46 protein-coding genes and 2 pseudogenes (1 of these 48 running past the window's edge) are annotated in these 57,671 nt (G+C 59.5%); 19 read left to right on the plus strand and 29 right to left on the minus strand.

Annotated features, from left to right (window positions below):
• The 5 genes from ACIQUI_RS24545 to ACIQUI_RS24565 all read left to right on the plus strand — a co-directional run.
• Window positions 1-747: 2-hydroxy-3-oxopropionate reductase (locus ACIQUI_RS24545; RefSeq protein WP_403203250.1), on the plus strand; the 747-nt coding region annotated here is incomplete at its 5' end.
• 177 nt (window positions 748-924) lie between these two features.
• Window positions 925-1,593: a GntR family transcriptional regulator gene (locus tag ACIQUI_RS24550; protein WP_403203251.1), complete on the plus strand. Its 669-nt coding sequence runs from the start codon at window positions 925-927 to the stop codon at window positions 1,591-1,593.
• A gap of 258 nt (window positions 1,594-1,851) precedes the next feature.
• Window positions 1,852-2,598: a gluconate 2-dehydrogenase subunit 3 family protein gene (locus tag ACIQUI_RS24555; protein WP_403203252.1), complete on the plus strand. Its 747-nt coding sequence runs from the start codon at window positions 1,852-1,854 to the stop codon at window positions 2,596-2,598.
• Between the two features lies 1 nt (window position 2,599).
• Window positions 2,600-4,372: a GMC family oxidoreductase gene (locus ACIQUI_RS24560; RefSeq protein WP_403203253.1), complete on the plus strand. Its 1,773-nt coding sequence runs from the start codon at window positions 2,600-2,602 to the stop codon at window positions 4,370-4,372.
• A gap of 14 nt (window positions 4,373-4,386) precedes the next feature.
• Entirely contained in the window at window positions 4,387-5,712 is a 1,326-nt protein-coding gene (locus ACIQUI_RS24565) for a c-type cytochrome (protein ID WP_403203254.1), read from the plus strand.
• A 119-nt stretch (window positions 5,713-5,831) separates the two neighbouring features.
• Here the strand turns inward: ACIQUI_RS24565 and ACIQUI_RS24570 are convergent, their stop codons facing one another.
• The 16 genes from ACIQUI_RS24570 to ACIQUI_RS24645 form a co-directional block, all read right to left on the minus strand.
• Complete coding sequence (locus tag ACIQUI_RS24570; RefSeq protein WP_403203255.1) at window positions 5,832-7,259, minus strand: aldehyde dehydrogenase family protein; 1,428 nt, start codon at window positions 7,257-7,259, stop codon at window positions 5,832-5,834.
• Between the two features lie 77 nt (window positions 7,260-7,336).
• Window positions 7,337-8,833, minus strand: a complete 1,497-nt coding sequence (locus tag ACIQUI_RS24575; protein WP_403203256.1) for a CoA-acylating methylmalonate-semialdehyde dehydrogenase — start codon at window positions 8,831-8,833, stop codon at window positions 7,337-7,339.
• 3 nt (window positions 8,834-8,836) lie between these two features.
• Window positions 8,837-9,196, minus strand: a complete 360-nt coding sequence (locus tag ACIQUI_RS24580) for a RidA family protein (protein WP_403203257.1) — start codon at window positions 9,194-9,196, stop codon at window positions 8,837-8,839.
• Window positions 9,197-9,335: 139 nt separating this feature from the next.
• Window positions 9,336-10,217 (minus strand): IclR family transcriptional regulator, encoded by an 882-nt coding sequence (locus ACIQUI_RS24585; protein WP_403203258.1) that lies wholly within the window; start codon window positions 10,215-10,217, stop codon window positions 9,336-9,338.
• Window positions 10,214-11,383, minus strand: coding sequence for an NAD(P)/FAD-dependent oxidoreductase (locus ACIQUI_RS24590; RefSeq protein WP_403203259.1), 1,170 nt, complete (start codon window positions 11,381-11,383; stop codon window positions 10,214-10,216). The genes ACIQUI_RS24585 and ACIQUI_RS24590 overlap by 4 nt, the downstream gene beginning before the upstream one ends.
• On the minus strand, window positions 11,380-12,849 hold the full coding sequence (locus ACIQUI_RS24595; RefSeq protein WP_403203260.1) for a 2Fe-2S iron-sulfur cluster-binding protein: 1,470 nt from the start codon (window positions 12,847-12,849) through the stop codon (window positions 11,380-11,382). Before ACIQUI_RS24595 ends, ACIQUI_RS24590 begins: the two co-directional genes overlap by 4 nt.
• Window positions 12,846-13,592 (minus strand): ABC transporter permease, encoded by a 747-nt coding sequence (locus ACIQUI_RS24600; RefSeq protein ID WP_403203287.1) that lies wholly within the window; start codon window positions 13,590-13,592, stop codon window positions 12,846-12,848. The genes ACIQUI_RS24595 and ACIQUI_RS24600 overlap by 4 nt, the downstream gene beginning before the upstream one ends.
• A gap of 79 nt (window positions 13,593-13,671) precedes the next feature.
• Window positions 13,672-14,556 (minus strand): ABC transporter permease, encoded by an 885-nt coding sequence (locus ACIQUI_RS24605; RefSeq protein ID WP_403203261.1) that lies wholly within the window; start codon window positions 14,554-14,556, stop codon window positions 13,672-13,674.
• On the minus strand, window positions 14,553-15,629 hold the full coding sequence (locus ACIQUI_RS24610; protein WP_403203262.1) for an ABC transporter ATP-binding protein: 1,077 nt from the start codon (window positions 15,627-15,629) through the stop codon (window positions 14,553-14,555). The genes ACIQUI_RS24605 and ACIQUI_RS24610 overlap by 4 nt, the downstream gene beginning before the upstream one ends.
• A 68-nt stretch (window positions 15,630-15,697) precedes the next feature.
• Window positions 15,698-16,720 carry an ABC transporter substrate-binding protein gene (locus tag ACIQUI_RS24615; RefSeq protein WP_403203263.1) on the minus strand — a complete coding sequence of 341 codons (1,023 nt, stop codon included), beginning with the start codon at window positions 16,718-16,720 and terminating at the stop codon, window positions 15,698-15,700.
• A gap of 16 nt (window positions 16,721-16,736) precedes the next feature.
• On the minus strand, window positions 16,737-17,765 hold the full coding sequence (locus tag ACIQUI_RS24620) for an ABC transporter substrate-binding protein (protein ID WP_403203264.1): 1,029 nt from the start codon (window positions 17,763-17,765) through the stop codon (window positions 16,737-16,739).
• A gap of 138 nt (window positions 17,766-17,903) precedes the next feature.
• Entirely contained in the window at window positions 17,904-19,241 is a 1,338-nt protein-coding gene (locus tag ACIQUI_RS24625; RefSeq protein WP_403203265.1) for an NAD(P)/FAD-dependent oxidoreductase, read from the minus strand.
• Between the two features lie 240 nt (window positions 19,242-19,481).
• Complete coding sequence (locus ACIQUI_RS24630; protein ID WP_403203266.1) at window positions 19,482-20,210, minus strand: transporter substrate-binding domain-containing protein; 729 nt, start codon at window positions 20,208-20,210, stop codon at window positions 19,482-19,484.
• Window positions 20,211-20,375: 165 nt separating this feature from the next.
• Window positions 20,376-21,428: a lactonase family protein gene (locus ACIQUI_RS24635; RefSeq protein WP_403203267.1), complete on the minus strand. Its 1,053-nt coding sequence runs from the start codon at window positions 21,426-21,428 to the stop codon at window positions 20,376-20,378.
• A gap of 98 nt (window positions 21,429-21,526) precedes the next feature.
• Window positions 21,527-24,199, minus strand: coding sequence for an aconitate hydratase AcnA (acnA, locus tag ACIQUI_RS24640; RefSeq protein WP_403203268.1), 2,673 nt, complete (start codon window positions 24,197-24,199; stop codon window positions 21,527-21,529).
• Between the two features lie 669 nt (window positions 24,200-24,868).
• The gene (locus tag ACIQUI_RS24645) at window positions 24,869-25,774 is read right to left on the minus strand and encodes a LysR family transcriptional regulator (protein WP_403203288.1); all 906 of its coding nucleotides are present in this window, start codon (window positions 25,772-25,774) and stop codon (window positions 24,869-24,871) included.
• Between the two features lie 250 nt (window positions 25,775-26,024).
• On the opposite strand from ACIQUI_RS24645, the pseudogene ACIQUI_RS24650 reads away from it, so the two are divergent.
• The 3 genes and pseudogenes from ACIQUI_RS24650 to ACIQUI_RS24660 form a co-directional block, all read left to right on the plus strand.
• Window positions 26,025-26,795 (plus strand): annotated as a pseudogene (locus tag ACIQUI_RS24650) (MCP four helix bundle domain-containing protein); the annotation flags it as partial.
• Window positions 26,787-27,674 (plus strand): methyl-accepting chemotaxis protein, encoded by an 888-nt coding sequence (locus ACIQUI_RS24655; protein ID WP_403203289.1) that lies wholly within the window; start codon window positions 26,787-26,789, stop codon window positions 27,672-27,674. The pseudogene ACIQUI_RS24650 and the gene ACIQUI_RS24655, both read left to right, overlap by 9 nt.
• A gap of 92 nt (window positions 27,675-27,766) precedes the next feature.
• Window positions 27,767-29,002: a lactonase family protein gene (locus tag ACIQUI_RS24660; RefSeq protein ID WP_403203269.1), complete on the plus strand. Its 1,236-nt coding sequence runs from the start codon at window positions 27,767-27,769 to the stop codon at window positions 29,000-29,002.
• Between the two features lie 39 nt (window positions 29,003-29,041).
• Here ACIQUI_RS24660 and ACIQUI_RS24665 read toward each other — a convergent pair whose 3' ends face one another.
• From ACIQUI_RS24665 to ACIQUI_RS24680, 4 genes are all read right to left on the minus strand, one after another.
• Window positions 29,042-30,241, minus strand: a complete 1,200-nt coding sequence (locus ACIQUI_RS24665; protein ID WP_403203270.1) for a c-type cytochrome — start codon at window positions 30,239-30,241, stop codon at window positions 29,042-29,044.
• A 20-nt stretch (window positions 30,242-30,261) separates the two neighbouring features.
• Window positions 30,262-32,025: a GMC family oxidoreductase gene (locus ACIQUI_RS24670; protein WP_403203271.1), complete on the minus strand. Its 1,764-nt coding sequence runs from the start codon at window positions 32,023-32,025 to the stop codon at window positions 30,262-30,264.
• A 7-nt stretch (window positions 32,026-32,032) separates the two neighbouring features.
• The gene (locus tag ACIQUI_RS24675) at window positions 32,033-32,776 is read right to left on the minus strand and encodes a gluconate 2-dehydrogenase subunit 3 family protein (RefSeq protein WP_391131629.1); all 744 of its coding nucleotides are present in this window, start codon (window positions 32,774-32,776) and stop codon (window positions 32,033-32,035) included.
• A 142-nt stretch (window positions 32,777-32,918) separates the two neighbouring features.
• Window positions 32,919-34,301: an MFS transporter gene (locus tag ACIQUI_RS24680; RefSeq protein WP_403203272.1), complete on the minus strand. Its 1,383-nt coding sequence runs from the start codon at window positions 34,299-34,301 to the stop codon at window positions 32,919-32,921.
• Window positions 34,302-34,413: 112 nt separating this feature from the next.
• On the opposite strand from ACIQUI_RS24680, the gene ACIQUI_RS24685 reads away from it, so the two are divergent.
• Window positions 34,414-35,304 carry a LysR family transcriptional regulator gene (locus ACIQUI_RS24685; RefSeq protein WP_403203273.1) on the plus strand — a complete coding sequence of 297 codons (891 nt, stop codon included), beginning with the start codon at window positions 34,414-34,416 and terminating at the stop codon, window positions 35,302-35,304.
• A gap of 48 nt (window positions 35,305-35,352) precedes the next feature.
• Here the strand turns inward: ACIQUI_RS24685 and ACIQUI_RS24690 are convergent, their stop codons facing one another.
• From ACIQUI_RS24690 to rraA, 3 genes are all read right to left on the minus strand, one after another.
• Window positions 35,353-36,681: a CitMHS family transporter gene (locus ACIQUI_RS24690; RefSeq protein ID WP_403203274.1), complete on the minus strand. Its 1,329-nt coding sequence runs from the start codon at window positions 36,679-36,681 to the stop codon at window positions 35,353-35,355.
• 206 nt (window positions 36,682-36,887) lie between these two features.
• On the minus strand, window positions 36,888-37,550 hold the full coding sequence (locus tag ACIQUI_RS24695; RefSeq protein WP_403203275.1) for an aspartate/glutamate racemase family protein: 663 nt from the start codon (window positions 37,548-37,550) through the stop codon (window positions 36,888-36,890).
• Window positions 37,547-38,038: a ribonuclease E activity regulator RraA gene (gene rraA / locus ACIQUI_RS24700; RefSeq protein WP_391137857.1), complete on the minus strand. Its 492-nt coding sequence runs from the start codon at window positions 38,036-38,038 to the stop codon at window positions 37,547-37,549. Before rraA ends, ACIQUI_RS24695 begins: the two co-directional genes overlap by 4 nt.
• A gap of 226 nt (window positions 38,039-38,264) precedes the next feature.
• Between rraA and ACIQUI_RS24705 the strand changes: the two genes are divergently transcribed.
• The 4 genes from ACIQUI_RS24705 to ACIQUI_RS24720 all read left to right on the plus strand — a co-directional run bounded on the left by ACIQUI_RS24705 (window position 38,265) and on the right by ACIQUI_RS24720 (window position 42,450).
• The gene (locus ACIQUI_RS24705) at window positions 38,265-39,335 is read left to right on the plus strand and encodes an isocitrate/isopropylmalate family dehydrogenase (protein ID WP_391137861.1); all 1,071 of its coding nucleotides are present in this window, start codon (window positions 38,265-38,267) and stop codon (window positions 39,333-39,335) included.
• Between the two features lie 139 nt (window positions 39,336-39,474).
• Entirely contained in the window at window positions 39,475-40,746 is a 1,272-nt protein-coding gene (otnK, locus tag ACIQUI_RS24710) for a 3-oxo-tetronate kinase (RefSeq protein WP_403203276.1), read from the plus strand.
• Window positions 40,743-41,378, plus strand: coding sequence for a 3-oxo-tetronate 4-phosphate decarboxylase (otnC, locus tag ACIQUI_RS24715; RefSeq protein WP_110639287.1), 636 nt, complete (start codon window positions 40,743-40,745; stop codon window positions 41,376-41,378). The genes otnK and otnC overlap by 4 nt, the downstream gene beginning before the upstream one ends.
• Before the next feature lie 7 nt (window positions 41,379-41,385).
• A complete protein-coding gene (locus ACIQUI_RS24720; RefSeq protein ID WP_403203277.1) occupies window positions 41,386-42,450 on the plus strand; it encodes an AbrB family transcriptional regulator in 1,065 nt (354 codons plus the stop codon).
• A 6-nt stretch (window positions 42,451-42,456) separates the two neighbouring features.
• Here ACIQUI_RS24720 and ACIQUI_RS24725 read toward each other — a convergent pair whose 3' ends face one another.
• The 4 genes and pseudogenes from ACIQUI_RS24725 to ACIQUI_RS24740 form a co-directional block, all read right to left on the minus strand.
• Complete coding sequence (locus ACIQUI_RS24725; RefSeq protein ID WP_391137870.1) at window positions 42,457-43,395, minus strand: GntR family transcriptional regulator; 939 nt, start codon at window positions 43,393-43,395, stop codon at window positions 42,457-42,459.
• Between the two features lie 111 nt (window positions 43,396-43,506).
• Window positions 43,507-44,397: a methyl-accepting chemotaxis protein gene (locus tag ACIQUI_RS24730; RefSeq protein WP_391137895.1), complete on the minus strand. Its 891-nt coding sequence runs from the start codon at window positions 44,395-44,397 to the stop codon at window positions 43,507-43,509.
• Window positions 44,371-45,138: pseudogene (locus ACIQUI_RS24735) on the minus strand (MCP four helix bundle domain-containing protein); the annotation flags it as partial. The gene ACIQUI_RS24730 and the pseudogene ACIQUI_RS24735, both read right to left, overlap by 27 nt.
• Window positions 45,139-45,243: 105 nt before the next feature.
• Complete coding sequence (locus ACIQUI_RS24740; RefSeq protein WP_403203278.1) at window positions 45,244-46,542, minus strand: OprD family porin; 1,299 nt, start codon at window positions 46,540-46,542, stop codon at window positions 45,244-45,246.
• Between the two features lie 375 nt (window positions 46,543-46,917).
• Here ACIQUI_RS24740 and pyk point away from each other — a divergent pair, with 375 nt between their 5' ends.
• The 6 genes from pyk (at window position 46,918) to ACIQUI_RS24770 (ending at window position 54,749) form a co-directional block, all read left to right on the plus strand.
• Window positions 46,918-48,366, plus strand: coding sequence for a pyruvate kinase (gene pyk, locus ACIQUI_RS24745; protein ID WP_403203279.1), 1,449 nt, complete (start codon window positions 46,918-46,920; stop codon window positions 48,364-48,366).
• 19 nt (window positions 48,367-48,385) lie between these two features.
• On the plus strand, window positions 48,386-49,825 hold the full coding sequence (gene eno / locus ACIQUI_RS24750; protein WP_403203280.1) for a phosphopyruvate hydratase: 1,440 nt from the start codon (window positions 48,386-48,388) through the stop codon (window positions 49,823-49,825).
• 15 nt (window positions 49,826-49,840) lie between these two features.
• The gene (gene tpiA / locus ACIQUI_RS24755; RefSeq protein ID WP_403203281.1) at window positions 49,841-50,596 is read left to right on the plus strand and encodes a triose-phosphate isomerase; all 756 of its coding nucleotides are present in this window, start codon (window positions 49,841-49,843) and stop codon (window positions 50,594-50,596) included.
• A 50-nt stretch (window positions 50,597-50,646) separates the two neighbouring features.
• Window positions 50,647-52,272, plus strand: a complete 1,626-nt coding sequence (locus ACIQUI_RS24760) for an NADP-dependent glyceraldehyde-3-phosphate dehydrogenase (RefSeq protein ID WP_403203282.1) — start codon at window positions 50,647-50,649, stop codon at window positions 52,270-52,272.
• 10 nt (window positions 52,273-52,282) lie between these two features.
• A complete protein-coding gene (gpmI, locus tag ACIQUI_RS24765) occupies window positions 52,283-53,806 on the plus strand; it encodes a 2,3-bisphosphoglycerate-independent phosphoglycerate mutase (protein WP_403203283.1) in 1,524 nt (507 codons plus the stop codon).
• A gap of 184 nt (window positions 53,807-53,990) precedes the next feature.
• Window positions 53,991-54,749, plus strand: a complete 759-nt coding sequence (locus ACIQUI_RS24770) for a TerC family protein (protein ID WP_391137892.1) — start codon at window positions 53,991-53,993, stop codon at window positions 54,747-54,749.
• A gap of 961 nt (window positions 54,750-55,710) precedes the next feature.
• Here the strand turns inward: ACIQUI_RS24770 and ACIQUI_RS24775 are convergent.
• Together ACIQUI_RS24775 and phbB are read right to left on the minus strand one after the other, a co-directional pair.
• The gene (locus ACIQUI_RS24775; RefSeq protein ID WP_400724583.1) at window positions 55,711-57,042 is read right to left on the minus strand and encodes a CitMHS family transporter; all 1,332 of its coding nucleotides are present in this window, start codon (window positions 57,040-57,042) and stop codon (window positions 55,711-55,713) included.
• A gap of 82 nt (window positions 57,043-57,124) precedes the next feature.
• A protein-coding gene (gene phbB, locus ACIQUI_RS24780) for an acetoacetyl-CoA reductase (RefSeq protein WP_391137434.1) crosses the window boundary here: on the minus strand, window positions 57,125-57,671 show its 3' portion. 197 nt of this gene lie beyond the right edge of the window; 547 of the gene's 744 nt are visible here — the last part of the coding sequence; its start codon lies beyond the right edge, outside the window — the gene reads right to left on this strand; it ends in the stop codon at window positions 57,125-57,127.

Below are 57,671 nucleotides of genomic sequence, written 5' to 3' on the forward strand. Positions count from 1 at the left end.
AACCCGAAGGAAGTGGCCCAGGAAGCCGAGTTCATCATCGTCATGGTCCCCGATACCCCACAGGTCGAAGCCGTCCTGTTCGGTGAAAACGGCGTCGCCGAAGGTGTAGGCCCGAACAAGATCGTGATCGACATGAGCTCGATCTCCCCTACCGCCACCAAAGCCTTCGCCGAAAAAATCAAGGCAACCGGCGCCGCCTACCTGGACGCCCCGGTGTCCGGTGGTGAAGTCGGTGCCAAGGCCGCGACCCTGAGCATCATGGTCGGTGGCTGCCCGAAAGCCTTCGAGCGCACCCTGCCGCTGTTCGAAGCCATGGGCAAGAACATCACCCGCGTGGGTGGCAACGGTGACGGCCAGACTGCCAAGGTTGCCAACCAGATCATCGTCGCCCTGAACATCCAGGCTGTTGCCGAAGCCCTGCTGTTCGCTGCCAAGAACGGCGCGGATCCTGCCAAGGTGCGTGAAGCACTGATGGGCGGCTTTGCTTCGTCGAAAATCCTCGAAGTGCATGCCGAGCGCATGATCAAGGGTACCTTCGACCCAGGCTTCCGCATCAACCTGCACCAGAAAGACCTGAACCTGGCCCTGCAGGGCGCCAAGGAACTGGGCATCAACCTGCCCAACACCTCCAATGCCCAGCAAGTGTTCAACACCTGCCAGGCCCTGGGTGGCGGCAACTGGGACCACTCGGCGCTGATCAAAGGCCTGGAACACATGGCCAACTTCTCGATCCGCGGCGACGAATAAGCCAACGCCTGGCCCCGTGGGCCTGCCCGCACTGGCACGCGGACAGGCCCGTACCAGCGTTTTCAATGAAGGATATGTAACTTGCGGCCCACAGCCTGACTCCTGCTAAAATTACTGCCCGCCTGCCCAGACGTGCGATGGTGCGCTGGCATGCATTAATTTTGGCTGAGGTAGGTTATGTCTTCTGGTGCTTCACCCCTGGGTGAATTGGCAAAAATCGAGCGCATGCACCTGCATGACACTGTACTCGATCACTTGCGCCGGTTCGTCATCGAAGGGACTTTGAAACCAGGCATAAAAATCAATGAGCGCGAACTCTGCGAGGTGCTTGGTATTTCCCGTACGCCGCTGCGAGAGGCGCTCAAAGTACTCGCCATGGAAGGCCTCATTGAACTCAGGCCTAACCGCGGCGCCCGCGTCGCACAGATGAGCGATGTGGAAATACGCGAAACGTTCGAACTCATGAGTGGCATCGAGGCTTTCAACGGTCAGCTTGCCTGCGAGCGAATAACCGATAGCGAAGTTCAGACAATACGTTCCCTGCACTTCCAGATGCTTCAAGCCAAAGCCAGTGACGACCTGTCACTGTATTTTGAAAAGAACGCAGCCATTCATGATGCCATCAGCCTCGCCGCTCGCAATGAAACGTTGAGGAAGACTTACCTCACGCTCAATCGAAAAATCCAGGCCGTACGCTATTCCTCCAACCGCACAGAGCAGAAGTGGGAACGCGCCATTCACGATCATGAAGCAATGATCGAAGCACTCGAGAAGCGCGATGGCGAGCGCCTGAAGGCCATCCTGCGTAACCACATTCTTGACGCAGGCGGCCTGCCTCGCGTCTGACGCAACCCCTTACGGCAGCTACGGCTGCCCCTGTATCCCCCCTCCAGGCTGCATCCGCAGTCCCGCGCTTGATCCAGCTCAATTCTTCCCCATCCGCAGTCCCTGTCCGGGTGCGCGCCTGCGCCCGAAATAAGCTGGATCGAAGCGCCGCACCACTCCAGGCCTAGACGCATTTTATATTTTGAATGCAAAATACCAAAATGATGAGCCAAGCACTCGTCATTCGCACCACCCACTCATGCCTGAGAGGTCACCCTCGTGAGCCAACAAGACCAAGAAAAACCCTATGAATCGAGGCGAGCGTTCTTCAAGAAAACGTTGACGCTGATACCGCTGACAGTCATCGCCAGCCAAGTGCCTGGCCTGGCCACGGCCACGCCGGCTGCAGACAACCACGTGAAGGCAACTGACCGCGACCCGGCCAAAGCCTACTCACCGCTCTTTTTCAATGAGATCGAATGGGCATTCATCAATGCGGCGTGCGCCCGGCTGATCCCCCAGGATGAACTGGGGGCCGGCGCGATCGAAGCGGGGGTTCCCGAGTTCATTGATCGACATATGCAAAGCAGCTATGCGGCCGGTGATATCTGGTACCTGCAAGGCCCTTACTACGACGCGGGTCCGGAGTTTGGTTACCAGGGCAAGCTGCCGCCGCGCGACATACTGCGCGTGGGGATTTCTGCCCTGAACGCCTGGTGCCAGAAAGAACACGCGGGCAAGCGCTTCAGTGAACTGTCCGCCCCTGAACAAGACGGCATTCTCAAACGCGTCGAAGCCGGTGAGATCAAAACCGAGGGCGTGCCAGCCAAGGTGTTCTTCACACACCTGCTGAACGAAACCCTGTACGGCTTTTTCGCCGACCCGCAGTACGGCGGGAACAAAGACATGGTGGGTTGGAAGCTGGTGGGTTACCCAGGCGTACGCGCCGATTTCATGGACTGGGTCGACCAAACGTCGAAGCCCTACCCGTTACCGCCCGTAAGCATGTCTGGTCGTAGAGGTTGATATGGCAATACAAGAAAAAGTCGATGCCGTGATCGTTGGTATGGGTTGGACCGGTGCAATTCTCGCCAAGGAGCTGACCGATGCTGGCCTTAAAGTCGTCGCCCTTGAGCGGGGTGCCGACCGGGATACCTACCCTGATTTTGTCTACCCAAAAGTCAATGACGAGCTGGCCGGGTCAGTGCACCGCAAATACCTGCAAAGCCTGAGCAAGGAAAGCCTGACGATCCGCCACAACGTAGCCCAGCGCGCCGTCCCCTATCGCCAGATGGGCTCGTTCAAGCCCGGTGATGGTGTGGGAGGGGCCGGCACGCACTGGTCTGGCTGTCATTTCCGTGCGCTGCCCGAAGACTTCAACCTGCGCTCCAACTACGAAAGCCGCTATGGCAAAGCTTTCATCCCCAAAGAGATGACCATTCAGGACTTCCCCGTGAGCTACACGGAACTGGAGCCGCATTTCGATCATTTTGAACAGGTCTGCGGCACAGCCGGGCAAGCGGGCATCATCAACGGTCTACCCATCACCGGAGGCAACCCGTTCGAGGGCTCACGCAGCAGGCACTTCCCGTTAGCGGCCAACCCCGATTACCTGGGCGGAAAAGCCTTCGCTAAAGCTGCCTCGGAATTCGGCTACCACCCCTATCCCATTCCAGCGTCGAACGCATCTGGCCCCTATAAAAACCCTTACGGATGTCAACTCGGCCCGTGCAACTTCTGTGGTTTCTGCAGCGACTACGGGTGCTTGAACTACTCCAAAGCCAGCCCCAACGCATGCATCTTGCCGGTACTGCGCCAGCGCAAAAATTTCGAACTCAGGCCGAACTCGCAAGTACTCCAGGTCGAGCTGGATAGCGACAAGAAGAAAGCGACAGGGGTTACCTACCTGGACGCCTCGGGGCATGAGCAGACGCAGCGAGCGGACCTGGTGATCCTCGCAGCGTTCTCCTACCTCAACGTCCACCTCATGCTGCTTTCGGGTATTGGCAAACCTTACGATCCGAAGACTGGCGAAGGCGTGGTCGGGAAGAATTACACCTATCAGAACTTGACGCGCATGACGCTGTTCTTCGACAAAAGCGTGCAAGGTAACCCATTCATCGGCATCGGTGGCGCAGGGCAAGTCATCGACGACTTCAACGGCAACCAGATCGACAATGCCAAGCTGGGGTACCTGGGCGGCAGTGTGTTGTGGGCGCGCCAGCCAGGCGGCGGCCCGGTGCGCGGCATCAGCCTGCCACCCGGTAGCCCAAAATGGGGCAGCGGCTGGAAGAAAGCGGCACAGGACAATTTCCGTCACCAGTTCTACTGGGAAGTCCAAGGGGCCAACATGGCTTATGAGGACTGCTACCTCGACCTCGACCCTACCTACAAGGATGCCTTTGGCCGCCCAATGCTGAGGATGACATTCGACTGGAAGGAAAACGAAATCAGAGCCAACCAGTACATGGTCGGCAAGCTTGAGGAAATGGCCCGCAGTCTCAACCCATTGGCAATCTCGGCAGACGCAAAGAAACCAGGCGAACACTACAACACCACACGCTACCAGAGCACCCATACCTGCGGTGGCGCGATCATGGGCGACAACCCCAGGACCAGCGCAGTCAATCGTTACCTTCAGTCATGGGATGTGCCCAATGTATTTGTAATGGGGGCATGCGTCTTCCCGCAGAACAACGGCTACAACCCGACGGGTATGGTAGGCGCCCTGGCCTACTGGTCAGCGAAAGCCATCCGGGAACAGTACCTGAAAGCCCCAGGCCCTATGGTGCAAGCATGAGGAGCCTTGCCGGGATGAACATTCGAGTCTCATTGGCGACCGCTCTGCTTGCGGCAGCTCCGGCGCTCTGGGCAGAAGACTACAAGAGCCCGGAGCTGATCAAACAGGGGGAATACCTGGCACGGGCCGGGGACTGTGTGGCTTGTCATACTGCAAAAGGCGGTAAGCCATATGCCGGAGGCCTGTCAATGGCCACTCCGATCGGCACCATCTTCGCCACCAATATCACGCCCGACCCAGACACGGGCATCGGGCGATACTCACTCGAAGACTTCGACAAAGCGGTGCGTCATGGCATAGCCAAAGAGGGGTACACACTGTACCCGGCTATGCCCTATCCCTCGTACGCCAAGGTCACGGATGACGACCTGAAAGCGCTTTATGCATTCTTCATGAATGGCGTTGAGCCTGTCGCTCAAGCCAACCGGGAGAGCGAAATCCCCTGGCCGTTATCCATGCGATGGCCGCTGAGCATCTGGCGCAACCTGTTTGCGCCAGCGGTCGAGCCGATGGCTGCGACGGGGCCACTGAAGTACGAAAGTGCCCAGATTGCCCGGGGGGCTTATCTGGTTCAAGGGCTTGGGCATTGTGGGAGCTGCCACACACCACGGGCTGTGACACTCCAGGAGAAGTCGCTGGATGAGCGAGATCCAACCTATCTGGCAGGAGGCCAGGTCATCGATGGCTGGGTTGCCATCAGCTTGCGCGCAAATGCTCCGGACGGCCTGGGCGAGTGGAGTGAAGAAGACATCGTTCAAACGCTGCGAAATGGCCGAAATGCGCATTTCTCATCGATAGGCGCCATGAACGATGTGATCCAGCACAGTGGGCAGTTCTTGAGCGATCAAGATCTTTCAGCGATCGCCCAGTATCTGAAATCGCTTCCGGCCAGTGCAGGTTCTACAAAAGTGGCATTCAAGGCGGACGATGCAACTGCAAAGTCACTTTGGTCGGGTGAGTCTCCAAGCCGCGGAGCCGAGATCTACGTTGATAACTGCGCCGCGTGTCACCGGACTGACGGGCACGGCTACAGCGAGGTGTTCCCCCGACTGGCCGGCAACCCATCGGTACTCTCGGAAGATCCGAGCTCGATGATCCGTGTGATATTGAGCGGCAGCAGGCTGCCTTCCACTCAACAAGCGCCGTCTGACCTTGTCATGCCCGATTTCGGCTGGCGGTTGAATGATCAGGAAACGGCACAGCTCGTTTCGTTCATCCGCAACAGCTGGGGCAACAAAGCTCCAGAGGTTACAGCCACGCAGGTCAGTGAGGTAAGGAAAGCGATAGCACAGGAGCATCATCATCTGGCTAGCGACTCTCAAAAAAACATGAAGCACTGATCGGTAAGCCGGAGTCACTTTAATGGCTCACGGCATCCCTATTGGATACATCTGTAATTCCCGACCTGATCCATCAAGACTGGGGCAGACATCCATGTCTGCCCCCGCAGGAAAAGATCTCAGCTCCCCCAGCCCACTACGCCTTTGATTTCCAGGAAGTCGTGGATGCCCCACCCTGCATACTCTCGACCATTACCTGACTGTTTATAACCACCAAACGGCGCAAAGGTGTCCCAGTCGGGATAATTGAGGTAAACCGAGCCTGCCCGCATGCGACCTGCGACTGCCCTTGCTTTATCAATGTCCCGGGATTGCACATAGGCCGCGAGGCCGTAAACCGTATCGTTGGCGATCTCGATGGCCTGCTCCAGCGTGTCGTACGGAAGGATCGACAGAACCGGGCCAAAGATTTCTTCACGGGCGATGGTCATTTGTGGCGTCACGTTGCCAAATACGGTCGGACGCACGTAATAGCCTTTGTGCAGGCATTCGGGGCGCTCCAGACCACCGGCCACCAAAGTGGCACCCTCTTCAATACCGGTTGCGATCAGTCCCTGAATCTTGTTGAACTGTGCTTCGCTGATGACAGGGCCCAGGTTGGTTGCTTGCTCCAAGGGGCTGCCGGTGACCAGTTGCTCGGCCGTGTGCCTGGCAATTTCCAACGCCTGGGCATGCAGGGATGCCGGAACCAGCATACGCGTAGGCGCATCGCAGGACTGGCCAGAGTTGGAGAAGCACCCCTTCACCCCCTTGGCGACAGCGACCTCAAGATCTACATCATCAAGCAGGATATTGGCCGATTTGCCTCCCAGTTCCTGGGCAACCCGCTTCACCGTATCAGCCGCTGTCTTGGCAACTATAATACCTGCGCGAGTCGAGCCGGTGAACGACACCATGTCCACTTTAGGGTGGCTGGCCATATGTTGGCCAACATCCGGTCCGGTACCATTAATCAGGTTGAATACCCCTGCCGGCACACCTGCTTCATGGAGAATCTCGGCAAAGATGATACCGGTGAGCGGTGCAATTTCGCTCGGCTTCAACACAACGGTGCAACCGGCCGCAATCGCCGGCGCCACTTTGCAGACGATCTGATTCAGAGGCCAATTCCATGGCGTGATCAGGGCGCAGACGCCAATTGCCTCGCGAACCACATGGGTAGATCCGTGCTGCTCGCTGAACTGAAATGATTCCAGCGCTTTGATAGTTGACTCAAGGTGAGCACGGCCACTCCAGATCTGAGCGTCGCGAGCAAAATGCAACGGAGCCCCCATCTCCTGGCTGACGGCTTTGACCAAGTCTTCATAGCGCAGGTTGTAGACCCGCAAGATCTCCTTCAGCAAAGCCAGTCGCTCAGCAACCGGTTGTACCGAAAAAGCCGGAAATGCTTTAACTGCAGCAACTACTGCCTTGTCGACATCCTGGGCATCGCCCACAGCGATTTTGATGAATGGCTGCTCAGTGGAAGGATCGACCACGTCCAAAGTATTTCCGGACTCCGCGGCGACCCACTGGCCGTCAATGTAAAACTTCTGGGCGTTGTTCATGACTGTCTCCACGTTGGGTACATAGCCGCGTGGGCAGGATTACCACACGCGGGAAGTCGGATCTGACGAGTTGCAAATCAACTGTTGCTAGGGAACGCGAACTGCGCGGCCTCGTGAGAGGTGCGCTGTGGCCAGCGCTGAGTGATCGCTTTGCGCCTGGTGTAGAAGCGAACGCCGTCCGGACCGTATGCATGCAGGTCGCCAAACAACGAGCGCTTCCATCCGCCGAAGCTGTGATAGGCCACAGGCACTGGAAGAGGCACGTTGACGCCAACCATCCCCACTTCGATTTCGTCGCAGAACAGGCGTGCTGCCTCACCATCACGGGTGAAAATGCAGGTGCCGTTACCGTACTCATGATCGTTGATCAGTTGCATGGCTTCTTCCAGGCTCTGCACACGCACGATGCAAAGCACAGGGCCGAAAATCTCTTCCCGATAGATAGCCATGTCCGATGTCACCCGGTCGAACAAGGTACCGCCGATGAAGAAGCCGTTTTCGTGACCGGCGACCTGGAAATTGCGGCCATCGACCAAGAGTTGAGCACCCTCCTCTACGCCGCTATCGATATAACCAGTAACTTTGGTTTTGGCAGCACTGGTAACCAGCGGGCCCATATCCAGCCCGCAGGAGGTACCAGCGCCAATTTTCAGCGCTTTGACTTGTGGAACGATCTTCTCGACCAGTGCGTCAGCGATTTGATCGCCCACACAAACGGCCACGGAAATAGCCATGCAGCGCTCGCCGCACGAACCATAGGCCGCGCCCATCAATGCGTTGACCGCGTTGTTGAGGTCGCAGTCGGGCATCAACACAGCGTGATTCTTCGCCCCTCCCAGGGCTTGCACGCGCTTGCCACGCTTGGTTCCTTCGGTATAGATGTACTCCGCGATCGGAGTAGAGCCGACGAAGCTCAACGCCTTCACATCCGGAGCTTCAATGAGCGCATCTACAGCGACCTTGTCACCGTGTACTACGTTCAGCACCCCCTTGGGCAGGCCGGCTTCTTCAAAGAGTTCGGCGATCAACAAGGTAGAGCTGGGGTCACGCTCAGAGGGTTTCAGGATGAACGTATTACCGCAGGCAATTGCCAGCGGATACATCCACAGCGGCACCATGGCTGGGAAGTTGAACGGAGTAATACCTGCGACCACACCGATCGGCTGGAAGTCGCTCCATGCGTCAATGTTTGGGCCGACATTACGACTGTATTCGCCCTTGAGAATTTCGGGAGCTGCGCTTGCGTACTCGACGTTTTCAATGCCCCGCTTCAGTTCACCGGCAGCGTCTTCGATCGTTTTGCCATGCTCTTCGCTGATCAACTGGACAATGCGCTGCTCATTAGCCTCAAGCAATTGCTTGAAGCGGAACAGCACCTGAGCACGCTTGGCTGGCGGCGTGTTGCGCCAGGCCGGGAAAGCAGCTTTGGCAGCATCAATTGCCTGTTGAACAGTTGCCTTGCTAGCCAGTGGGAGCTTACGGATGGCTTGCCCGGTAGAGGGATTGAAAACGTCTACCGTGCGACCGGACTCCAACACCTTCTGACCACCAATGAGATGATGAACAGTATTCATTGCTCAGCTCCTGACAGCCGCTTGAACAGCGATTTCAACCAGAATGTTTTCGGCAGCCAGATTAGCTTCAACCGTTGCGCGGGCTGGCAGTGCGTCTTTTGGAACCCAGGCGTCCCACGCCGCATTCATGTCTGCGAAGTCCTTTACCGCGTGCTTGAGCCAAACTTGAGCGAAGAGGATATGGGATTTATCCGAACCCGCTTCGGCCAGCAGCTCATCAATACGAGCCAGCACTTGGGCAGTCTGCCCCTTTACATCCTGGGTGCGGTCAGCAGGTACTTGGCCGGTAATGTAGACGATGCCATTGTGTACCAGCGCGTGGCTGAGGCGGCCGTTATTCGGTTGAAAGCGAGAGATAGTCATGGGGCATTCCTTCAGTAGTGCGGTGATTAAATGATCGGAGCGCATATCGCTTCGCGTTTAGCTGAGCAAAAGTCCCCCGTTACGCGCCAAAGCGCGTAATTCGGGATACTCATGATGAGGGCGTTTAACCGCCCCGATATCAAGTCATGGGGCGCAAGCTTCGAGCGGCACTCGAAATGGAACGAGCGGCGTTAATTACCTTTGGGGCCAGATCACGTAACGCATCATCCAGAGACCAACGGCTAAAGGGTACGGCGACGTTCACAGCCCCTAACGGATAACCTTTAGCGTTGACCACTGCGCTCGCAACACTAATGTCACCGACATAGAATTCTTCATTGGCGAAGGCATAGCCTTCACGACGTGCCTGATCAATCACTTCATCCAGACGCTCACGTTCAGTGATCGTGTTGGAAGTATGTGCAATCAAATCCGAAGCATCGAGAATGGCTTTGCACTCAGCGGCTGGCAAGGCCGCAAGATAGGCGCGCCCCGCAGCAGTGCAATACATGGGTAAATGCCGCCCCAGTGGCACATGGATGGAAATCTGTCGGTGGCTAGGGAAGCGCGCCACGTAAAGCATGTCCGTGCCACAAGGTTCAAGCAAATTGCAACTTTCTTCAGTACCCCGATTCAATTCATGCAGGTAGGGATTGGAGCGCTCAACCAGATCACTGGTCTGCAGATAACCGGCTCCGAGATCCAGCGAGCGGGGCATAAGGCGGTAGCGCTTCGACTCCGGGTCTTTACCCACATACCCCAACGTCTCGAGCGTGAAAATCGACCGCTGGACAGTACTCTTGTTGAGCCCGGTTACCTGCGCAAGCTCCATCAGGTTCATACTTGGCCGACCGCTGTTGAACGCAGAAATTATCGACAGGCCCTTGGACAGCGCGGTGACAAACAGCGGCGAATCCTCAGCGGCATTCATGGCAGGCTTTCCTTCAGTGGCAACGGAAGTGACGCCCTCGATTGCACGAGGGGACTGGCCTATACGATGCTCTAATTCACGGTTATTCATTCGAAATGACTCAATACAATGCCTGGCTCGGTCACAGGACATCCGCGCTCGAAGCGATCAACGGCAAAGGGTTTCATCCGTTCGTCCACCACGCCATCGACAATTGCCTGAGCCAACATGTCTCCGGCGGCGGGCGCACCGGCGTGACCGTAGCACCAGCCGGCGCTAACGAACAATCCGGGTAAGCGAGGGTGGGCACCTAACATTGGCCCGAAATCCGGAGAGATATGCACCAACCCAGCCCATTGACGGAGAATGCGTGCCTGCCCCAACTGCGGAAACATCTCCAGATAGGCACGCGCCGTAGCCGCCATCACTGGAATATCCGCGTTAATGCTGTCCTGAGGACGCTCAGCCACCTCTGCGCCCCCCACTACTTCGCCCCGCGCGGTTTGATGCATGTAGCAGAGCCTGTCGAGTAACGCGACCGCAGGGCCGATCAAGGGCCTCGTCGGTTCCAATGCCATGGCTTCCAGCCTCATTGGATAACCCTCTAGCGGCACGCCAGCCATTTGCGCCAACGCATTACTGTCGGCCCCGCCAGCCAGCACAACAGTGTCGGCCTGGATACGCGTATCCTCTACCGTCACTCCGCTCACCCTGCCAGCACCGTGATCGATTGCATCCACACGCGTGCGGTAGCGAATCTCAACGCCTAGCCGCTCACAGGCTTGGCGGAACGCATACATTGCCGCGTGATGTGGCGCCACCCCGCTGTCTGGCAAATGCAATGCTGCGCTGACGCGCTCGTGGGCTAGAGCGGGTAGCACTTTCCTCAACTGCGCCTGGTCGAGCAAATGCGAGTTGATATCGCACTCACGATGGACTTCGCGTGTACGGTAAAGCAGCTCCGCCGTTGCTGCGCGTTCGCCGATCATGCTGTAACCCCGACGCGAGAACATCACGTTTTCGCCAAGACGCCGCGACAAGCCGAGCCACAGACGATTCGAATGGGCAAAGAAACGTGTCCATTCAGGTGAGCTGAAAGCGCCACGGATCAACGTACCGTTTCGCCCTGATGCGCCTCCCTGCCAATAGCCAGCATCGAGTACCAGAATATCCCGCACGCCACGTTCAGCAAGACTGAACGCAAGCGACAAGCCCTGGATGCCGCCACCGACGATCAGCACCGAACAACGTGTTGGAAGCGGTTGAAGATCATTCATTGCAACGGCTCCACCACAGACGCCAGCCCCGCGGCCTGCGCAACAGTCAAAGCCCGACGCGGAGGGCGCAGGGTGGGTTTCTGGATGCTTGCCGGAATGACTCCCAAGCGCGCACCTACGTAATCACGCAAAGCGTTCCAGCAAGGTTGCCCTTGGCAAGGCCCCATACCGCATGAGGTCAGGCGCTTGATTACTTCCAGATCGTGGATACCTTGGTCCAGCAGTTCATCCACTTCCGCGCCAGAAACGTCGAAGCAGGGACAAAGCAAGACCGCAGGATCATGCGCATTATGCGGTCTGTCAGGCTCCGCTGCGGCACCAACGCGTTGATAAACGCTTTCCCCACCGAACAACTGCAGACGGCCTTGCGCAGACTGCTGGAAGCTCAAACTGTCATCGAACGCGCCGTGGCCAGACAACACGACGGCATCGCAGGCATGGTAGGCATCCAGTTCGATGCCCCGCACACTGTTGAACCCACAGATTCGTCTCAACTTCTCCATCGGCGCTGCGGTCACCACATTTACACCCAAACCACGTAACTGATTGGCCAACGCGTCTTGCTGACCGACGCCCAGCACTACCACTGCGGCACCTGGCGCAATACGCCGACCGGCAACGAGCGACAGCGCTGTGCGTGCATCCATGACCCCCGGCAACCATGCACCCGCCACAAGCGGTGGAACAGAACGGCGTCCGGTTGCCAGGATCACTTCATCTGCTTCCAACACCAGGGCACCTTCGTTGCCATTCACTGGCGCACCAAGCAGTAACTCACCACCTCGATAGGCGCCAAATACGTCAACGCCAAACAGGCACTCCACGCCAGGATCGAGCGCAGGAGTGCTGGCACCGGCGAAGCGGGCTATGCCCCCTGCCGTCTGCCCACGGGAAACCAGCACCACTTTACGCCCACTCTGGGCAGCAGCATTGGCAGCAGCACAGCCGGCAGGTCCTGCACCAATTACCAGAACCTCGGCGTGTACACGACGGCCTTCCGGTACGACGACTTCTACTTTCGAAGAGGCGGGCTTGGCCACACCGGCGAGGAATGCCAACAACCCTTCCCACCTTTGAAAAAGCTGACCACCGCTCGGTACGATGTTGGTGTGCTCGAACCCACCCTGAATCCACTTGGCCGGCACCAGTCGTGCCAGACGCAACAGATCGATCGACGGCGCAGGCCAACAGTTCTGCATCTCGACCTGCAAGCCTTCTCGCAACAAGCACTGGTCAAGCCGTACGTTCGGCACACCGTCAACACGGGCAAGTACGCCAGTTGCGTAGAAACCCGAAAGCCCCATTGGCCGATGCGCCTTGCGCGTAAATGCCAAGCCACGGATACCATTGGCCAACAGCGCTTCGGCTACGCTGTCGCCTTCGAGCCCATCCAGTTTTCGACCGTTCCAGGTGAACGACAACGGCTGTCCGCTGGCCCCAGGTAGACGCATAGTCTTGCGACTCATGCCTGGCTCCTCTTCTGCGCACGACGCTGAGCAGTGAGGCTGATGGCAAGCATGACGATGGACAGCAGAGTCATCAGGGTCGCCACCACAGCGATAAGAGGATCGATTTCAGAACGCAGCGAGCTGAACATGCGCTTGGTCAAGGTTGCACTGTCCCCGCCGCTGATGAACAGCGAGATCACTGCCTCATCAAGGGACACGGCAAACGCGAACATTGCAGCGGCGATGACCGAAAAGCGGATCTGCGGCAAAGTGATGTCAATGAATGCGCGCAAGCGGCTGGCGCCAAGGATGCACGCGGCGTGCTCCTGCGTCATGTCATAGCTCTTCAAGCCAGCACCGACGTTGATGATCACATAAGGCAATGCAATCAAGGTATGCGCCAGAACGAGGCCTGGGATGCTGTTGTTCAGATCCAGCCGTGCGTAGATGAAGAACAGGCCGATGGCCGTGAAGATCGACGGCACAATCATCGGAGCCATCATCAGCCCACGCAGTACACCCAGGTAACGCTGCTGACTGTTGTGCAACGCATAGGCTGCGGCTGTGCCCAGTGTCGTAGCCACGATCATGGTGATCGTGGCGGTGATAAGCGACACCTGGGTAGCTGTACGCCATTCCACGGAAGCCAGGTAATTGAAGAACGGCTGCAGGCTCAGCGACTGGGGCGGGAAGCTCAGGTATCGAGCATCGGACAGCGACATCGGCAGCACAATCAGCGTTGGCGTGAGCAGGAACAACATGGTTGCTCCGACCAGGATGTATAGCCAAGCGCGTCGCGCTACCTGCCCACTCAGCTGTGAGAAAGATCGATTCATGGTTTCACTCGCTGCGCCGGCCCATGCCGGCAATCTTCTTGACCAGGAACAGGATCAACAGTGTTGCCACGAGCAACACCACACCTAGCGACGATGCTGCCCCCCAGTTCGCGTACATCGATACATCGCTTTCGATGCGCATGGACAGCATTTGCACCTTGCCACCGCCCAGCAGTGCCGGTGTGACGTAGAAGCCCAAGCTGAGGACGAACACCAGGGTCGCCCCCGCGGCCAGGCCCGGCAATGACAGTGGCAAGAACACATCACGAAACGCACGGCTTGGCGACGCGCCAAATGTCGACGCGGCCTGGATATAAATCGGATTGATGCTTTTCATTGCGGCGTAGAGAGGCAGAATCATGTAGGGCAACATGATGTGCGTCATGCCGATCACAGTACCGGTAAGGTTATGCACCAGCGGCAGTGGTGTATCAACAATGCCCAGGGACATCAGAATATCGTTGATCACTCCACGGCGCTGCAGAAGCACCAGCCAGGCATAGGTCCTGACAAGCAAGGACGTCCAAAGGGAAATCAAAAGCAGCGCCATGGCAAGACCTGCCAGACGACGCGGACCGTGCACCATAAAATAGGCGTATGGGTAACCAATCAATACGCAAGCAACTGTGACTATCAAACTGACTTTGAAGGTCTGCGTAAATGCCAACACGTAGATGGGTTGCAGCAAGCGTGTGTAGTTCTCAGCGGTCAGATGTCCGTCAGCATCGAATAAAGAAAGCCCGAACAGCCAACCAATCGGAATCACAAACGTCACCAGCACCAGGAGCAGCGCGGGGACCATGGGCGAGAGCAGCAGCCACGCATGCCGCTGCGTCGCTCTACGCAACGCGCTGACGTGCAGCGTTGAGTCGAGCTGTAGGGATGTCATACAGACTCCCCTACAATCAAGCTGTCCTGGGGATGGAGTCCCAGCACTACAGCATCGCCTCGCGAGGGGATACCATCAGAGGAACTGCGGCTAGGCCGGCGAATCGATACTTGTGCGCCCTCCCCCAAGTCAATTTGCAGCAGCTGACTTTCACCTTGATAAATGATTTCCTGAACCTTGCCGCGGAACAGGTTCAGCCCTTCGGCATCATCGCTAACAAACTGAAGCTTTTCGGGACGAAGCACCACATTTGGATTACCCAGCTTGCCCGCACTGAACACCGCGCTGAGCGGCTGGTCGCGGAACCAAGCTTTGCCATCACGCATCGACACAGGCAGGAATGAGGACTCACCGACGAATTCAGCAATAAACCGATTGGCTGGTCGCTCGTACAGATTTTCCGGGGTATCTACCTGCTGAATACGCCCTTGGCTCATTACCGCGATGCGGTCGGACATGGTCAACGCCTCACGCTGATCGTGAGTAACGTAAACCACAGTCATGCCTAACCGCGCATGCAGACGACGGATTTCAAGCTGCATGGTTTCACGCAGTCGCTTATCAAGGGCCGACAGCGGTTCATCCATCAGCAAAATCTTTGGCTCGAAAACGATCGCCCGGGCCAGCGCGATTCGCTGACGCTGCCCGCCGGACATCTCGTCAATGCGGCGGTCCACCAGTTTATCCAGCTCTACCATCGCCAGAGCATCACCCACTCGACGACGTATTTCCGCTCGGTCATAACCCCGCAACTTCAGCGGGTAGGCGACGTTCTGAAAAACGTTCATGTGGGGGAACAGTGCGTAGTTCTGGAACATCATGCCCAGATCACGCTTGTGTGGCGGTTCGAACACCATCTCGCGACCGCCAAAGCGCACGCTGCCCGCATTTGGACGGACGAAGCCGGCCAAGGCCATGAGTAACGTCGTTTTCCCGGATCCAGACGATCCCAGCAAGGAGAGAAACTCCCCGCTGCGGATGTTCAAGGACACGTTATCCAAAGCCGTGAAGCTGCCGTAGGTCTTGGTGACATTCTCGATATCGATGGAGGTCGAAAGCTTGGTATCTGACATGCTCGGACTCGATGCCGTAAGGCGCAAAACTTGTTTTTATGAAAGGGCGCCATTCGACGCCCATCACCCTACTGTGTGATAAACAGATCGAAACGTTGCTGCAAAGCGGTCTGATTTTTCAGCCACCATTGCGGATCGATCATGACCACTTTGTCGATATTCTCTGGAGAAGTCGGCAGCTGCCGAGCTTGCTCCGCGCTTATGATTCCGGTGGCATAAGCCTCACTGTTGACCGGGGCATAGGGGATTAGCGTAGCCAGGTGCGCCTGGTTTTCAGGCTTGAGTATCTGACCAATGACTTTCATCGCCAGCGCTTTATTCGCGGCCCCCTTGGGGACGATCAAACAGTCATGATTGAGGATGGCCCCGTCGAAGCTGTAGTCAACCTGGTTATCCTGACCTTTGACGTCAGCCACACGGCCGTTCCAGATGGCGAGGAAGTCGACTTCACGACTGCGCAGAAGCTGTGCGGAATCGGCGCCGGCGCTCCACCAGTTGGCCACCTGTGGCTTGATACGCTCCAAGACTTTGAAGGCACGGTCCACATCCAACGGATAAAGGTCTTTCGCTGGTACCCCATCCCCTAACAAGGCCGCTTCCATGGTCAGCCAGGGCTGACGATAGAGCGCACGTGCGCCTTTCACATTTGGGTCGAAGAACTGCTGCCAGTTATTTGCCACTGGATGCCCGGTATCCTTGGCCCAAGCTACGACCGTAGCGTAGGAGTGACTGGCGACCCAGTTTTTGCCTACAACTGCCGGATTGACGTGGGTCTTGTCGATAACCGCGTAATCCAGTGGCTCCGATAGCCCCTCCTGCTCCGCCTGGGCGCATTCGGTACTGCCCAGCTCGACGAGGTCCCACTTCGGCTTGCCAGACATGACCTGTGCACGGACAGCAGATAGCCCGGACATATTGTCCTCGCGAATGCTGATACCCAGATCGCGCGCTGCTGGCTCCAGGTAAGCTTTCCGCTCAACATCCTGTAGAGCCCCACCCCATCCGGCAAAAACGAGTGTCTCAGCCTGTACGGCAGGGATGATGCTCGCCAACACCGCACTGGAGAGGGTGCTACAAATCAACTTGCGCATGACTTCCTCCCGCCGATCAGTTCTGGATGAACAAATCGAAACGCTGCTGCAACTCTGCCTGGCGGCTCTGCCACCAGCGAGGATCGAAGAAAGCGACCTTGTCGATGTTGGCCGGAGAAGTAGGCAAGCGCGCAGCCAAGTCCGCAGGGATGATCCCGGTATCGTACGCCTTGGTATTGATTGGAGGATTCGGAATCAGGGTAACAAGGTGCGCCTGGCTTTCTGGCGACATGATCTGGGCGATCAGCTTCATCGCCTGGGCCTTGTTTGGTGCGCCCTTGGGCACCACGACACAGTCATAATCGAGGAGCGCTTTATCGTAGGTGTAATCGACCTTCGCACCGGAAGCCTTCAGCTCGTCGGCACGCGATGCCCAGATAGCCAGGAAATCCACTTCACGGCTACGCAGCAATTGGGCCGAATCACTGCCGCTGCTCCACCAGTTCGAGACCTGCGGCTTAATGCGCTGAAGCACTTTGAATGCCCGATCAACGTCCAGCGGATACAGATCCTTTGGCGCCACGCCATCGGCAATCAGGGCAATCTCCAGGGTGGTGTAAGGCTGACGATAGAGGGCGCGCGGGCCCTTCACCTCGGGGTTGAAGAAGTCAGTCCAATTACGGGGTTTTGCGGCGTCTGCTTCGGTGGTCCATGCCAGTACCGTGGAGTAAGCGTTACTGGCAATCCAGTTCTTACCGTATAGATTTTCGGCCACGCCATCTTTGTTGATGACCGAGTAATCCAGCGGCTCGGTCAAGCCTTGGGCCTCAGCCATCACACAGTCGTTGGAGGCCAACTCGACAACGTCCCACTTTGGCTTGCCAGACATCACCTGGGCCCGCACTGCAGCCAGGCCATCCATGGTGTCTTCTTTAACGGTCAGACCTTGATGCTTAGCTGCCAACTCAAAATAAGCTTTACGCTCAGCATCTTGTAAGGCGCCGCCCCAGCCAGCAAAAGTGACTGTTTCCGCTGCCTGGGCATGGACCCCGATAAGGCCCACTACCACTGTCAGCGCACGCACGCGCAATTGGATTCGCTTCATTTTCAACTCCTGCATTATTTTAGTTAGACAGTTGATGCGAAACGTAGAACTCCCTGTTCGTCCTGCCGTCCTTACACTCTTGTAGGTGTATCGAGGCTTGAAGCAAGCTATTCGATTTATCCAGCTTGCACGGACGCCCTATTCAGCGTCTTTGAAGCGATACCAGGCGTATGCCATTCGCTGCCCTACACGCAGGAACGATTGCAGCGGGAAAGGTTTCGGCGCTTCGTGCAGGAACGGCACTGGTGTGGGCCGTGCATCACCCGCGAGCATTTGAGCCAGTCGCTTTCCGGTCTGTATCGAGAAAGAAACTCCACTACCCGCGTACCCACCCCCGGTGTAAACGTTCTGCATACCGGAGACTTGGTAGCAATGCGGCAACGAATTGTTGGTTACCGCTACCCAGCCACCCCAGTTGTAATCAAGCTGAACGCCTTTCAGCACCGGGAACTTGCGGCACAAGGCATCCAGCAGTCGCTGACGATGGACAGGGTTCTCCGCGTCACGCCCGTTCACGGCGCTGCGTCCACCGAACAGGATTCGATCATCGGGAAGGCGACGGTAGTAGAAGAGCAGATTGCGGGTATCGAACATGCAGTCACCGCCCGGCAAGCTATTCACCTTTTCTTCCGCGGTGAGCGGACGGGTCACGATGATTTGCGAATGCACCGGCAGAATGCGGCCGGTGAGAACAGGGTTCAATTTGCGCGAGGTGTAGCCGTTAGTGGCGACAATTACTCTGCGTGCAGTAACTACCCCGCCGGGCGTTACCAAGCGATGACCGCCAGCGGCGCTGGTCCATTCGGTAACAGGGCTACCTGGGTGAACTTTCGCACCTGCTTCACGGGCTAAACGCTGGATGCCCCAGGCGAGCTTTAGCGGATGCATGCAAAAGCCGTCTGGCAGGTTCAGCGCCCCATAGGACTCTGCCCCAGCATGCACCTGCTGCACTCCTGCGGCATCGACAAATCGCGCCGGGTAATTGAGCAAGCCGTTGTACATCTCGACTTCACGCTTGAGACCGGCAACGTGCTCTGGCTTGATTGCCACCTTGAACACACCGTCGGGCTGCTTGTCGCAGTCGATTTCACCGATATCGATCAGGTCCCGCGTTGTCTGCAAGGCCTGCTGCATTTCAGCAAAAAAAGCCCTGGCAGTATCGCGCCCGTATTTCTCAACGAGCGTTGCCAGCGGAACTCGACCACCCGAGATTCGAGCAAAGCTGCCATTGCGGCCACTGCAACCCCACGCCGTCTGGTTTGCCTCCAGGACTACTGCCTTGATGCCGTGCTCACGAGCCAAGTGATAGGCGCTGCTAAGACCCGTGTATCCGCCACCGATGATCGCCACATCAACTTCGTGGTTGCCCTGAACAGGACCGTCATCCGGAGGTGCAGCACCGGCCGTATCTACCCAATAAGAAGGAGTATGCGGCTGGGAACGGCCAGGGGTGGAATCAACGAGCGGATCGTACAATTTACACCTCGTATCGCTGTGCGATATTTACTTATTGCTTTTTTAATAAGCTAATACCGTCCACACTCCTCGTCAATCGACATGAGATAAAATAAATCGTTTTTTACCCTATAAGTCTTGACAAACAAATATATTTAATCGACAAGCGATTTGTTGGAATCGCTTGTCGATTATTATGGTTATGAATAGCAGCATTGACCTTATACGGCCGTGTCGACTCAAACCGTAGTCAGGCAGCTGTCAGCGCGAGGCACTCACGTCGGTCTGGCCGGTAGCCAAAAGCGCGCCGCGAACGAACCCTGAGCGCAACTGTCGTTCGACAAAATCCCGAACATAGGCGGCGGCATGATGGTGTTTACGAGGCACAGCCATGGCCTGGCGGATCGAAGTAAAGGATCCGTCAAGCACGCGATAGCGCGCATCTGAGAGGGCTACTCTCTGCAAAGGCTGGCGAACCCCGGCCGCAGCGTCCAGGCCTTGCTCGAGGAACAGGTCGACGGCAGCTGCGGAAGTGTCCGCGCGCACAAGTTCTGCCTGCTGCAACGTGCGACTCAGGTAGAGGTCATAGGCGGCGCCCTGGCCGACGGCCACGCGCAGGCCGGCTTGATCCAGTTGGTCGACGTGCTGATAAGGCGCGTCGGACCTGACCAGGTAAGTACCTTCAATCAGCACGTAGGGATCGCTGAACGCGATCTGCGCCTCGCGCACGGGTTCTATGGCGAGGAAGGCAAGACTCCAGGCCCCCTGCTCCAGATCGGCAAACACCTTTCCAGCTGCGTCATAAGTACGCATGCGTGGAGTGATACCGAGCTCTTCTGCCAGGGCCTTGGCCAAGGCGACAGAGACGCCTTGGGGTTCACCATCGGGGCCGCTCTGGGCCAGTACCGGATTACCGAGATTGATGGCCACGTTGAGGATGCCGTCAGGAGCAAGTTCGGCTAGAACCTCTGAGGTTAGTGTACTGGACACAAGGATTCTCCATTTTCATTGGGGCTTGGTTGGACGCAAGCCTACACCGCACTGATTCAGTGCCAGCGCATTGCTTACGGGTGGAGGGAGAGAAAAGCTCAAGCGGCGCTGCTCGCTATCCCGCGCATCGAACGCCCTCGTTGCCATTGCGCTGAGCCGTGTGCCTTAACTGGAAAAAACCATACATACCGGGCTACCGGTCGAAACCGAAAAGCCAGTCTTGCTCAATCTTCCGTGCTGCGCGTCAACTGCCAATGCAACGATGCTGTCACTGTCTTCATTAAGGACGAAGACAAAGCGCTGGTCGGGCGTCAGGGCAAAGAAGCGAGGGGTCCGACCACCAGTCGCTGTAACATCCAGCAGTTCCAGCAGACCGCTGTGGGTATCGATGGCGAATACCGCGATACTGTCGTAGCCACGGTTGGATGCGTAGAGAAAACGACCAGTTCGGTCGACTTCGATCTCTGCCGCCCGACTATTGCCGGTGTACGTAGAGGGTAACGACGACAACACCTGCAGCGGTTGCAGCGCACCGCTTGCGGCATCGAAGCGATAACTGGTCACGGTCGAATCGAGCTCATTGACGGCGAAAGCCAATGGCGCACAAGGGTGCAGCGCGATGTGCCGGGGCCCTGCGCCCTCACGACAAGCTACGAATGGTTGCTCAGCGGGCCGCAACTTGCCGTCGGCAAAACGGAAGCTGAATATCCGGTCCAGGCCTTTGTCAGGTACCAGCACAAACTGGCCCGAGGCGTCGAACAGGTTGAAGTGGGGCTTGGCGAAGGGCTGCTCGACCCGGTGCGGTCCGACCGGCCCCTCCAGTTGTACCAACTGGCTGACCTCACCCAGGCTGCCGTCGGTGTGAACGTGGAGTACGGCCAGCGTGCCGGTGATGTGATTGGATACGACAAGGTGCCGTTCACTAGGGTCCAGCGCCAGATGCACCGGGTTGCGCCCTTCACAGTTCTGGGTATTCAGCCAGCTCAACGTGCCATCCTGGGCACTGACCTTGAAGGCGCTCACCTCACTGCGGTCACCATGCACGGCGTACAGCCGATCGCCGGCACGATTGAGCGCCAGGAATGACGGGTTGACCAGGTCGCCCAGTACCTGGATCAGGTCCAGGGTGCCCAACTGCTGGTCCACACGGTAGACCGAGATGCCATCGCCCCGCGCATTGCGCTCGCGAGTGGTACGTGAACCGACATAGGCATACATAGATTGTTCTCCGGTTTAGAGGTGCGTGACAGGCGCTCGGTGACCTTCGTCCACGCAAGCATAACGGCCACCGCCGATGATCTCTGGGTCTCTACGCCTTATTGGCGGGTACGCTTGACGACCTTGCGAATAACATAAGGCAGCACCCCCCCATTGCTCAGATAACGGATTTCCTGCAGCGAATCGATGCGGGCGATCAACTGGATTTCGTCGCGCTGGCCACTGGCACGGTGAACGACCATGCCGACACGGTTATCACCCACGCCCAGTTCGTCGAGCCCGATGAAGTCGAAGTGCTCACTGCCATCGAGGTGCAGGTCTTCCACGCCCTGCCCTGCTTCGAACAACAATGGCAATACCCCCATCCCGATCAGGTTGCTGCGGTGTATACGCTCGATACTGCGCGCTACTACCGCACGCACGCCAAGCAGTGCTTGCGCCTTGGCCGCCCAGTCGCGGCTGGAGCCTGCGCCGTAGTTGATGCCAGCGAAGATCACCATGGGCGTGTCGGCGAAGCTCTTGGCGGCGTCGTACAGCGGCTGGCGCTGACTGCGGTCGGCATTCCAGGCCCAGGCGCCAGGGCCAGGCTGCTCCTCACCGAGCAGGCGGTTCTTCACCGACTTGTTGGTGAAGGCACCGCGTAGCATGACCTCATGATTGCTGCGCCGGGTGGAGTACTGATTGAGGTCCTGCGGGTCTTCACCCCGCTCAAGCAGCCATTCGCCGGCCTGGCTGTTGGCCGGGATCGCGCCAGCGGGTGAGATGTGGTCGGTAGTGACGTTGTCGCCCAGCACCATCAACGGCCGCGCGCCCTGGATGGCCAGGCTGGCCTTGGGCTCGGCCTGGATGTCGGCCAGGTACTGCGGGCGGCGCAGGTAAGTCGAACGGGCGTCCCAAGGGAACTGCAGGCTGCCTTCGGCCGACAGCGTCTGCCAGTGATGGGTACCGTCCCACACTGTGGCCAGGCGCTGGCGGAAGAACTCTGGCTTGACTACACGGGCTACCAGCGCGGCTACTTCCTCATCGGAAGGCATCAAGTCGTGCAGGTATACCGGATTGCCCTGCGCGTCGTAGCCGAGCGCATCCTGAGTGAGGTCGGTGTCGATGTTGCCGGTGATGGCGAACGCCACGCACAGGGCCGGCGAAGCCAGGTAGCCGGCCGGCACCTTGGGGTTCACCCGACCTTCGAAGTTGCGGTTGCCAGACAACACCACGACGCCCTTCAGGCCCTGGTCGGCGAAGGTCTCGACATGTTCCTCGAGCTTGCCGGAGTTACCGATGCAAGTCATGCAGCCGAACCCTGCCAGCTCGAAGCCAAGCGCAGAAAAATCCTGTAGCAAGTCGGCTTCAGCGAGGTAATCGGCGACCACTTGCGAGCCTGGCGACAGCGAAGTCTTGACCCAGGGTTTGCGCTGCAGCCCAAGCCGGCGGGCATTGCGCGCCAGCAGGCCGGCCTGGATCATCTGCGCCGGGTTGGCGGTATTGGTGCAACTGGTGATCGCCGAGATCACCACCGCGCCGTGGCTGATTGGCTGGCCGAAGGAGGGTTCGAAGAATTGTTCTGCCTTCGGCCCCGCAATCAGGTTGCCGCCGCCAAGTACTTCGTCCTTGAACGAGGGGCCCGAACGCGACAACGGCTGGCGCTGGTGTGGTTGATACGGCCCGGCGACGCTCGGTTCGATGCTTGCCAGGTCGAGTTCGATGAGTTCGTCGAACTCGGGCTCAGGCAATTCGTCACGCCGATGCAGGTTTTGAACATGCATGTAGCTGGCGGCCTGCAGGCACAGCGCCTCCGAGCGACCCGTCAGCTTGAGGTAGTCCAACGTCTGGTCATCGAATGGGAAGAACACTACGGTGGCGCCATACTCCGGGGCCATGTTGGACACCGTGCCACGTGCTGCCCAACTCAGGGTAGTCAGCCCAGGGCCTGTGAATTCCACGAACTTGCCCACTACAGAGCGTTTACGCAGGATTTCGGCAACATGCAGCGACAGGTCGGTCGCCGTGACACCAGGGCGCAAGGCGTTGGTGACCCTGAAGCCAATGACCTGCGGGAAGTTGATCGGTACCGGCTCACCAACCATCGCAGCCTGCCCTTCCAGACCGCCTACGCCCCAGCCCAGGACACCAATGGCATTGATCATCGGCGTATGGCTGTCGGTGGCAACCATGTCATCCGGGTGCAGCAAGCGTTCGCCATCCTCAGTGCGGCTTTCCCACACCACTTTGGCCAAGGCTTCCATGTTCATCTGGTGAATGATGCCGGTACCCGGCGGGATCACGCCAAAGTTATCCAGGCTTTTTTGCGCCCATTTGATGAAGCGATAACGTTCACTGTTACGGCGAAAATCGATGTCGAGATTCTGCTCGACTGCCTCAGGCTCGGCGTAACGTTCAACGATTACCGAGTGGTCGATGGTCAGCACCGCCGGAATTTGTGGGTTCATCGCAGCCGGATCGCCACCCAGCTCGGCGACCACGTCACGCATCCCGGCAAAGTCGGCCAGCGCAGGCAGGCAGGTGGTGTCATGGAACATCAAACGGTTGGGCTGGAACGGCACTTCGCAATCCGGGCCCTGGCCGATGGCGCGCGCGAGCACGGGCTCGAGAGCCTCGGGCGTACACCGGGCGACGTTCTCCAGCAGGATGCGGATCGAATAAGGCAAGCGCTGCAATTGGCTTGGGGTCAGCAGCTTTTTCAGGTCAACGTAGGCAAATCGCACCTGGTCGATTTCCAGGTGACTCATCAGGTCGCGGGCAGTCTCGGTCATGCTCGGTTCGCTCGGCTTCTTATCGTTTTAACAGCACTGGCATTGCAATCAGTCCTGTCGATGAACCGATACTAAAAGCAGCCTGCCAGGTTGAAAATTGGTCATTCGCCACGACAGCGTTCGTCAATCGAGAACGCTCAAAAGCAGGCCTATGGTCATGCCAGTCAGTCAAGCAATTTGGGGCCACGTTGCGGCCCATCGCCGGCAAGCCAGCTCCCACAGGTACGGCGCATGGCTTGAGTTCAGTGCAATCGGTGTGGGAGATTCTATGGTTTCTTGCAATGGCATCAGGGTTGCCAGGTGCTCGCCACGGCATCTTCAGCGCCTGTGAGATCGAGCGCCGCCCGCGCGGCGCATCGCGAGCAAGCTCGCTCATTTGTTTCGGGCCAGTAACGCCTGTGCCATGCTCGCGCGACCGCCTTGTTCGTTCGACGCGATATCGAGCCATGCGCCAAAGCGTTCGCGCGCTAATCCCACAGGATTGATTGGCCCGAAACAGATGTAGGAGCGAGCTTGCTCGCGATGCGCCGCGCGGGCGGCGCTCGATCTCACAGGCGCTGCATACCTTGTGGCCAACACCTCTCAGCCCTGATGTGCTCTCTGTGGGGCTGGCTTGCCTGCGATGGGCTGCGCAGCAGCCCCGGCAGTCTGAACTGACTGGCATCAGGCCTATTGGGCCAGCCGCAAATGATCGATGAAGGTTTTCAGTGTGGCGGAGGCTGCGTCATATTTTTTCACCACCAGCAGCAGCGTTCGCTTGGCCCACGGCTCGTCGAGTGTTACCGCCTTGAGTTTGTGGCTGCGCAGGTACTGACTGATCACGCTGCGTGGAAGCACGGCTATGCCCAGCCCGTTCGACGCCATCCTGCACATGCAGTCGAAGCTGCTGACGCGGATACGCAGCTGCAGCGTCATATCGAGCTTGGCAGCCTCGGCGGTCAGCAAGGTATGCATTGAGCTGCCCAGGTGAGGCCCGATCAATTCATGAGCCAGTACCTCGTTGAAGGTCACCCGCTCGCGATCTGCCAACGCATGCCCAACGGGCACTGCCAACGTCAATTCGTCATGCCGGTACGGGTAGGTTTCCAAGCCTTGGGTCGGGGTTTGCTCGGCGATGATCCCGAGCTCGGCCCGCCCATCGGCGACTGCACGCACCACCGCTGAGCCGACGCGCTCCTCGATGTCGAATTTTATCGCGGGATAGACCCGGGAAAAGCTCGCCAGATCCTGCGGCAGGAACTGGGACAGGGCCGAAGTGATGGCATGCAAGTGGATGTGCCCTTTTACACCACTGGCGTACCCGCTCAGTTCGATGTCCAACTGAGCCATCGTTTGCTTGATCTGGCGGGCATGAAACAACAGCGACTGGCCTGCTGGCGTCAGCTCCACGCCCCTGGCGTTGCGCACCAGCAACGGCGAGCCGATCTGCGCCTCTAGCTCGGTGATGCGCTTGCTGATGGCTGAGACCGCCATGTGCTTGATGCGACTGGCGCGGGTGAGGTTACGCTCCTGCGCGACCGTGATGAAAAGATCAAGGCTGATAAGGTCATAGAGCACGGCTTGAGTCCTCGTCATAGCCCTCAAAAGTCCGGGCCGGCCATCCAAAACAAACTCATTATTGATCTTTAGATCACATAAATACAGTCCATTACACTTTCACAGCCCGTATCCCCAAGACTTGAGAGTGGCAATGTGACACATTACGTTGCACTTTTGAGCGCGAATAACCCAAAACCCCTTCACATCTGCGACAGAAGGAGCCCAGAAAAGCTCCATCACCTCGCATTCAGCTACCGCTCCCCCTATCACCAATAAGGCAGTAGAGATGTTTCTGCGTCGACTTAAAATCGCCCCCCGAGCAGGCTTCGGTTTCGCCTTGATCGCTGTACTCGTGGCCTTCGTCGGTCTGTTTTCTTTGTCCAAGATGGGCCAGATGCGTGATCGGCAGATCCAGACCGAACAGCGCTGGGTGCCCAATCTTCAGCTGGTCAGCAATCTGCGTGAGGACATGTTGCGTATCCGCACGGTTGGCCTGCGCCTGGCACTGGATGCATCACCTGAGCACGCCGAAGATTTCGTGACTCAGTATCGAGAGCGAGAGCGCCAACTCGATGCCGACTTGCATAAACTGCGCGACCAGCTCAACACGCCGATTGAACGTCAGCTATACGAGCAATTCGCCAAAGGTTTCGACACGTACCGCAACTTCATGACCCAGAGTTTTGCCTTTAGCCGAAACGGTGAGCAGGCGGCCCTCAAGGAGCTGACACTGACGGGCATGAAGGGCATTGTCGACCGAACCAGTGAGCAGCTTGATGCCTTGGGCAATGTGTACAGCCATGAAATCGAGCAGGCCGGCGCACGCTCTGCCGAAGGCTTCAGCAGTTCTCGCACCATCGTGCTGACGATGGTTGCAGTGGCGGCTGTGGCAACCATCGCCCTGGCGTGGCTGCTGACCCATAGCATCGTTGCCCCCCTTCGCAGCGCGATCCAGGCGGCCCAGCGCGTGGCAGCAGGTGACTTGCGCCATGCACAGCAGATCAGCGGCGCGGACGAAGTGACCGAACTCGAACTCGCCATCAGCCAGATGCAGGGGCAACTGCGAGAAACGGTAGCACGCATCGCCGATTCGAGCTCGCAGCTGGCCGCCGCCGCCGAAGAACTCAACGCCGTTACCGAAGCATCCAGCGAGGGCTTGCGTCGACAGAACGAGGAGGTCGAACAAGCAGCCACCGCAGTGAATGAAATGACCACTGCTGTCGAAGATGTAGCCCGTAATGCGGTATCCACTTCCGAAGCGTCGAGCCAGTCCAGCCGTTCTGCCGATCATGGCAGGGAACGTGTCGAGATGACCCTGACAGCCATTGCCGAGCTGAGCCAAGAGGCAGCAGAAACAGCAACGGCCGTGCAGGTACTGGAGACGCAATCCCAGGAAATAGGCAGTGTGCTGGATGTGATCCGCGCCATCGCCGACCAGACCAACCTGCTCGCGTTGAATGCAGCCATCGAAGCTGCCCGCGCCGGCGAAGCCGGCCGCGGCTTTGCGGTGGTTGCCGACGAGGTGCGGGCATTGGCAGCTCGAACTCAGCAATCCACCCTCGAAATCGAGCAGATGATTGCAGATATGCGCGAAGGCACCGGTCAGGTACTGGCTGGAATGGAGCGAAATACCGACAAGGTCAGGACCACCCGGGAACTGGCGCATAAGGCCGGCGCAGCACTGGATGAGATCACTCACTCGACCCATCAGATCCATGATCGCAACACGGTAATCGCCACTGCAGCGGAGCAACAGGCACAAGTCGCTCGCGAAATTGACCGAGCGTTGGTCAGCATCCGCGACCACTCGATCCAGAGCGCCACCGGTGCCCGGCAAACCAGCGCTGCGAGCAGCGAACTGAGTGCACTCGCAGCGCAGCTGATGCAATTGGTTGGCCGCTTCCAGATCGCCCGCGACCCGCTTGCAAGAAACTGAGACACCTTTCATTATTGCTTTTGTGCATACTCAAATACAATTACAGCAGCCATCCTCAGGCTGGCACTGCACAATCAGGAAAGCTGACGCCCATGAAAAAAAACATGATTTCCCTGCTGCTGGCAGCAGCCCTGCCAACCGCGACTCTGGCTGACTCCGCCCCCAAAGCACCAGAGTTGCTCTATGCGAGCCTTGGTGAGCGCATTCTCGCCTATCGAGTGGATCCCGACGCGGCAGAACTGCACCCGCTAGGCGAAACGCTTGCCCCGGCAAACTTGCAGTTCGCGGTGAAAAACTCGACAGGCAGCATGTTGTACGTAGTTTCCAGCAACGCTGGCAACGGCACCCTAGGCGCCAAGGGTGATACCCATGTGCTCCAGGCTTATCACATCGACACCGCCTCCGGCCGCCTGGTACAGGTCGGAGAGAATGTGAACCTTCCAGAACGCCCCATCAATCTGGGGCTTGATCGCGGCGATCGGTTTGCCATCGTGGCTTACAACCAGTCAGCGACCCTCAGCGTCCACCCGATCGGCGCCGATGGCGGCGTCGGGAACGCCGTGGCTCAGGGCCAGGTTCCTCAGGCAGGCATTTTCACCCACCAGGTGACCTTCACGCCCGACGATCAATACGTGATAGCACTCGCCCGCGGCAACGATGCTGTCAAGCAAGTGCCGGATCAGCCGGGCAGCATCAATACCTTCTCGCTAGACGCAGACGGCTTGCTGCACAAGGTCTCCAGCCAGGCGATCGACCCGGGCATCGGCCCTCGCCACCTCGCTTACCACCCCAGCCAGCCTTGGGTCTACATGGCGATGGAAAGGGGCAACAAGCTCTACATGTATTCACGCGACGCCGATGGCCGGCTGGCAGAACGCCCCAGTTATGTGAAGGACACACTGAAAAGTCTCGACAACATGGAATTTCCGCGTCAGCGCGGTGGCGTGATCCAGGTGTCGCCAGACGGGCGCTTCCTGTACGTGAGCAACCGCGCCGACGCCGCTACAGAGCGAGACGGCAAGCGCGTCAACAACGGGGGTGAAAACAACATCGCAGTCTTCGCTATCGACCCCCGCACCGGCGAACCGCGTCGCATCCAGATTGTAGACGGCCACGGCATCGAAGCCCGCACCATGCAGGTGGATCCGTCCGGCAAGTTGCTGATCGTGGCCAACCAGCTGACCCAGTGGGTCAATGACCACGGCACGCTGCGCAAGGAACATTCGAACCTTTCTGTATTCCGTATCGAAGATTCAGGCAAGTTGCAGTTCGTGCGCAAATACGACATGGATGACGAGAGCAAATCGCTGCTCTGGATGGACATCTGAATCACGCCGAGCCCCGCATTGCGCGGGGCTCGATCGTTTTCAGTGGCCGGCTGCCAGGTCTTCGCGCACTGCGCGGGCCTGGTCGGCCGTCACGGCAGGCGCAGCGTTATCCCAGGTGTTGCGGATGTAGGTGGCCACCGCCGCCACCTGGCTGTCGTCCAGGCGCCAGGCAAAAGACGGCATGGACGGGCCGGTCGGCGCGGCATCGGTGGCAACCGCCTGAGCCCCTTCGAGCACCACCCGTAGCACCGTGGCGGGGTCGTCCGCCAGCACCGCACCGGCATTGCGCAGAGACGGGAAAATCTTCTCCACACCTTCACCATTGGCCATGTGACACGCCGAACAGTTGTCGGCGTACAACGCCTTGCCCGCCACCATCGCCTGGGTTTTCGCGTCCACGGGCTTGGGCGACTTGAGCCCAGCGTCCAGGCTTTTGATGTAGGTGGCTATCGCGTTCAGGTCTTCGTGCTTCATGAACTGGGTGGAATGCATCACCACTTCGCCCATGGGCCCGGATGCGGCCGAAAAGCGGTTGCGCCCGGTCTTCAGGTACTCGACCAGTTCGGCATTGCTCCAGCCGCCGACGCCCCGGTATGCATCGCCCGTGATGGTTGGCGCCACCCAACCTTGCAAGGTGTAGCCCTGCAGGTGGCCGTCGGCGGTATCGCCGCCCAACAGGTTTTTCGAGTTGTGGCAGGTGCCGCAATGAGCAAGGCCTTCGGCCAGGTAGGCGCCACGATTCCATTCGGCGCTCTTGCCTGGGTCGGGCTTGTACTCACCCTCTTTGAAAAACATCATGTTCCAGCCATACAGGCTGGTCCTGACGTTGAAAGGGAATGGCAGCTGGTTGGCCACCACTTTGTTGTGGACCGGCGGCAGCGTGGCCAGGTAGGCACGGATCGCCAGCAGATCCTCGCGCTTGACCTTCGTGTAGGCCGTGTAGGGAAACGCGCCATACAGCAGTTCGCCGTGGTGCCCAACGCCTTTCTGCAGGGCCTGCACGAACTGCTCGTCGGTCCAGGCGCCAATGCCTGTTTCGCGGTCTGGCGTGAGGTTGGGCGCGACAAGCTTGCCGAACGGCGTCTCGATGGCCTTGCCGCCGGCCATCACTGGGCCGTGCTCGCTGGTATGACAGGCCGTGCAGTCACCCACGGTGGTCAGATAGCGGCCTTTTTCGATATCAGGGAAGAACGCGCTGTCCGCGTGGGCGGCAGCGGATAGCATGAGCGAAGCAGCCATTGCTGCGGTGGCTGTCCTGATCATGCGTGCACCAGCGGGCCAGGGTTCTTCAGGTACTGAGTGCGGATCGCGTGCGCGGCCCAGTAAGCCAGTGCGCCCACCGTCGCGGTGGGGTTGTAGCCGGCATTCTGTGGGAAAGCAGAGCCGCCGATCACGAACAGGTTGGGTACGTCCCAGCATTGCAGGTACTTGTTGACCACGCTGTCACGCGGGTTGTCACCCATGATCGCGCCACCGGTGTTGTGGGTACTCTGGAACGGCACGATGTTGTAGGGCCCTTTCGCCGGCTTGGCCACGATCTGCCGTGCACCCATCGCGCGCGCCACGTCAGCGGCCTTGTCGGTGACGAAGGCGGACATTTTCAAGTCGTTCTCCGGGAAATCGAAGGTCAGCTGCATCATTGGGCGGCCGTGACGATCCTTGTAGGTAGGATCGATACCCAGGTAGTTCGAGCGGGTCGGGTAGGAACTGCCTTGCGTGCGGACCACCGTAGTGCTCAGGTAGTGCTGCTTGGTCGCAGCCTTCCAGCCCTTGCCCCAGCGTGGCGTGCCCGGTGGTGTCATGCGGTTGCTGATCGGCCAGCCGCTGGTGACGTTGGACATGATGCAGGCACCGCCGAAGAAGCCCAGCCCCGAATGGTCGAAGTTGTCACCGTTGTACTCATCACAGGCCTGACCCACGCCACCACCAGCGATGAAGGGGTTGAAGTTCTTGTCGTCGAAAAACGCCTGCACGCTGGAGTTGGTCTGGTAGGCGTAGTTCTTGCCGATCAGCCCGGTCTCGCTGACGGGGTCATACGGCTTGCCAATGCCGGATGCGAACAGCAGACGTACGTTCGGTACCGAAAACGCCGTGAGGATCACCAGATCCGCAGGCTGCTCGTATTGCTGACCACTGGCATCGACATAAATCACGCCGACAGCACGCTTGCCAGACGCATCCAGCTTGACCTGCAGCACTTCCGATTGCACCTGGGCCGTGAAGTTACGCCGCCGCATCAGCGCCGGGATGATGTTGGTCTGCGGCGTAGACTTGGAGTAGTTGGCACAACCGCAGCGCGAGCAGTAACCACAATAGGTGCACGGCGCCATCGTGACGCCGTAGGGGTTGGTATAGACCTTGGAGGCATTACCGCTGGGCGTAGGGAAAGGCCGCAGCCCCATCTTCGCAGTGGCCTCGGCGAACAGCGTTGGCGCATAGGTCATGGGCATCGGCGGCAACGGGAATTCGCTGGAGCGATTGCCTTCGAACGGGTTGCCGCCCGGCTGGTACTGGCCATTGAGCATGCCGGCCTTGCCACCGATACCGGCCATTTTCTCGAACTTGTCATAGAACGGTTCGAGTTCATCGTAAGTCACGCCCCAGTCGCGCACCAGCAGGTCCTTGGGGATTGCCTTGGCGCCATAACGTTCGGTCAGGTGCGAGCGCAGGACGAAGTCGGTTGGGTTGTAGCGCCAGGTCAGGCCGCTCCAGTGGGCACCCGAGCCGCCCAGGCCGGTACCCAGCAGGAACGAACCGTACTCGCGCATCGGCAGCGCTGTCTGGCCGTAGGCATTGCGGAAGGTGTAGGTGTCCTCCGCGGCCGTGATCATCAGTTCTTGCTGGATCACGTAGCGCAGTTCGTCCTGCACGTAGCCGGGGTTGAAATCGGTGCCGGTATCGCGCCATGGTCCGCGCTCGAACGCGACCACGTCCAGCCCTGCCTCGGCCATTTCGATCGCCATGATCGAACCGCACCAGCCCAGGCCGACAATCGCGACATCTTTCTTGGGTAACTTGATCATCTGACTCTTACACCTTCCAGTCTGGACGACCGGCAATACTCACGGGAGGGTTCGGATAGGTCTGTCCGTGCTTGTCGATCCAGTCCAGGTAGTCGTAGCGCGAGCCTGGGTAGCCGATCATTTTCCAGCTCACCATGTCGCGATTACCGCCGTAAATCGGATCGGCGAAGAAGCCTTCCATCGTGCGCGACAGCAGCACTTCGAAGAATGCGCTGCCCTGAACGCCGTCGGGCAGCTCCACATGGCCGCTCTCCAACCCTCTCAGCAGCGCTTCGCGGTCGTGCGCGGCCAGTTGAGCGAACGGTTGGCCAAAGGCAGCCTGGCAGTGCTTGTCCAGGGCAGCCAGGCCCGCGCGCATCTGCTCGGCGGGTGTCAGCGGCGACTGCGGGCCTTGAGTAGGCAGCCCCTTGGCGAATGGGCCTTGCAGGTACATGCGCGCCCCCTGCCCTTGCGGCCCGGACATCTGACGATCGATGTAGATGGCGCAACCGGCGTCTTTACCGCTCAGGCTCAGTTCATCAGCAGGGATTAGCGTTTCTACGATGGCTTCCACCGCCAGTCGCTCCTGGTCGTTGAAGAACGTCCAGTTATGCGGGTTGATGTCGGCAGGCGGGTCAGCCGCGCCAGGTGTCCAGGGCAACGCTTGGCCACCGACGATGGTGGCAGCGTTGCTGAAGGATGAGCTCACCGCGATGAGCGTTCCGGCGCCCAGTAACTGGCGACGAGTGATCCCATTGGGTGTTTCTTTCATACAGGCCTCTCAGGACAATCACGAGCGGCCGGCATGTTAATGGATTTTGTAACATCAAAATACAATATTTAAATTAATATTGCTCAGATCCGACCGGCAGCAGCGGGCTTGCCTCGGTTGAATTGACACCTGCACAAAGCGTTTACCCTTGTAAAACAAGGGCGCCAGCATCACGGCGCATTTTCCAGCTATCCCATATAGCTACCGCCGCAAGTACAGACACGCACACAAATGCAAACTGAAAATCCTGCACACTCGGAATCCCCGCGCTGCCGTGGGTGAGCATTGCCGCGCGCAGCAGCAACGCACCAATCGCGATTCCCAGCCCCATACTCAACTGGAACGCCATGCTGAACAGCGTGGATGCGTCCCGCATGTCGGCCGCAGGAATTTCGCAAAAGCCAACGTTGTTGTAGGCAGTGAACTGCAGCGAACGCGAGAGCCCTCCCATGAACAGCAGCAAGAGAACCAGGTGTTGGCTGCTTGATTTGTCAAGCAGCGCGCAGCCACCGATACACAGCACGCCCAACCAACCGTTGATCAGCAATACGCGCCGAAACCCCCAGCGCTTGAGTATCCCGGTGGTAAACACTTTCATCACCAGATTGCCAGCAAACACAGCGATCATCAGGCTCCCTGCCGCGATAGCGGAGAAGCCGAACGCCAGTTGGAACATCAGCGGCAACAGGAACGGCAGTGTGCTGATACAGACCCTGAACAGCGAACCGCTGACGAATGTATGGCGAAAGGTGGGAACACCCAGCACTGCAAGCTTCACCAGTGGCTCCGGTACCAGGCGCAGGTGACGCACGCCAATTGCGCCAATCAACACAGCCGACAACAGCACAAGCGCTGCGACCCAACCCTGGGTACTCGCATGGCCCAGCATTTCGAAGGCTGATAGCAGCAGCACACAACTACCCGATACCCAAACGAAACCCAACCAGTCGAATGCGCCCCGGCTCCCTGTCCGATGATCATCGAGCAAACGGCTTGCGACGATCAGCGCGACAATGCCGACAGGCACATTCAGATAGAAAATCCAGGGCCAGGAAGCGTGCGTTACCAGCAAAGCGCCCACCGGCGGCCCAAGCACGGGCGCCACCAGCCCAGGCACGGTAATGTAGCCAAGCGTTCTGACCAGGTCCTTCTTGTCGGTCGCCCTGAGCACCGCCAGCCGCCCCACGGGCACCATCAATGCCCCGCTGACGCCTTGCAGTACCCGTGCGGCTACGAACATCTCGAGACTTTGACTCAGACCACACAGCAGGGAAGACAAAGAAAACGCGGCAATAGCGACGGTGAAGGTGGTACGGGCGCCGAAGCGATCTGCTGCCCATCCGCTGAGGGGTATGAACGCAGCCATCGCCAGTAGATAGCAGCTCATGCCAATGCCGAGGTCGACCGGCTTGACGCCAAAGCTGCGCGCCATTTCCGGCAGCGCCGTGACAATCACAGTGGCATCGAGGTTTTCCATGAAGAACGTCGCCGCCACCAAAAAAGCAATTTGAGTTGATCGGTTCATGTCGCGCTGTCATTCCTGCCTGTGAATCAAGGTCACAGCTTAACCACCACAAATTGGAATAGAAAATTCATTAATGTAGGGTTAGGCATCTGTTTCCGTGATGACTTACACCATGAACCTTAAAGCCCTCAAATATGCAGTTGAAGTTGCCCATACGGGCAGCTTCACCCGCGCCGCTCAATGCCTGCATGTCGCGCAATCCGCGCTGAGCATGGCAATCGCACGCCTCGAACAGGAGCTTGGGGTTACCCTCTTCGAACGCAATGCCAGAGGCGTAACCGTCACGGCCGAGGGGGAGCGCTTTCTGCGGCGGGTGGACTTGACGCTGCAAGAGCTTGCCTGCGCCCGGCAAGAGTTGGGCGCGCTCAATCAATTGGCATCGGGTGAGGTGCGGCTCGGTTTTGCTCCCATGTTCGGGATGGGGCGCCTTCCGTCCTGGCTCGAACAGTTCCACGAGCGTTACCCAGGTGTACGCTTCAAGGCACTGGAAGGGGGCGGCCAGGAAGTGGGCTTGCGGCTGGAATCACGAGAAATCGACATAGCACTGATGAATGCCCGCAGGGTGAAACCCCACTGGCGCTCTGCGCTGGTCGACGCCGATGAACTGATCATCGGCGTATCGCCAACACATCCTCTGGCGCGGCATGACACCCTGTCGCCAGAATGCCTGCACGAACAGTCCATGGTGCTACTCGACGGCCGCTTCGCTCAGCGCGTGATGCTGGATGAATACTGCAAGCTCCATGGCATTGCATTCCACACCGTGCTGGAAAGCAACGATGCACCACTGGTACTGCAAGCCGCTCAACGAGGGTTGGGCGCTACAACGATATTCCGCTCCAACATGCAGGCGAGTAGCGGCCTGACAGGCATTCCATTCGAGCCCCCTCAGCACTTGCAGTTCAGCCTTTGCTGGCGGGCCGACGAGCACCTTTCCTTGGCAAATCGGCGCTTCATCGAATTCGTCACGGGCACAATCCTGCCAGCCGATGCTCGCCATTGACCGGCTGAAAAATCATGCAGGCCTGGCGGCCTGCATGAGCTTCTGGGTTCAGGCTGCACTCCAGGGGAACAACCCAAACGCCATGCTCACCAGCATGATCACCATGCACAGGGCAAATGCCCACTTGAGCGTGTATTTCTGGTGGTCACTGAACTCCACGCCAGCCAGGCCGCAGAGCAGATAAGTCGAGGCCACCAGCGGGCTCAGCAGGTGGATCGGCTGGCCGACCAGCGAAGCCCGGCCGATTTCGGCGTGGGTAATGCCGTACACCTCGGCCGCCTTGGCCAGTACCGGCAGCACACCATAATAGAAGGCATCGTTGGACATGAAGAACGTCCCCGGGATACTGGCCAGTGCAGTGATCGGCGCCATGTATGGGCCCCACTGCGCCGGCAGCATGTTGAGGAAGCTCTTGGACATCGCATCCACCATGCCGGTACCGGACAGAATGCCGGCGAGAATCCCTGCCGCCAGGAAGATCGCGATCTGGTTGAGCGCGGTCGGCGCATGCGCGGAGATACGCCGACGCTGGTCCTGAATGTGCGGGTAATTGATCACCAGCGCGCATGCGAAGGCGACCATGAACAGGATTGCCAGTGGCAACAATTCCATTACCAGGCCAGCCATCAGAGCGACGGTCAGCGCAGCGTTCAGCCAGAACAGCTTTGGTCTGCGCAGTTCGGCATCTTCATCAGACAGCGAAGGCGAACCAACATCATCCTCATCGAATGTAGCGCTAGTCGAGCCAAGCGGTTGCGTCAGCCTGCCGAGCCGCTGGCGCTCGCGGGTACCGATGAACCAGGCCAGCAGCAGTACGCCGAGAAAACTGATGACCAGCGTCGGAATCAGCGGCAGAAACAGATCGGCAGTGTCTACCTGCAGCGAAGCGGCGGCACGCGCCAGCGGCCCGCCCCACGGAAGCAGGTTGGTGACACTGGCCGCAAGGATCACCACGCAGGTCAACGCCAGCGGATCCAGGCGCATGCGCTTGAACAACGGCAACATGGCCGTGACGGTGATCATGTAGGTGGTCGAACCGTCACCGTCGAGCGACACCAGGCCTGCCAGCAATGCGGCGAACACCACGGCCTTCATCGGGTCGCCACCGATCAACTGGATGAATTTCTTGATGATGGGATCGAACAGGCCGGTATCGAACATCAGGCCGAAGTAGAGAATGGCGAACATCACCATGATGGCCGTTGGCGCGACCTTGCGCAGGCCTTCGATCATCATGTCGCCCATGTCCGGGCCAAAGCCCCCGATCAGCGCGAACAGGATCGGCACCGTGGTCATGGCCACCAGAGGTGACAGGCGCTTGGTCATGATCAGGGCCATGAAGGTCACGATCATGCCATATCCGAGGAACGACAGCATTTGTACCACCTTGACTTGAAATACAATTATTGTTGTGTGTCTACGCCGTGAATGTCGCGTCTGGGTCGGCGGTGAAAAACGCCGGCAGTGCCTGAACCGCCTTCAGCGCGACCAGGCATGCCAGGCAGATTCACCCTGCGCACCCCCGGTCGAACTTGAAAAATACCAACGTGTACCTGAGCATCTACAAGCGCAAATGAGCCTGCCTAAGCATCGAGTAGTCGCTTCATCTTGAGCACCGCGCTGTCTGGCGTGGTCAGAATTGGAGTGTCTGTAAGCTCAGCGCAGCCGCTGGCCGCAGAGGTCATCGAGAACTGGGCGAAACAGATGACATCGGCATCGGCAAGCGGCGAGATCATCTCGCCAATCAGTCGGTCATGCCTGGCATGATCCCCTTGATGGAGGGCTTCGATGGCAGCCGGGCTGACGGCATGCTGCAACTGGACTTGCTTGCCCTGAGCACTGGCAGCCGCCATCAACTCCTCTGTCATCGAATCGATTGCCGGAGGGAAGGTTGCCAGCAACACTACCCGCTCACCATGCTCCAATGCTTCTTCGAGCATCGCTTCGTTGGGTTTCAGAACGGGTATATCCATGCCCTTCTTGCAGGCATCGATCGCCTCGCCGAATGCCGAACATGTAAACAGGATGCCATCAGCCCCTGCTCCGCGCGCATACCGCGCCAGTTCAAGGAACCGATGCTTGAGCGGCTCGGTGACGGAGCCTGCGCTGCGCAGATCACGCGAGAGGGAATCTTCCAGCAAGTTGCACAGTTCGGCTTCTGGCCACAGCCGCGCAAAGGCGTCGTTGATCGGCGCGACCGCCACGGGGGTGGCATGTATCAGAAAAACACGTTTCGCCGCCATCATGCTGCCCCCTCTTCGAACGGCGCATCGAGCACCAGTACACCATCCTCGTCGGCAAACAATTGATCGCCTTCAGCAATCACCTGGCCGGCAATGGTCACACTCAGACCTAGCTGGCCTTCATTGCGCTTGGTCGACTTTGCGGGGGTCACGCCCAGCGCCTTGATGGCAATCGGCAAGGTACGCAATACAGCCTTGTCACGTACGTAACCATAGACCAGCACACCCGCCCAGCCGTGGCGCAGCAGATCTTCAGCGATATGATCGCCGAACAGGGCGCAACGGTCACTGCCCCCGCCATCGATCACCAGCACCTTGCCCGCGCCGGGGGTGGTACTCAACTCCTTGATACGCGAGTTGTCCTCGAAGCATTTCACAGTAACAGCGCGGCCTTGAAAGCCTGCCTGCCCCCCCAGATCCTGGAAAATCGGCAACAGCACCTTGGCCCTGGCGCCGAATTCGTCGCACAGATCAGTCGTCTTGATACTCACCGCAGTCACTCCGTTGGTCGTAGACAAAACAAATGTTGCATAAATTGGTTTTACATGCAATAAAATGCAAAGCGCCCGGATCACCAGCGAGAGCTGCTACCGGAGACAGCATCGGTCGGACGACAGTCGATCGCTCCGATGATTGTACTTCGTCGCTTTAACGTACACCCTGTGGCGCTGACGACGAGCCGCTTCATCTACGAACAAAAATGCTTAGGAGAGTGTGATGCGTATTCTGGTTCTTCCCTGCGATGGTATCGGTCCTGAAATTGTCGAGTCCTCGATGTCGGCACTGCAGGCCGTCAACAAGAAATTCGACCTGGGCCTGAGCTTCGATTATGACGACGTCGGCTTCGTCAGCCTGGAAAAGTACGGCACCACCCTGCGTGACGAGGTGCTGGAAAAGGCCAAGACCTACGACGGCATCATCCTGGGCACGCAATCCCATGCTGATTACCCGGCACCGGAAAAAGGCGGCCGTAACGTCTCGGCTGGTTTCCGCATTGGCCTTGACCTGTATGCCAACGTTCGCCCGGCGCGCACCCGCCCGTTCATTGAATCGAACATGAAACCAGGCAAGAGCATGGACCTGGTGATCATGCGCGAAGCAACCGAAGGTTTCTATCCGGACCGCAACATGTCTCGCGGCTGGGGCGAAGTGATGCCTTCCCCGGACATGGCGCTGTCGACCCGCAAAATTACCCGCCACTGCAGCGAGCGTATCGCCCGCCGCGCCTTCGAACTGGCAATGAAGCGCAACCGCAAGGTCACCGCCATCCACAAGGCCAACAGTTTCCACATGACCGACGGCCTGTTCCTGGAGTGCGTACGCAACGTTGCCAAGGACTTCCCGGAAGTCAAACTCGACGACCTGCTGGTTGACGCCTCCACCGCCCACCTGGTGCGCAGCCCGGAGCGCTTCGACGTTCTGGTCGCCACCAACTTCTACGGCGACATCATCAGCGACCTGGCCAGCGAACTGTCCGGCAGCCTCGGCCTGGCCGGCTCCACCATGCACAGCGATATCCACTGCTGCGCACAAGCCCAACACGGTTCGGCCCCGGACATCGCCGGCCAGGACAAGGCGAACCCGGTTTCGATGATCCTGTCGGTCGCGATGCTGCTGCAGTGGATGGGTGAGCAGCATGCCAAGCCTGCACTGGGCGAAGCTGGCAAGGCCATGGAGCAAGCGGTCGACGCCGTGCTGGAAGACCCGGCCAAGCGCACCGCCGACCTGGGTGGCAAGCTGGGTTGCCGCGCCTTTGGCGAGGCCGTCGCCGCCGTCATCGCTGGCTGATCGACACACCAGCCCTGAAGCAGAAGCTTGCCCGCGCTGTCGTCAGCTTGCCCGCCACCTGCGGGCCGAGATTGACGCCAGCGCGGGCAAGCCCGCTCCCAACAGGAGCGCCATCCCCGTCTGACTGGAGTACCCGGCCGTGAACCAACCTCTACTCGGCTGCATCGCCGACGACTTCACCGGTGGCACCGACCTTGCCAGCATGCTGGTCCGTGGCGGCATGCGCACCCTGCAGGTAATCGGCGTGCCTGAAGGCCCGATCGACGCAGATGTCGACGCCGTGGTCATCGCCCTCAAATCCCGTACCCTTCCCGCTACTGAAGCGGTGGAGGAATCGCTGGCTGCCCTCGCCTGGCTCAAACAAGCCGGTTGCCGCCAGTTCTTCTTCAAATACTGCTCCACGTTCGATTCCACCGCCCAAGGCAACATCGGCCCCGTCGCCGACGCCCTGCTCGATGCCCTGGACACCCCATTCGCCCTGGCGTGCCCAGCCTTCCCCGAGAACCAGCGCACGCTGTTCAACGGCTACCTGTTCGTTGGCGATGTACTGCTCAGCGAGTCGGGCATGCGCAACCACCCGTTGACGCCCATGACCGACGCCAACCTGGTGCGCGTGCTGCAGCAGCAGACTTCACGCAAGGTCGGCCTGGTACCTCATTCCATCGTCAACCAGGGCACCGGCGCTGTGCGCCAGGCATTCTCCAACGCCCGAGCAGAAGGCTGCGGCTACGCCATCGTCGATGCCACCAGCAACCTGGACCTCAAAATTATCGGCGAAGCGGCGGCTGACCATGTATTGATCACCGGCGGTTCGGGCGTGGCCATTGGCCTGCCGGACAACTTCAAGCGCGCCGGGCTCCTGCCGGATGCCTCATCCGCCGCCGATCTGCCGCCTGTCGACGGTCTCTCGGCTGTACTGTCCGGCAGTTGCTCGGTGGCCACCAATGGCCAGGTTGAACACTGGCAGCAGAGTGGTCGCCCAAGCTTTGCCTTCGACCCGCTGCGCCTGGCTGACGGCCATGACCAGGTCAGCGAAGCACTGGAGTGGGCGCGCCCGCTGCTGCAGCAAGGGCCGGTGCTGATTTACGCCAGCGCCAGGCCCGAAGCAGTCAAAGCCGTGCAGGCACGCCTGGGCGTCGCTGCCGCTGGCGAGATTGTGGAACACGCGCTTGCGCAAACTGCCTTGGGCTTGCAGGATCTGGGCGTCAACACCTTTGTTGTGGCGGGTGGCGAAACATCCGGCGCCGTGGTGAAAGCGCTGGGCGTTGAAGCGCTGCGCATCGGCGCATCGATCGATCCGGGTGTGCCATGGACCTTGGGCCTGGGCCAACGCCCAGTGGCACTGGCGCTCAAATCCGGCAACTTCGGGACCCGTGACTTCTTCAGCAAAGCGTTGGAGATAGCGCCATGAACGAGAACAAGGAACGGGAACAAATCGTTCTGCTGGGCAAGTCCATGTATGACCGTGGCCTGACCCATGGAGGCACCGGCAACATCAGCGTGCGCCTGGACGATGGCTGGTTGCTCACACCTACCGGTTCTTCCTTGGGCCGACTGGATCCGGCACGCCTGACCAAACTTGACTGGGACGGCCGGCACATCAGTGGCGACAAGCCCTCCAAAGAGCTCATGCTGCACTTGGCGATGTATCAGGAGCGCCCCACCAGCGGCGCCGTGGTGCATCTGCACTCCACACACTCGGTGGCCGTTTCGGTACTCGATGGCCTGGACCCCGATGATCTGTTGCCCGCCATCACGGCCTACTACGCCATGCGCGTCGGCAAGTTGCCGCTGGTGCCGTACTACGCCCCGGGCGATCCGGCCCTGGCCGAAGCGGTGCGGTCATTCTCCAGCAAACACCACGCCATGCTCCTTGCGCATCATGGCCCGGTGGTGGCCGGCAGCGACCTGAACGCAGCTGTCGATGCCACCGAAGAACTCGAGGCAACGGCGCAACTGTTCCTGCTGATTTTCCAGCACAAGTTCAAGACGCTGACCCCCGAGCAGATCGCCGAACTGCGACGCCTTTATCCACTGAAGTGAAGAGCCCATGCTTGCAAGCCTGAAAACCTGGTGGGCCACCCCCCTGGTAGGCATCGTCGGCGCACTGCTTGCCAGTGCAGCGCACTGGCCACTGCCCTGGATCATCGGCTCGATGCTGGCGGTGATCTTCGTGCGCTGCAGCGGGTGGCTGATCGCCGAAATACCCAATGGAAGAAAATCAGGCCAATGGATGATCGCTACGTCCATCGGCCTGCATTTCACCCAGCCGGTATTGCAGGAGATCGTCACTCACTTCCCCATGATGCTAGCCGCAGCGTTCCTGACCTTGGTGCTGGCACTGATCGGCATCGCCGTGATGCGCCGGCAGGGTATGGACTTGACCACTGCCTATTTCGCCTTCATGCCGGCCAACTTCGCCGAGATGATCCAGCTGGGTATGCGCTATCGCGCCGACGTCAGCCAGATCGCCGCCGCGCACAGCATTCGCCTGGTGCTGATCGTGCTCAGCGTACCGCCGGCGATGTTCCTGCTGATGCACATGAGCCGTGGAGCCGTGGAGCCGCGGCCGCCAGCCGAGTGGCAGTGGCTCGGGCCAATGCTCGCAGGCGGCGCACTGGTGGCGCTGCTCTGGAAGCGCCTGAGCCTGCCCAACCCCTGGATGTTCGGCCCCATGGCCCTGTGTGCAGCCGTGACGGCAACGTTCGACCTGCGCACAGCCCTGCCGGTGGAGCTCAGCCAATACGGCCAGCTGATGATCGGTTGCGCCTTGGGCAGCTTCTTCGACCGCGGCTTCTTCCGCCGCTCGCCGCTGTACCTGGTCAAAGTGGTGGTATTCACCCTGTCGATGATCGCCAGCACCTTTCTGTTCGCCTGGGGGTTTGGCTGGTTGACCAGCATGCCAGTGTTGTCGCTGGCACTGGGCATGATGCCTGGCAGCAGCACCGAGATGTACCTGACGGCCGAAGCCCTGCACCTAGGCGCGGGCATGGTCACGGCGATGCAGATCATGCGCCTGGTAGTCGTGATGCTGTGCGCCGAGCCTGTCCTCAAGTTCTGGCTGGCACGCCAGAACGCGAGGATTGCTCCCGAGCAGCCAGAGGATGCTGACTGAGCCGCGCTAGAGCGCAGGCACTTCGCTTTCGAGCTGCTGGGCTGGCGACTGCCCCGCCCGACGCAGCTCGAGGATGGGCGATTTGCGCGCGAACGAACCACTGAGGTGACGCTTCATCAGGTGCGCAGCCTCCAGGTTATTGCCCTCTTCCACCAGTTCGATCATCCGCAAGTGCTCGGCGCACTGGGTATACAAGCGCTTGCGGTCGATCATGGAGCGGTACTCGAGCAGCCGCCGCATATTGTTCAACTGCTTGAGAATCATGTGATACAGCGGATTGCCAGACAGCTTGATCAAGTCCTCGTGGAAACGGATGCCAGACTTGAGCAGGACATCGGCTGGCAGCGTGTCGATGCCACCCGAAAGCAGGTCTTTCTGCTCCTTCTTCAACCGCCGCAGCACTTCCAGGTCGTAGTGAAAATCGCTTTCCAGCAGTGCCGCCGGCTCGATCAGCGAACGGACCTTGTAGATCTGCTGCAACGTCTCGGGGGTTTTTGCCACATCCAGGAACCGCCATCCGTAGCCGGGCTTGGGCTCCGCCCAGCCGACCTTGGCCGCACGGTTAAGGATGTCGATGACCTGGAACTTGGTCAGATCGTAGCGTTCGCGCAGGTACTTTTCGGTGACCTCAGCGGGTATCGCGTCGTTCAGCCAGTCTTCGGAAAGCTTGTAGTACTCCGGCGGTTCTTCGTTGGCCGTGATCTCGTCGAGTGCTTCGCCGGCACCTTCCGGAATGCCGATCACGAAGAAACCGCGATTCGGAAACTGCTCCAGCACGCCCTGTTCAGCCAGCACGGTCAGCGCCTCACGGGCTGGAGAGCGCGAGACATGAAAGTCATCGGCGACTTTCTGCGCGCTCAAATGGGAGCCGGTACTGATATCGCCAAGCTGGATCTTGTGCCTGATGTCGAAAACGATACGCTGGACGAGGGTGCTGGATGCCATAGCAATGAACCAAAAGTGAAGAAGCCTGGATAAGCGGCGACCAATTCATTGATTATCGGCGCCAACAAGTGCAAGTATACGCGAAGTTGCCAGCGCTTCGTCAGGTCTGCGTCAGTGGGCAATCATGCGAAATTGTCGCACCAGATCACTGAGCTCAAGGGCAAGACGTGCAAGCGACTGGCTTGCCGCGCAAGTCTGCAAAGCACCTGCAGATGTCTGCACGGACAATTCCTGAATCGCCAACAGGTTACGGTCGGTGCTTCTGGCCACTTCCGTCTGCTCGGCTGCTGCACTGCTGATAACCTGGTTTCGCTCGTTGATTTGCTCGCTGCTCGAGAGCAACGTCTGCAGCGCCATGCTTGCAGCTTCGGCCAAAGCCAAGGTCTCCTGCGTACGGCTCGTGCTCGCGTGCATGGTGTGCACCGCAATGCTGGTTTCCTGTTGCATGGCAGTGATCATGGACTCGATCTCGCGTGTCGATTGCGCCGTGCGATGAGCCAGGCCGCGAACTTCGTCGGCAACTACCGCGAACCCACGCCCTGCCTCGCCTGCCCGTGCGGCCTCGATGGCAGCATTGAGAGCCAGCAGGTTGGTTTGCTCGGCGATGGTGCGAATCACATCCAGCACCCGACCAATACCCTGCGCCGCCTCACTCAAGCCCTGCACCTGATCGGCACTGGCCAGCACTTCGCGTATCAATTCATTGAGCGACAGCAACGCATCGTCCATCTTGTGCTTGCCCGCGAGCGCTGTCTCCCGCGCATCGCGGGTAAGCTGCGAGGCCTGCGCCGCATTGTGCGCCACCTCTTCGGTGGCACTGGTCATCTGGGTCACCGCCGTCGCCGCCTGCTCGATTTCAGCGTGCTGCAACTGGTTGTCCCGGCGGCCCTCTTCGGTAACTGCGGTCAACTCCTCGGCGGCCGCAGCCAATTGGGTGGAGGATCCGTCAATTTGCCGCAGCGTCTGCTGCAGGCTCGATTGCATGTGCTGCAGTGCCTGCATCAGCCGGGTCGCCTCGTCATTGCCGGTTGGCACGATGGCCTGCGTCAAATCGGACTTGGCGATCCTCTCGGCGACCTGAAGCGCGTACCTGAGGGGCGTGGTGATGCTCCTGGTGAGCAACCAGGCAATCAATATGGTGCATACGCAAACCAGCAGCAGCACCAGGAGAACCCCTTTCACCGCGCGGGCATAGGCGGCCTCGGACCTCAGACTGGCCTGTCGGGCACCGGCGTCCGCCTGCTCGATCAGGGCATCGAACTCGCGTGTCATCTGGTCATAGGCATCACGCACGGACATCAGGTAGGCACGCGCTCCGGCCTTGTCTCCGGTACGGGACACTGCCAGCAGGGCATCATGGTGTTTGGCATACACCTCGAGGCTATGAACGAATGCCTGCATCCCCTGGCGTTCCTGATCGGTCTGCAATAACTGCGCATAACGCTGCATCTGCTCCCGAACCTGCTGCAACCGGCCCGCCGTACGCTCTTCGTAAGTCTGCATCTGCTCAGGGCTGACCGACAAAATGTGTTGCATGGATCCCATTCGGTATCGATTGAGGGCCGCGTTGGCAGTGCCCAAGGCCCGCACCCGCTGAAGCCAATTGTCCTTGATATCGAGCGCTTCGGCCTGAACCTCATGGATCTGCTGGAGCGCAAAAGCGCCCAGCAAGGCGCTCAGGAGTGCCAGGCAGGCAAATCCGAGGGCAGCCCGTGGCCCTACTGCAATCATTCTGACATTCATCAAACTGTGTAATCCTTGATTCGCGGCTGGATTGAACTGCGGCAGCCTGAGCCGATACCAGGCCTGCACGCAGCCCTGGTATCGATCGACTCCCCATCAGATGAGTCAGAGCAGCTCGAGCGGGTATTCCACGATTACCCGAACTTCATCCACGTTCCCCTCAGCCTGGGCCTCGTTGGCCCGGTGCGTGGTATGGCGCAAGCGCAGCGAGAGGTCCTTGGCCGCGCCGGACTGCACGACATAGCGCAGGTCGAGGTTACGCTCCCAATGTTTGCCGTCCTCCCCCTGCAGCCCCGCGTACCCCCCGAAAGGGTCGGCCTTGCTGCCATCGATGTGGTCACCCCGGACGTAGCGGGCAGAAAACTTCAAGCCTGGAACACCGTAACCGGCGAAATCCAGGTCGTAACGTACCTGCCAGGAGCGCTCGTTGGCGCCGTTGAAGTCAGAGTAGTTGACCGAGTTCGAGAGAAAGATCGAATCACCCCCGACGAAGTCGAACGGCGTGTCGCCGTCGACCTGCTGGTGGGCGAGTGTCAGCTTGTGGGCGCCGAAGGTGTAACCCAGTGCAAGGCTGTATGTGGTGTTGTCGATTTCGCCCTGCAGGGCTTTGCCGCTGTCGCGGGTTCGATAAAGGTTCGCATCGAAGTCCAGTGCCTGGGTATCGGTCAGTGGCAGCACATAATTCAGGTTGCCGTAATACTGATGCCAGGTCTCCTCGAAATCCGACGCGTACAAGCTGGCGCTGAGCTGCTTGCTGAGCGCGTAGGTCCCACCGACGAAATCGATGGATCGCCCTATGCGTCCCTCACCATAGTTGAGGTAGAGATCGCCGTCCTGATTGCTCGAGTTACGTAGCTTGTAAGCAGTGAAATGACCAGCCTGCAGGTCAAGGTCTTCGATTTCCTTGCTCTGCAGCAACAAGCCTGTAGCCGTCTCGGGCAACAAGCGGGAATCGCCGGTTGCGAAAACGGGGGCTTCAGTACGCATGTTGCCATAACGCAATTCGGTATTGGACACACGCACCTTCACAGCAGCGCCAGCACTGGAATAGTCATCCTCAGGCCGATCATCGCTGTCTACCGGCAACAGGCCTGCGCCTGAGCGCCCTCGCCCACTGTCCAGCTTGAGCCCCAGCAGCCCGAAGGCATCCACGCCAAAGCCCAAAGTGCCTTGAGTGAACCCCGACTCGTAGAACGCCATGATGCCGTGCGCCCACTCCTCCCGATAACTCTGGTCCCCGGGGGCGGCGTCACGGAAGTCGCGATTGAAGTAGAAGTTGCGGTTGAGCAAACGAAGGCTGCTGCCCTCGATGAAACCCTCTGATTCTGACTGCTCCGAAGCTTGCGCCATGGCGCAGGCGAGCGAGACGGCAAGCGCGGTAAAACCCTGGGTTACTGGATGCATCTTCAAATTTTCCTGGTTTAGAAATTGGTGCCCATGCCTGCCATTGCCGGGCTTTTTTGTTGTGGATCTAAACAAGCCATGCGCCACGCGGACGCAACCTCGACACGGGGAAGGCGCTGGCAGGCAGTGCCAGAAAGGACCGCTCGCCCGTGCGACGAGCTCCAAAAATAACATTGCATTTGTAAGTGTCAATATGCCAATCTTTCTTCAGCAGACAAACCACCTTCCATGGCTGCCCGGGCAGCCACTCGATGCCGCTTTATTTCGTAATAAAGCTGTGAGAGCTGAGTTTCGTGCCCGGTTGGAGCGGGCCGCCATGTGATTGTTATGATTGCCTTTTTACACCTACAAGTACGCTTTAAAGGAATCTGAGCCATGCAGCGAAGAACAAAAATAGTTGCCACCCTTGGACCTGCCACCGAGTCGCCAGAAGCGATTGAGGGCCTGATCAAAGCCGGAGTGGATGTCGTGCGCCTGAATTTCTCGCATGGTTCGGCTGACGAGCACCTGGCCAGGGCCGAGCGGGTACGCGAGATGGCGCGCAAGCATGGCCGCTTCGTGGCGATCCTGGCTGACCTGCAAGGCCCGAAGATCCGTATTGCCCGCTTCGCCGAAGGCAAGGTGTGGGTGCAAAAGGGCCAGCGCTTCATCCTCGACGCGAAAATGGACAAGCACGCCGGCACCGCCGAAGCGGTCGGTATCGACTATGAAGCCCTGATCAACGACAGCAATGCGGGTGATATCCTGCTGCTCGACGACGGGCGAATCGAATTGCAGGTGCTGGAAGCCCACGCCCATCACCTGGTCTGTGAAGTACTGATTGGCGGCGCACTGTCCAACAACAAGGGCATCAACCGCAAAGGCGGTGGTCTTTCAGCCTCGGCCTTGACAGACAAGGATCGCGAAGACATTCGCACCGCAGCCATGATGCAAGTGGATTATCTGGCCGTATCGTTCCCTCGCGATGCTGCGGACATGCACCTTGCCCGCCGGCTCCTGCTGGAAGCCGGCGGTGAAGCGGGCCTGATCGCCAAGATCGAACGCGCGGAAACGGTTGCTGATCGTCAGGTACTCGATGCCATCATCGAAGCCTCCGAAGGCGTTATGGTGGCCCGCGGCGACCTGGGTGTGGAAATTGGTGATGCCGAACTGGTAGCGGTGCAAAAGCTGATCATCGACCGCGCGCGCTCGCTCAATCGAGTGGTGATCACCGCGACCCAGATGATGGAAACCATGATCACCCAATCCATGCCCACCCGCGCCGAAGTGTTCGATGTGGCGAACGCCGTGCTCGACGGCACCGACGCCGTGATGCTGTCTGCCGAGACGGCTGCCGGCGCTTACCCGGTGCAGACGGTAGAAGCGATGGTGCGCATCATTGCCGGCGCCGAGCGTCACCCTCAGGCCCAGCGCTCCAAGCACCGCATGGACGAAGTGTTCCAGCGCATCGACGAGACCATCGCGCTGTCAGCGATGTACGCCGCCAACCACCTGAACGGCGTCAAGGCCATCATCAGCCTGACGGAAAGCGGCGACACCCCGCGCCTGATGTCGCGTATCCGTTCGCACCTGCCGATCTACGCCTGCTCCGACAATCCGCGCACGCAGACCCGCGTCGCCTTGTTCCGAGGCGTGCAGACCCTGCCATTGCGCACCGAACACCTTTCGTTCGAGCAAGTGCATCAGCGAGCTGTCGAGGCCTTGGTCGAAAAAGGTGTAGTCAGCGCCGGTGACCACGTGCTGATTACGCAAGGCGATCACGCCCACGCTCAAGGCGGTACCAACACCTTGCGCGTGTTACGCGTAGGCGACGAAATCCGCTGAGCAGGAGGATGTTGCGCACATGAGCCAGTCGAGACAAGACGCTGCACAGGATCACCCGGCCGAGGATACATGGCCGCGTGACTTCGATATCCGCCAGCAATACGCAGAGCAGCAGGAACTGCTCGCCATCGCCAGCGCACAAGAGACCGCCACCGTGACAGATAACGACGCCAGCATCGCCCAGATCATCGCCCGCGAAATCCTGGATTCGCGTGGCAACCCTACGGTGGAAGCGCAGGTGACGCTCGCCGGTGGCCAACGAGGCGTAGCGAGCGTGCCGTCAGGTGCGTCGACCGGCAGCCGGGAAGCGCTTGAACTGCGTGATGGCGGCAAGCGCTATCACGGCAAAGGCGTGCTGAACGCCGTCGGGCACATCAACCTGACCATCGCCGACCACCTGCGCGGCATGAATGCCCGCAATCAGCGCGCTATCGACCAAGCGCTGATAGACCTGGACAGTACAGAGAACAAAGGCAAGCTTGGGGCCAATGCCATTCTGGCGGTTTCCCTGGCCACTGCCAAAGCTGCCGCTCAGTTCAACGGCCAGGAACTGTACGAGTACTTCGCCGCGCTACACGGCACCCCCGGCCAGTTCAGCATGCCAGTACCGATGATGAACATCATCAACGGTGGCGAACACGCCGACAATAATGTCGACATTCAGGAGTTCATGATTCAGCCGATTGGTGCTACGAGCTTCCGCGAAGCACTGCGCATGGGCGCCGAAGTGTTCCATACCCTGAAGAAAGTCCTGTCCGAACGCGGCCTGAATACCGCAGTGGGAGACGAGGGTGGGTTCGCACCATCGCTCGACTCCAACGAGCAAGCGTTGGTGGTGATCCGGGAGGCCATTGAGCGAGCGGGCTATCTGGTGGGCGTCGATATCAGCATGGCGCTGGATTGTGCGGCCTCCGAATTCTTCGAAGACGGTGAGTACGTACTGGCCGGGGAGAACAAACGCTTCTCCAGCGCCGGCTTCACCGAGTACCTGAGCCAGTTGCGCGACCGGTACCCGATTCTGTCGATCGAAGACGGCATGGATGAAAGCGACTGGCAGGGCTGGGCACTGCTGACCCAGGCGCTGGGCGAGCGCACGCAATTGGTCGGTGATGACCTGTTCGTCACCAATCCGTCGATCCTGTGCGAGGGTATCGCCCAGGGCGTCGGCAACGCCATCCTGATCAAGTACAACCAGATCGGCACGCTCAGCGAAACCCTCGATGCCATTCGCCTCGCCCAACAGGCCGGCTACAACGCGGTGATTTCTCACCGTTCTGGTGAAACCGAAGACACCACCATCGCCGACCTTGCGGTGGGCACCCGGGCCGGGCAGATCAAGACTGGCTCGCTGTGCCGTTCCGACCGTGTAGGCAAATACAACCGGCTGCTACGCATCGAAGAAGCCCTGACAGGCGAGGCGCCCTACTGCGCCGCAGCGCTGCTCGCAGACCGTGGCTGACGCAGGAGATCGCAGATGAACGAAAAACTTGTAATCGCCAACTGGAAAATGCACGGCACTCGCACCGCGAACGCCCAGTTGATCAGTGGACTCTTGCCCGTACTGCAGGGGCTGGAGGGCGTGCAAATTGCCATTTGCCCACCGCTGCCTTACCTGGCTCAGGTTTGCGACCTGCTGGGCGAAACCCCAGTCGCCCTTGGAGCGCAGAATCTGAGCGAGCGCACTGAAGGTGCCTTCACCGGAGAAGTCAGCGGAGAAATGCTCGCGGACCTGGGTTGCAACTACGCACTGGTTGGCCACTCCGAGCGCCGCAGCCTGTATGGCGAAACCGATGCGCTGGTCGCCATGAAGTTCGAAGCGGCGCTGCGCGCGAACCTGGTCCCGGTGCTGTGCCTGGGCGAAACCATCCACCAGCGTCGTGCCGGCAACACCAACGCCGTGATCGGCGCCCAGCTGCGCACCGTCCTGCACCAGGTGGGTATCGCACAATTGGCGCGGGGCGTTATCGCCTACGAGCCGGTGTGGGCAATCGGCACGGGCGAAACCGCAACGCCAGCGCAGGCCCAGACGGTCCATCGCTACATCCGGGAACTGCTGGCCGAGCATGATCCCGTGGCTGCCGCTGACATACCTCTGCTCTACGGCGGCAGCGTAAAGGCCGACAACGCCGCGCAGCTGTTCGAGCAAGCCGATATCGACGGCGGGCTGATCGGTGGCGCTTCGTTGGATCCTGCAGCTTTCGGCGCGATTTGCAAAGCTGCCCAAGCCTGACATCCCCGCGCAAAGTGCGCCTCAGACAAGAAACATAAAAAGGTAGAAGCATGAATACGATTTCCCCTCTCGGCACCCTCTTCCCCACCACCGAGCAAGTACCCGAAGCTTATCGACTTGGCGAGCCGATCGAACAGCGCGAGTACCTGGTGGATGGCCAACTGCGTCACTGGGGCGGCCCTGTAGTGACTGTACGCAGTCCGGTCTACCTGACGGACGCTGGCGAAGATCGCCAGGTGGTACTGGGCAGCGCGCCTTTGCTGGACGCCAACACCGCACTGGTCGCGCTGGATGCGGCGGTCAAGGCCTACGACAACGGCCAGGGCGCCTGGCCGACCATGCGCGTGGCCGAGCGCATCCAGCATGTCGAAACCTTCCTCGCCAGCATGCGCAAACAGCGCGAGGCGGTGGTCAAGCTGCTGATGTGGGAAATCGGCAAGAACCTCAAGGACTCCGAAAAAGAGTTCGACCGTACGTGCGACTACATCGTCGACACCATCAACGCCCTGAAAGACCTCGACCGCCGCTCCAGCCGCTTTGAGCTGGAGCAGGGCACCCTGGGCCAGATTCGCCGCGTGCCGCTGGGCGTTACCCTGTGCATGGGCCCTTACAACTACCCACTGAACGAAACCTTCACCACGCTGATCCCGGCATTGATCATGGGCAACACCGTGGTCTTCAAACCGGCCAAGTTCGGTGTGCTGCTGATCCGTCCGCTGCTCGAGGCGTTCCGCGACAGCTTCCCGGCCGGTGTGATCAACGTGATCTACGGCAGCGGCCGGGAAACGGTCAGCGCCCTGATGGCCAGCGGCAAGATCGACGTCTTCGCCTTCATCGGCACCCACAAGGCAGCCAGCGACCTTAAAAAGCTGCACCCCCGCCCGCACCGCCTGCGCGCCGCCCTGGGGCTGGATGCGAAGAACCCTGGCATCGTGCTGCCTCAGGTCGATCTCGACAATGCCGTGGAAGAAGCAGTCACCGGCGCACTGTCGTTCAACGGTCAACGCTGCACGGCGTTGAAGATCCTGTTCGTACACGAGGACGTGGTTGACGCCTTCCTCGAAAAAATCAATCAGAAGGTTGCTGCCCTCAAGCCGGGCATGCCCTGGGAGCCAGGCGTTGCGCTGACACCACTGCCTGAGCCGGGCAAGACCGACTACCTGGCAACCCTGGTGGCCGATGCCGAAACCAAGGGGGCCAAGGTCGTCAATGCCGGCGGTGGCGCCATTCGCGGTTCGTTCTTCTACCCGGCGGTGCTGTACCCGGTCAGCGCCGACATGCGCGTGTACCACGAAGAACAGTTCGGCCCTATCGTCCCGGTGGTCCCGTACCGTGACCTGGATAAAGTCATCGACTACGTGCTCGACTCGGACTACGGCCAGCAGTTGAGCATCTTCGGCAACGACAGCGCCGAAGTCGGGCGCCTGGTGGACGCCTTCGCCAACCAGGTCGGCCGAATCAACATCAACGCCCAGTGCCAGCGCGGCCCGGACAGCTACCCCTTCAACGGTCGCAAGAACAGTGCCGAAGGTACCTTGTCGGTGCATGACGCCTTGCGGGTCTTCTCCATCCGCACGCTGGTCGCCACCAAGTTCCAGGGTGCCAACAAGGAGCTGATCAGCAAGATCATCGGCAACCGCGAGTCGACCTTCCTCACCACCGACTACATCTTCTGAGGGCCTGGCGATGAGCACCCGTGCACTGATCATCCTTGACGGCATCGGCTTGCGCGAGGCGCGCGAGTCCAATGCCCTGGCCGCCGCCTGCACACCTAATCTGGATGCGCTGCTGGCGCACTACCCCAACAGCCAGGTCGCCACCAGCGGCCTGGCCGTGGGGCTGCCCGAAGGCCAGATGGGCAATTCCGAAGTCGGGCACATGAACCTGGGTGCGGGCCGCGTGGTGTATCAGAGCCTGACCCGCATCGACCAGGCCATTGCCAGTGGCGAGTTCGCGCGCAATGCGGCCCTGCTTGAACTGGTGGAGCAGGCCCGGCAGCGCGGCGGCGCCGTACACTTGATGGGGCTGCTGTCGCCAGGCGGTGTGCACAGCCACATCGACCAGATTCTGGCCACCTGCAAAGTCCTGGTAGGACTGGGGGTGGAGCGGTTCTTCGTGCATGCGCACCTCGACGGGCGAGACACACCCCCCAAGTGCGCCGCTGAATCCATCCAGGCGCTGGAAGGGGTGCTGGCCGAACTGGGGCATGGCCGTATTGCCACTGTGGTCGGCCGCTACTTCGCGCTGGATCGGGACAACCGTTGGCCGAGGGTGGAAAAAGCCTACCGTGCCATGGTGCAGGGCCAAGCCGAGTTCCATGCGGCGTCGGCGAGCGCCGCACTGGCCCAAGCCTATGCCCGGGACGAGAGCGACGAATTCGTCAGTGCGACCATCATCGGTGAGCCGGCGCCGGTTCAGCCCGAGGATGCCCTGCTGTTCATGAATTTCCGCCCGGACCGTGCTCGCCAACTGAGCCAGGCGCTGATTGCGCCCGGTTTCAATGGCTTCGAGCGCCCGCTGGTGATGCCAGCAAGCCAGTTGCTGACCCTGACCCGATACGCCGAAGACCTACCCTGCCCTTGCGCATTCGCACCGCAAGAAATCGCCAACAGCCTGGGCGAATATCTGGCTGGCCTGGGCAAACGCCAACTGCGAATCGCCGAAACCGAGAAATATGCCCATGTGACATTTTTCTTCAACGGCGGGCGCGAGCACCCCTTCCCTGGCGAAGAACGGATCCTGATCCCCTCGCCTGCGGTCGCCTCGTATGACCTGCAGCCGCAGATGAGTGCCCCCGAGCTGACCGAGCGACTGGTCGATGCCATCGAAAGCCAGCGTTTCGACCTGGTGGTATGCAATTACGCCAACGGCGACATGGTCGGTCACACCGGTTCATTCGACGCCGCCGTCAGCGCCGTTGAAGCACTGGATGGCTGCCTGGCTCAGGTGGTGGAGGCCATTCTCAAGGTCAACGGCCAGTGCCTGATCACCGCCGACCACGGCAATGTCGAGCAGATGATGGACCCTGATTCAGGTCAGGCCCACACCTCGCACACGTTGAACCCGGTACCGCTGATCCTGGTGGGCCGGGACACCCGCAACACCCGTCTGGCGAATGGGCGGCTATGCGACATTGCCCCTACCCTCTTGCAGATGATGGCCCTCCCGAAACCCGAACAGATGGAGGGTCGATCACTGCTCACTGACTGATCGGTCGACAGGGACCATCAGGTCATCGATGAACGGGCAGTGGTTTGGTCACCCTGCCATGCCATCGATGACGTGCTCCACGGTGACGCTACTGCGCATCTTTGAGGCGGTACCCCAGCGGGTCCGCCTCCTTTTTTATCCTCCTGCCCGCAGCGCCGGGCTTCTACATTGACAGGTACACGATATGGAATGGCTTACCAGCCCAGAGATCTGGGTTGCCTTCTTTACACTGACAGCCCTCGAGATTGTTCTGGGCATCGACAACATCATCATGATTGCAATCCTGGTCGGGCGCATGCCGCCACATATGCGTGCGCGCACCCGCTTCTTCGGCCTGGCCCTGGCGATGGTGACCCGCATCCTGCTGCTGCTGTCGATTACCTGGATCATGGGACTGACCCGCGATCTGTTCCAAGTGTTCGGTCAGGGTATCTCCGGGCGCGACCTGATTCTGTTCTTTGGCGGGCTGTTCCTGCTGTACAAGAGCAGCACGGAAATGTTCCAGAGCCTGGAAGGCGAAGAGGAGCAAGCCAGCGAAACCGCCGGAATTGGCCGAGGCTTCATCGCCACGATCATACAGATCGCGATCATCGATATCGTGTTCTCGCTGGACTCGGTCATCACCGCAGTGGGCATGGTTTCGAACGTACCTGTCATGGTGGCAGCGATCATCGTCGCGGTGATGGTGATGATGATGGCCGCAGGTGGCATCAGCGCGTTCATCGAACGCCATCCAAGCCTGAAGATGCTGGCGCTGGCTTTCCTGGTCGTCGTCGGTACCGTACTGATCGCCGAAGCGTTCGACGTTCATGTTCCCAAGGGCTATGTGTACTTCGCCATGGCCTTCTCGCTGGCCGTGGAGGCGCTGAATATCCGTATGCGCACTCGCCGTGAAAAAACCACGGCGGAAAGTGATTGTGATCAGTTGGCCCAGTCCGACTGAGTTCGACATCCGGTAAAAAAAGGGGCTGCACTGCAGCCCCTTTTTTTTGCGCTCTGCGATTTGGCGAGGTCTGGTAGGAGCGACTGTCTTGCTCAAAAATTGAAGCGCTGCGCGATTCCTGTGGGAGATCACCCAGCCCTTCCGGGCTGCGCTGTCGCGCAGAAAACTGATGCTGGGTGCTCCGCGTACCCTGTGGGAGCGGGCGCGCCCGCGAAGAATCCAACGCGGTGCATGGCACCGGCTGTGCCGGTGTTCGCGGGCTCGCCCGCTCCCACAGGGTCCACGCTAAATCAGCGAGTTATGTGCAGTTCTATGAGAGCGGGCGAGCCCTAATGCCAGTCAAGCCTATAAGGCACATCGGGGCTGCTGGGCAGCCCATCGCCGGCAAGCCAGCTCCCACAGGTGCCGCGCAAATCTCAAGCTTTGCGCAGTCCCTGTGGGAGATTCTATGGTTTCTTGCAATGGCATAAGGGTTGCCAGGTGCTCGCCACGGCATCTTCTGCGCCTGGGAGATCGAGCGCCGCCCGCGCGGCGCATCGCGAGCAAGCTCGCTCCTACATTTGTTTCGGGCCAGTAACGCCTGTGCCATGCGCGCGCGACCGCCTTGTTCGTTCGACGCGATATCGAGCCATGCGCCAAAGCGTTCGCGCGCATCCCCCATAGGAATGATTGGACCGAAACAGATGTAGGAGCGAGCTTGCTCGCGATGCGCCGCGCGGGCGGCGCTCGATCTCCCAGGCGCTGCATATCTAGTGGCCAACACCTGTCAGCCCTGATGCGATCCCTGTGGGGCTGGCTTGCAAACTCGGTGCTCTGCGCGACAGCGCAGCTCAAAAGACTGGGCGTTTTCGAACGTGCCAGGATTATCGACGCCGAAAAAACAATCAGCGCATCGAATGCGCTGATTGATAGAGGCGGGTCTAAACGGGCTTGATGAGGCGCCGTTCACATCTGTTGGTTGTCAGCCAGCGCTCCATGGGAACAGACCGAAAGCCATGGCCACGAACATGATCACCATGCACAGGGCAAATGCCCACTTGAGCGTGTATTTCTGGTGGTCGCTGAACTCCACGCCAGCCAGGCCGCAGAGCAGATAAGTCGAGGCCACCAGCGGGCTGAGCAGGTGGATCGGCTGGCCGACCAGCGAAGCCCGGCCGATTTCGGCGTGGGTAATGCCGTACACCTCGGCCGCCTTGGCCAGTACCGGCAGCACACCATAATAGAAGGCATCGTTGGACATGAAGAACGTCCCCGGGATACTGGCCAGTGCAGTGATCGGCGCCATGTATGGGCCCCACTCCGCCGGCAGCATGTTGAGGAAGCTCTTGGACATCGCATCCACCATGCCGGTACCGGACAGAATGCCGGCGAGAATCCCTGCCGCCAGGAAGATCGCGATCTGGTTGAGTGCAGTCGGTGCATGCGCGGAGATGCGTCGACGCTGGTCTTGCATCTGCGGGTAGTTGATCACCAACGCGATAGAGAACGCCACCATGAACAGGATCGCCAATGGCAGGATTTCCATGACCAGGCCGGCCATCAAAGCGATGGTCAGCGCAGCGTTGAGCCAGAACAGCTTGGGGCGGCGCAGTTCGGCGTTTTCTTCGGACAGCGAAGGTGTTGCTTCGTTGTCGGCATCGTCGAACACGGTCGCGGCTGCACCCAGCGACTGCGGCAAACGTCCCAGCCGCTGACGCTCGCGGGTACCGATGAACCAGGCCAGCAGCAGCACGCCCAGGAAGCTGATGATCAGTGTCGGAATCAGCGGCAGGAACAATTCGGAGGTTTCGACCTGCAGCGAAGCAGCGGCACGCGCCAGCGGCCCGCCCCACGGAAGCAGGTTGGTGACACTGGCCGCAAGGATCACCACGCAGGTCAACGCCAGCGGATCCAGGCGCATGCGTTTGAACAACGGCAACATGGCCGTGACCGTGATCATGTAGGTGGTCGAACCGTCACCGTCGAGCGACACCAGGCCTGCCAGCAATGCGGCAAACACCACGGCCTTCATCGGATCGCCACCGATCAACTGGATGAATTTCTTGATGATGGGATCGAACAGGCCGGTATCGAACATCAGGCCGAAGTAGAGAATGGCGAACATCACCATGATGGCCGTTGGCGCGACCTTGCGCAGGCCTTCGATCATCATGTCGCCCATGTCCGGGCCAAAGCCCGCGATCAGCGCGAAAAGGATCGGCACCGTGGTCATGGCCACCAGAGGTGACAGGCGCTTGGTCATGATCAGGGCCATGAAGGTCACGATCATGCCGTATCCAAGAAGTGACAGCATTTGTACCACCTTGACTTGAAATACAATTATTGTTGTGGGTCAGCGCCGTAACGGGCGCATCAAGGTTCTGAGCGACGGGTCGTCAGCTCATGTGCAACCCGCCATTGAGCGAGAAGTCCGCACCATTGGCATAGCCTGACTCGTCGGATGCCAGCCAGCCGCAGATGGCAGCGATTTCTTCAGGGGTGCCGAGCCGACGGGCAGGAATGTCGTGGATAAGACGGTCCATCATGGCGGTACTGGTGATGGACTTCAGCTTAGGCGTGGAGATGAAGCCTGGAGAAACCGTATTCACCGTGACCCCGCGCGAGCCCACTTCACGCGCCAGCGCCCGGGTAAAGCCACGGATCGCGGACTTGGCGGTCGAATAGTTGACCTGGCCAACCTGGCCCAGCTGGGCATTGACCGACGAGATATTGATTACCCGCCCCCAGCCGCGCGACACCATGTCATCGATGACCTGTTTGGTCACGTTGAACAGCGAGTTGAGGTTGGTGTCGATCACCGTCGCCCAGTCGCTCGGCTGCATGTCGCGGAACACCACATTGCAAGCCGTACCGGCATTGTTGACCAGCACATCGATCGGGCCGATATCCTGCTTGATACGGTCGAAGGTGGACTTGCAGGAC

Origin of the sequence: Pseudomonas sp. NPDC090592 (genome assembly GCF_044769185.1) — a bacterium.
In the GTDB taxonomy this organism is placed as follows: Bacteria; Pseudomonadota; Gammaproteobacteria; order Pseudomonadales; family Pseudomonadaceae; genus Aquipseudomonas.

Coding starts and splice junctions, on each gene's coding strand:
- ACIQUI_RS24635 (WP_403203267.1), bottom strand. CDS start 21,428: ATGTATGCCTATGTCGGTTCACGTACCACTCGCGAGCGCAATGCGCGG.
- ACIQUI_RS24690 (WP_403203274.1), bottom strand. CDS start 36,681: ATGCTGTCGTTCCTCGGATATGGCATGATCGTGACCTTCATGGCCCTG.
- ACIQUI_RS24705 (WP_391137861.1), top strand. CDS start 38,265: ATGCGTATTCTGGTTCTTCCCTGCGATGGTATCGGTCCTGAAATTGTC.
- ACIQUI_RS24610 (WP_403203262.1), bottom strand. CDS start 15,629: ATGTCAGATACCAAGCTTTCGACCTCCATCGATATCGAGAATGTCACC.
- ACIQUI_RS24720 (WP_403203277.1), top strand. CDS start 41,386: ATGCTTGCAAGCCTGAAAACCTGGTGGGCCACCCCCCTGGTAGGCATC.
- ACIQUI_RS24655 (WP_403203289.1), top strand. CDS start 26,787: ATGCAGGGGCAACTGCGAGAAACGGTAGCACGCATCGCCGATTCGAGC.
- ACIQUI_RS24740 (WP_403203278.1), bottom strand. CDS start 46,542: ATGCATCCAGTAACCCAGGGTTTTACCGCGCTTGCCGTCTCGCTCGCC.
- ACIQUI_RS24770 (WP_391137892.1), top strand. CDS start 53,991: ATGGAATGGCTTACCAGCCCAGAGATCTGGGTTGCCTTCTTTACACTG.
- ACIQUI_RS24605 (WP_403203261.1), bottom strand. CDS start 14,556: ATGACATCCCTACAGCTCGACTCAACGCTGCACGTCAGCGCGTTGCGT.
- ACIQUI_RS24730 (WP_391137895.1), bottom strand. CDS start 44,397: ATGCAGGCACTGCAGCACATGCAATCGAGCCTGCAGCAGACGCTGCGG.
- ACIQUI_RS24675 (WP_391131629.1), bottom strand. CDS start 32,776: ATGAAAGAAACACCCAATGGGATCACTCGTCGCCAGTTACTGGGCGCC.
- ACIQUI_RS24725 (WP_391137870.1), bottom strand. CDS start 43,395: ATGGCATCCAGCACCCTCGTCCAGCGTATCGTTTTCGACATCAGGCAC.
- acnA (WP_403203268.1), bottom strand. CDS start 24,199: ATGACCGAGACTGCCCGCGACCTGATGAGTCACCTGGAAATCGACCAG.
- ACIQUI_RS24560 (WP_403203253.1), top strand. CDS start 2,600: ATGGCAATACAAGAAAAAGTCGATGCCGTGATCGTTGGTATGGGTTGG.
- ACIQUI_RS24775 (WP_400724583.1), bottom strand. CDS start 57,042: ATGCTGTCACTTCTTGGATACGGCATGATCGTGACCTTCATGGCCCTG.
- ACIQUI_RS24680 (WP_403203272.1), bottom strand. CDS start 34,301: ATGAACCGATCAACTCAAATTGCTTTTTTGGTGGCGGCGACGTTCTTC.
- ACIQUI_RS24760 (WP_403203282.1), top strand. CDS start 50,647: ATGAATACGATTTCCCCTCTCGGCACCCTCTTCCCCACCACCGAGCAA.
- ACIQUI_RS24670 (WP_403203271.1), bottom strand. CDS start 32,025: ATGATCAAGTTACCCAAGAAAGATGTCGCGATTGTCGGCCTGGGCTGG.
- ACIQUI_RS24600 (WP_403203287.1), bottom strand. CDS start 13,592: ATGTTGTTCCTGCTCACGCCAACGCTGATTGTGCTGCCGATGTCGCTG.
- ACIQUI_RS24565 (WP_403203254.1), top strand. CDS start 4,387: ATGAACATTCGAGTCTCATTGGCGACCGCTCTGCTTGCGGCAGCTCCG.
- ACIQUI_RS24660 (WP_403203269.1), top strand. CDS start 27,767: ATGAAAAAAAACATGATTTCCCTGCTGCTGGCAGCAGCCCTGCCAACC.
- ACIQUI_RS24620 (WP_403203264.1), bottom strand. CDS start 17,765: ATGAAGCGAATCCAATTGCGCGTGCGTGCGCTGACAGTGGTAGTGGGC.
- ACIQUI_RS24595 (WP_403203260.1), bottom strand. CDS start 12,849: ATGAGTCGCAAGACTATGCGTCTACCTGGGGCCAGCGGACAGCCGTTG.
- ACIQUI_RS24580 (WP_403203257.1), bottom strand. CDS start 9,196: ATGACTATCTCTCGCTTTCAACCGAATAACGGCCGCCTCAGCCACGCG.
- ACIQUI_RS24615 (WP_403203263.1), bottom strand. CDS start 16,720: ATGCGCAAGTTGATTTGTAGCACCCTCTCCAGTGCGGTGTTGGCGAGC.
- eno (WP_403203280.1), top strand. CDS start 48,386: ATGAGCCAGTCGAGACAAGACGCTGCACAGGATCACCCGGCCGAGGAT.
- ACIQUI_RS24695 (WP_403203275.1), bottom strand. CDS start 37,550: ATGATGGCGGCGAAACGTGTTTTTCTGATACATGCCACCCCCGTGGCG.
- ACIQUI_RS24590 (WP_403203259.1), bottom strand. CDS start 11,383: ATGAATGATCTTCAACCGCTTCCAACACGTTGTTCGGTGCTGATCGTC.
- ACIQUI_RS24570 (WP_403203255.1), bottom strand. CDS start 7,259: ATGAACAACGCCCAGAAGTTTTACATTGACGGCCAGTGGGTCGCCGCG.
- pyk (WP_403203279.1), top strand. CDS start 46,918: ATGCAGCGAAGAACAAAAATAGTTGCCACCCTTGGACCTGCCACCGAG.
- ACIQUI_RS24665 (WP_403203270.1), bottom strand. CDS start 30,241: ATGGCTGCTTCGCTCATGCTATCCGCTGCCGCCCACGCGGACAGCGCG.
- ACIQUI_RS24685 (WP_403203273.1), top strand. CDS start 34,414: ATGAACCTTAAAGCCCTCAAATATGCAGTTGAAGTTGCCCATACGGGC.
- otnC (WP_110639287.1), top strand. CDS start 40,743: ATGAACGAGAACAAGGAACGGGAACAAATCGTTCTGCTGGGCAAGTCC.
- ACIQUI_RS24645 (WP_403203288.1), bottom strand. CDS start 25,774: ATGACGAGGACTCAAGCCGTGCTCTATGACCTTATCAGCCTTGATCTT.
- ACIQUI_RS24585 (WP_403203258.1), bottom strand. CDS start 10,217: ATGAATAACCGTGAATTAGAGCATCGTATAGGCCAGTCCCCTCGTGCA.
- ACIQUI_RS24575 (WP_403203256.1), bottom strand. CDS start 8,833: ATGAATACTGTTCATCATCTCATTGGTGGTCAGAAGGTGTTGGAGTCC.
- ACIQUI_RS24550 (WP_403203251.1), top strand. CDS start 925: ATGTCTTCTGGTGCTTCACCCCTGGGTGAATTGGCAAAAATCGAGCGC.
- gpmI (WP_403203283.1), top strand. CDS start 52,283: ATGAGCACCCGTGCACTGATCATCCTTGACGGCATCGGCTTGCGCGAG.
- tpiA (WP_403203281.1), top strand. CDS start 49,841: ATGAACGAAAAACTTGTAATCGCCAACTGGAAAATGCACGGCACTCGC.